We start from the raw sequence: 57,671 nt of genomic DNA on the forward strand, positions 1-57,671 counted from the left end.
GTAAAGTCAACCCGACCCAATGCGAAGCGCTGACCATGGTGTGCTGCCAAGTATTCGGCAACGATGTGACCATCGGTATGGCGGGCGCATCGGGCAATTTTGAATTGAACGTGTACATGCCCGTCATCGGCTACAACCTGCTGCAGTCTATCCGCCTACTGGGCGATGCCTGCAACAGCTTTAACGAGCATTGCGCCGTCGGCATCGAACCGGTACCGGAAAAAATCGACTATTTCCTGCACCATTCATTGATGCTGGTCACCGCTCTAAACCGCAAAATCGGCTATGAGAACGCCGCCAAAGTTGCCAAAACCGCTTACAAAAACGACCGTTCCCTGCGCGAGACCGCCATCGATCTGGGCTTATTGAGCGGCGAAGAATTTGATGAATTGGTCGTGCCTGCCAATATGGTGCATCCGCGTTGAAAAAATTTTTAAATTAGATTTTAAACATAGTAAAAGGCCGTCTGAAAATTAATTTTCAGACGGCCTTTCTTAGTAATACTAACGCAATTCGACGCATAATCCGTCTTTTTCAGACGGCCTCTTGCGTTTTCTTCTTGGCCGCGCCTTTTTGGAACTTCAGTACCACCTCGCCTTTATCACGGCTCCAGTCGATTTTGACATAGCCGCCTTCTGCCAACTTACCGAAGAGCAATTCATCGGCCAAGGCTTTGCGGATTTTTTCCTGAATCAGGCGGTGCATTGGGCGGGCTCCCATTTGCGGGTCAAATCCTTTTTCTGCCAAGTATTTACGCAATACCGGCGTGAATTCGGCTTCGACTTTTTTGTCGAGCAGCTGATGTTCCAATTGCAGCAGGAATTTGTCCGCCACTTTGATAATAATCGGCTCGGACAAGGGCGCAAACGGAATAATGGCATCCAAACGGTTGCGGAATTCAGGCGTAAACATTTTGTTGACGGCCTGTATTTCGTCGCCGCGCTCGTGCTTGCCGGTAAAGCCGAAGGTCGGGCGGCTCAGGCTTTCGGCACCGGCATTGGTGGTCATAATCAGAATGACGTTGCGGAAATCCGCACTTTTGCCGTTATTGTCGGTTAATCGGCCTGCGTCCATCACTTGCAGCAACACGTTGAAAATATCGGGATGCGCTTTTTCGATTTCATCCAACAACAGTACGCAATGCGGTTGCTTATTAACTGCTTCCGTCAGCAAACCGCCTTGATCAAATCCGACATAGCCCGGCGGCGCACCGATTAAGCGTGACACGGCATGGCGTTCCATGTATTCCGACATATCAAAGCGTTGCAGCGGCACGCCCAACGAGAAGGCCAATTGGCGGGCAACTTCGGTTTTGCCCACACCGGTCGGGCCGGAAAACAGGAAGCTGCCGATCGGTTTATCAGGCAAACCCAAACCGGAACGCGACATTTTCACGGCGGCAACCAAAGCTTCGATGGCATCGTCTTGGCCGTAAACCATGTTTTTCAAATCGCGAGCCAAGAATTGCAGCACTTTCTTATCGTCGTGCGACACGGTTTTTTCCGGAATACGGGCAACTTTGGCAACCACCGATTCGATTTGCTCCTTGCCGATGACTTTTTTCTGCTTGGATTTGGGCAGAATGCGTTGCGCCGCACCGGCTTCGTCCATTACATCAATGGCTTTGTCAGGCAAGAAACGCTCGTTGATATAGCGGGCGGAAAGCTCGGCGGCGGCTTCCAATGCGCCTTGGGTGTAGCGCACTTGGTGAAAACTTTCAAACATCGGTTTCAAGCCGCGCAGGATTTGCACGGTTTCGTCTACGGTCGGCTCGACCATGTCGATTTTTTGGAATCGGCGGCTCAAAGCGTGGTCTTTGTCGAAAATGGTGCGGTATTCGTCGTAAGTGGTTGCGCCGATACAGCGTAACAAGCCTTTGGCCAATGCCGGTTTAAGCAGGTTGGACGCATCCATCGTGCCGCCGCTGGTGCTGCCCGCGCCGATGATGGTGTGGATTTCGTCGATAAACAAAATGGCGTGTTCGACTTTTTCCAATTGTTTCAACACGGCTTTTACACGCGCTTCAAAATCGCCGCGGTATTTGGTACCGGCCAGCAATGCACCCATGTCCAGCGAATACACCACGGCATTTCGCAGCGTTTCCGGCACGTTGCCGTTCACAACCTGATGCGCCAAGCCTTCTGCCAATGCGGTTTTGCCAACACCCGCCTCGCCCACCAGCAAAGGATTGTTTTTGCGGCGGCGGCACAAAATCTGCACCAAGCGTTCCATTTCGTGCTTTCGGCCGATGAGCGGATCGATGCGGCCGGCGTTGGCTTCGTCATTTAAGTTGACGCAGTATTTGGCCAACGGATTGCCTTTTTCTTCGCCCTGCCCGCCTTCTTCGGCATCTTGGCCGTCTGAAGATTCTTGTACAGCCGCATTCAAACCGCCATGTGCAATGCTGCGCAAAATTTCAAAACGGCTCACGGATTGCAGCTTCAGGAAATACACGGCATGGCTGTCGCTCTCGCTCATAAGCGCCACCAGCAAATCCAGCGGCGAAACTTCGCTTTTACCTGCTGATTGGGTGTGCACCATGGCGCGTTGGATCACGCGCTGAAAGCCTAATGTCGGCTGCGTTTCGGTGTTGTCCAATAAATGCTCGGGAATCTGCGGCGTGTTTTCGGTCACGCTGTCGGTGAGCTGGTCGGACAATAATTTCAAATCGGTGCCACACTCGGCAAGCGTGTTTCTGACGGCTTCGCTTTCATCAATCAACACCAGCAATAAATGCTCTAAGCTGATGAATTCATAGCGTTCGCCGCGCGCTTCGGTATAAAGCACCTGTAAAATACGTTCCAATTCTGATGACAGCATGGATTAAACCTCCTCAACGATACATTGCAGCGGATGGCCTTCTGCCTTGGCGCGCTGCATGACTTGCTGCTGCTTGGTTTGGGCAATATCGCGTGTATATGTGCCGCACAAGCCCTTGCCCTCATGATGAACCAGCAGCATCACCGCGACGGCTTGTTCTTCGCCCAACATGAAAATTTCGGTTAACACTGCCACCACAAAATCCATGGTCGTGTAATCGTCGTTTAACAGGAAAACGCCGTAACGTTTCGGCGGCTGGGTTTGTCGGTCATTTATTAATGTTTCCGACTCGTGGCGGGTGTGGTTATTGCTCATGTATATGTGGCTCCAAAACCGTTTTTAAACCGGGCTTAGCACAATATCACGTACTCTGCGCAAATCTATGCTTAATAAATAAAAAACGGGGCGTTTCTGTTGTATTTTGTACTATTTTAATAAAATTTCCGCTTTTTCCCAAACATTACTTGACTACAGACATTAACGAATGTAAAAAGACAGTTAAGCAGAGCCGGCACTCGAAGAAGCATAATTGTTTTTAGGGAGAAACTTGAAACTTTTAGGTTTAACGTATTGCCTTATTTGCTGTTTTTGTTAAATTTTTTAAGTATAGGAAGTTCTCAATGGCAACCGGTATCGTAAAATGGTTCAACGACGCTAAAGGTTTTGGTTTCATCACTCCGGATGAAGGTGGCGAAGACTTGTTCGCCCACTTCTCCGCGATCAACATGGATGGTTTCAAAACCCTGAAAGAAGGCCAACGCGTGTCTTTCGAAGTGACCACCGGCCCTAAAGGCAAACAAGCTGCTAACATTCAGGCTGCTTAAATGAATGCGCGGCGTAAGCCGTAATGTGATGGCGGGATATCCCGCCATTTTTTATTGGTACGACATGGGCGATTATCAACATGCATTAATGCAACTTGATGAGTTAATTGCATATTTTTGCAACCAAGGCGAAGTTTTCCGTGCCGTTGCCGAAGCGCAAGACTGCCTTTTAATCGAACCGGCCGATTCAAAACCACCTCACTAAAGACATCACTAACCCCAACCTTTTTTACCAACGCCATATCCGATCATGAAACATCCCATTCCTGCCGGCATTTACCGCCACTACAAGGGCAATCTTTACGAAGTCAACGGCCTTGCCCGCCACAGCGAAACCGAAGAAGAATTGGTCGTTTACCGCGCTTTATACGGCGAATTCGGTTTGTGGGTACGCCCTGCCGCTATGTTTGCTGAAACCGTTGAATTCAACGGCGAAACGGTAGCACGTTTTGCCTTAGTGAAAGCATTTTAAACATTTGCCGGTTTTCAGACGGCCTCAAAGCTCTTGGCCTGTTATTTCCCTTTTTCAGACGGCCTGATAAAATAGGCCGTCTGAAAACCTATAAAGAATCAGCATTATGAGTATTGCCAATAATAAAAAAGCCTTTCACGATTACTTTATCGAAGACCAAATTGAAGCCGGTTTGGTGCTGGAAGGGTGGGAAGTAAAAGCTATCCGTGCCGGCCGTGTGCAGCTCAAAGAAAGCTATATCTACTGGAAAAAAGACGCGTTTTATCTGGTCGGTTGCCACGTCACTGCCCTGCCGACCGCTTCGACCCACGTCAAACCGGATCCGGTCCGCCCGCGCAAATTACTGCTCAATCAAGCCGAGATTAACAAACTTATCGGCAAAACCGAACGTGCCGGTTACACCATCGTACCGCTTAATCTGCATTACAACCGCGGCCGCATCAAAATGGAAATCGGTTTGGCGAAGGGTAAAAAACAACACGACAAACGCCAAAGCCTGAAAGAAGCCGATTGGAAACGTGAGAAACAGCGCTTGATGAAGGTAACTCGTTAATTATCCATGTTTTTCAGACGGCCTTTGAACATAATCCCAAGGCCGTCTGAAATATTTGCAGCCGATAGTTTTACACATTCCTCCTCAATCCTTGCCCAAAAACACGCAAGATTGCACTTTATCAGCTTTTCAAGATGCGCTTCTGCCACAATAATGATGCCATCTTAAAACCCAGTATCCTGCGAAGGGAAACACCATGCGACAAGCCTCACTTGCCCTGCCTTTGTTTTTAATTCTGTTTGGTGCGGTTTGGTTTTTAAAAACCACCGGCATTCTGCCTGCCACCGCAACCCTGATTGCCATCGGCTTAGCCGTGGCGGGATTGGCGGTGATGGTTATGGACGGCATCAACAAGCAATCGATTATTTCCGGCCCGATTTTGATGTATATCGGCGCAGCCATTTACCTGCGCATCGAATACTGGTTTGCCTACTCTCCACTGATTGCCTTGGGCATGATGGTGCTGGGCTGCTTATTACTGCTCTCGCGCAGCAGCATGATTCCATATAAAATACCCAAGCATACCGACCGCTTATCCCGATAAACTGAAAGGCCGAGAATCACTCGGCCTTTTTTCTTTTAATCATTCAATTATTTTTAGATAAATTATGGGTATTTTCGAACGATTTCTCAGTATCTGGGTGTTACTCGCCATTGCCGCCGGTGTCATCATCGGTACCATTTTTCCGCAGACCATTCAATACATTGCCTTGATGGAAATGGCACACATCAACTTACCTGTCGCCGTGTTGATTTGGCTGATGATTTATCCGATGATGATTCAAATCGATTGGTCAGCCATTAAAGATGCCGGTCAGAAACCGAAAGGTTTGATGATGACGGTCGTGGTAAACTGGCTGGTAAAACCCTTTACCATGGCGCTTATCGGTTGGCTGTTTTTCCGCGGGCTGTTTGCGCCTTGGATCGATCCGCAATCGGCTCAAGAATACATCGCCGGCATAATTTTGCTCGGTGCCGCACCCTGTACCGCCATGGTATTTATATGGTCACAACTGGTGAAAGGCGACCCGAATTACACGCTGGTGCAAGTCTCGGTTAATGACATTATTATGATTTTTGCCTTTGCACCCATTGCCGGATTTTTATTGGGCGTGAGCGACATCAGCATTCCTTGGCAAACCTTGGTTTACAGCATGATTTTATATGTGTTGCTGCCGCTTTTGGCCGGATTAAGCACGCGTAAAATCCTGCTGAACAAAAGCCTTCCGGTTGACTCGTTTACGGTCAAGCTCAAGCCTTTTTCTATCTTCGGCTTATTGCTGACCGTGGTGTTATTGTTCGCTTTTCAGGCGCAAACCATTTTAAGCCGGCCATTTATCATTGTGCTGATTGCCATTCCTTTGTTGGTACAAACCTACGGCATTTTCTTTCTCGGCTATTGGGCAGCCAAACGCCTGAATTTACCGCATGAAATTGCTGCTCCCGCCTGCCTGATCGGCACCAGTAATTTCTTTGAATTGGCTGTTGCAGTTGCCATTTCTTTATTCGGCCTACATTCCGGAGCCGCATTGGCTACGGTGGCCGGCGTATTGGTAGAAGTGCCGGTAATGCTGTCTTTAGTGGCTTGGATTAACCGCCGTAATCAATCGCCAGCTTCCTAACTTAAACCGAAATATTTATTGTCCGTTTACGACAAAAGGCCGTCTGAACATTTCAGACGGCCTTTTTCTATTCCATCAGACAAATTTTACCAAGAAACACGCAAACCGACTACAGTAGCGTAATTGCGTTCTTTGGTGCGTAACTCACCGTTACGATATTGCTTGGAACGCGTGGTTTGCACTTCGGCAAAAGTCTTCACATCAATCAATTCGCCTTTCGGAATCAAGTAATACTCCGTGCCGACCATAAATTGATGTTGCTTCTCTTTGCGGTCAGAAGAAGACACTTGGTCACGCTTTTCAGTTTTGTAGGCATACATGCCGTAAGCACGCCAATCTCCGGTTAACTTGTGGTAAACAGCAGTACGGATTTCATCGTTGGTGCGTTTATGGCCTGCCTCCTCCTCGTCCTTACGGATACGGCGTTCGATGTCGAGGCCAACGGTGGTGTCGCCAAATGTATACGCCGTGCCGAACGCATAAGCGGTGCGGATATAGTCCGCCGGCTCTTCTTGGCGGTAACGCTCGCGGGTTGCACCCACGGCAACATTCCATTCGTCACCATCATTGACTTTAAATGTTTTTATCAAACCGGCACCTATAATATCTTTACGGGTTTCGCTCAAACCATCATTACCACGCGGACTGCGGCCACCGTAAAACACACCGGTTTTGATACCTTGATCTTTGTTTTCATATTTATATTGAACCGAACGGCGTGCACCTGATGCCAACAGGCCATCGCTCAGGCTCAAAGTGTTGGCCAAATCGGTTTGCTTCACATCATCCGTAATCAACGTTTGGTTGCCGTATGTCAGTTCGCCATAACGTTTATGACCGATTCCTCCGTATAATTGGCGGGTGTAGATATGGTCAAAATCATGGTTAGACGGACGGTCAACGCCGTTACTGTCTTTACCGCGGAAGCGCCACTCCACACGGCCTAAAGCATAAAGATCGCCATTACCCAAAGACTGTTTGGCTTTAAAGCCGAAACGCGAGCCGTTGTTGGTAATCGGATGATTTTTACTTTCTTTAGTGGTTTCGCCCTTGCGAACATCGGTTGCTTTATCGGCTGAGGTTTCCCATTTGATACGGGCAGAGCCGGCAAAATCGATTTTGGTGCCGGTTTCATCGCTTTCAAATACCGTCGCCGCACCGGCCGGCAGGGCGATGGCGGCAGATAATAAAAACGTCAGTGCCGTTTTATTCATGGTTGAGATTCCTTAAAAAAAAATAGGTTAGCTATTTAGTGAATTGGCGCAAGTCTATCTGTGTTTTATTGACAAAGCAACATCCAAACTTAAACAAATAAACAATAACTACAGTTAATTTAACTATTTCGTTTAATAATTTTCTATATTATTTTAATTTTGTTAAAAAAAGAAAAATTAAATTTACGCCTTACCCTCTTTTGATAATGCCAACAGCAATAAAATTTATACAAAAAATATGCACAGCTTTGGTTTAACTAATCGCAGCCATGTTTTGATTATTGCCCGGCGCAAATATCGATTTGTTTACTCCGGTATAAATGTTAAGAAAACAAACCTATCCGTAAATTATCGAAATGGCTGATATTTGGCGTTAATGCTACATTAGCGCCCTTTTCGAGCATTTCACCATACTGTCGGCGCAATCGTCGGCAAGTTTACCCAACAACCGAAGCAATGATTCACATGGAAAGAGACTGTAAAACCTCCCCCCGCATAGCCTTTTATTCACACGACACAATGGGCTTAGGACACATCCGCCGCAATATCCTGCTGGCGCAATCTGCCTTGGAAGCGTATCCCGATGCCGAAGTTTTATTGATTTCCGGCGTACGCGAATCCGGCGCATTCAAACTGCCCAAAGGCGCCGACAGCGTCACCCTGCCGACTTATTTCAAAACGGTGCAGGGCGAATATATTCCCCGTTCGCTGGGCAAAAGTGTCAAGCGTCTGACCCATATCCGCAAAAACATCATTCACGCTGCTTTAGAAGCTTTCAAACCCGACATCATGGTGGTCGACAACGTGCCGCGCGGTGCGATGAACGAGCTGGACAACATCCTGCCAGAGCTGGCCAGCCGCGGCACGCACATCGTATTAGGCGTGCGCGACATCATCGATGAACCGGAGACCGTACGCAGCCAATGGAAAAAACTGCAAAACATCGAAATCATCCGTCTGTATTTTTCAAGTATTTGGGTGTATGGCGACCCGAATCTCTACAACTTTGCCGACGAATACCAAATTGCGCCCGATATTGTTGAAAAACTGCACTATGTCGGCTATCTCGACCAAAGCCGCCGCATGGAAGTTCGCGGCCTGCGCGTCGGCGCTTCCGAAATCGAAAGCCCTTTTGCTTTGTGCGCTTTGGGCGGCGGGCAAGACGGTTTTGAAGTGGCACAAGCCTTTATCCAATCCACCCTGCCTGAAAATTGGCGCGGGCTGTTGATTACCGGCGCATTGATGCCGGAAGAGCAACGCGCCCGACTGCATGCCATGGCCAAAGAGCGGCCGCTGCAAGACATCAAAGTGGTCGATTTTGTGCCCGAGCCTTTGAAAATCATGCGCGAAGCGGAATGCATTATTTCAATGGGCGGCTACAACACCACCACCGAAATCCTGTCGTTCAACAAACGCGCACTGATTGTGCCGCGCATTAAGCCGCGCACCGAGCAATGGATACGCGCTTCTCGATTAGCGCAAAACGGCATCATTGAATGCCTGCATCCTGATGAGTTGAGTTCGGATGCTCTGAGTGCCTTTATGCAATCGGCGAAACCTCAAGCCGATGCCCGTACCAGCCTGCGCTTTGACGGCCTTGATCGCGTGGCGGCTGAAATCGGCACCATTCTTAAAAACCATTAGTTTTGATATCCCTATTGATAAGCGAAGATCTCATGAATCCGCATACTGAACACTCCGCCACCCCACTTTACGTCGGCTACGTTTTGAAACGCTACCCACGCTTTTCCGAAACCTTTGTCGTGAATGAAATTTTGGCACACGAACGTGAAAACTTGAAAATCGACATTTTTGCCTTGGGGCCGGTTGAAGAAACCCATTTCCAAGACGGCATTTCCAAAGTGCGCGCACCGGTCACGCGTTACGACAACAAACAATACAAACCCGAAGCAGTATGGCAACTGTTTCAGACGGCCTTTAAAGAGTTGCCCGACTTTGGCAAACATTTAGCCGAAGCCAGCTGTAATGTGCATGAATTGGCACAAAGCATCATGTTGGCTTTGCAGATCAAGATACGCGGTATTCAGCACCTGCATGCCCACTTCGGTACCCAAGCCACCACCGTTGCCAGACAAGCTGCTATTTTTGCGGGCATCAGCTACACCTTTACCGCCCACGCCAAAGACATTTATTTCCAATATGCCGAATCTGTCGAGCTGGATAAGAAAATGCGCGATGCCGCCGCTACCGTGACCGTATCCGATTACAACTTGGCTTACTTGCGCGAGCAATACGGCGAAGATGCCTCTAACGCCCTGCGCATTTACAACGGCATGGATTTAGGCAAATTCCCTTACGCCGAATTCGGTTCACGCGAACGCCACATTGTCGCCGTCGGCCGCTTAGTGCCGAAAAAAGGTTTTGACGTTTTGCTGGATGCTTTGGCTTTGCTGAAAAAACAAAATGTCGCGTTCCGCTGCACCCTGATTGGCGGCGGTCCATTGCAAGCGCCTTTGGCCGAGCAAATCGAAACCTTGGGTTTGGCCGGTTTAGTCACCATGGTCGGCCCTATGCCGCAACCGGACATCATCGACTTGATGAAAAGTGCCAATATGGTGGTCGCACCTTGTGTCATCAGCGAAGACGGTGACCGCGACGGTTTACCGACCGTATTGCTCGAATCCATGGCTTTGGGTACGCCGGTGATTTCAACGCAAGTGGCCGGTATTCCGGAATTGGTTTCAGACGGCCTTACCGGTTTATGTGTGCCGGAACGCGATCCCCAAGCCTTAGCCGATGCCGTGCAGCGCTTGCTGGAAGACCATGATTTGTGCCGCACCTTGGCACAAAACGGCCGTCGGCTTATCGAGCAGGAATATGATGAAGACCTCAATACCGTCAAATTGCGTGCATTGTTTACCGATGCCGTTGCCCGACAATCTATCGCAAACCAAGGGAGCAAAACATGAGAGTAGCCTACATCTGCGCCGACCCCGGCATTCCCGTTTTCGGCACCAAAGGCGCTTCCGTACATGTACAGGAAGTGATTAAAGGCATGTTGCAAAAAGGGCTGGACGTGACCCTGTTTGCGCAACGCTTAGACGGCGATGTACCTGAAGAATTAAAAAACATCACCATCCGCCGCTTGGATAAATTACCGAAAGATTCCGCCGAAATCCGCGCCCGCGCCGCATTGGATGCCAATAACAAATTGGCCGCCATGCTGGAAGCGGAAGCTCCGTTCGACATAGTCTACGAGCGTTATTCACTGTGGAGCAATGCCGGTATGCAGTTTGCCAAACAACACGGCTGTGCAGGCATTTTGGAAGTGAACGCCCCTTTAATCGAAGAGCAGAAGAAGCACCGCGAATTGCCTTTGGAAGACGAAGCGCAAGCCATCGCCGAATCAGTGTTTGCCAATGCCGATGCCATGATTGCGGTGTCGCCGGGCGTAAAACAATATTTGGAAACCTTTCCTAAAGCACAAGGCCGCGTGCATGTGGTGGCCAACGGCGTGTCTTTGGAACGTTTCGCCCCTGCCGCTGCGGCAAATGCATCGCGTTTAGACCGCCTGCACAGCAATGCGCCCGCTACCATCGGCTTTTTGGGCACGCTCAAACCGTGGCACGGCTTGGCGACTTTGGTGGAAGCATGGGCTTTGTTGCGCGCGAAAAAACCGCAAGCCGACCTGCTGATTGTCGGCGACGGGCCTGAGTATGAATCGGTAAAAAACCGCATCGACAGCCTCGGCCTTTCAGACGGCGTGACCTTCAGTGGTGCGGTGCAGCCTGATGAAGTACCGCAATGGTTGGGAAAAATGGACATTGCCGTCGCACCTTATCCGCACATGGAACACTTCTATTTCTCTCCATTGAAAATTTACGAATACATGGCCGCCGGTATTGCGCTGGTAGCCACACGTGTCGGCCATTTGGAAAGCGTGGTTTCAGACGGCCTCAACGGCGTATTAGTCGAAGCGGAAAATCCTGAAGCCATGGCGCAATGTTTGCATGATTTGCTTGATCAGCCGGAACGCCTACGACAGCTCGGCCACAACGCCCGACTGACTGCCGAACGGTCGCACAGTTGGCTGGCTGTGGTAAACAAAATTTTAGAGATTGCCGCTGCTACAGGCCGTCTGAAAAACGCCTAACCCACAAGATTGATACCAATGCAAAACAACAATAATCAACACGACAAACCGCGCCTTTTCAGCCGGTGGCGTAAAACAATACCGAACGATGCGGCCGGCAGCTTGACCAACAGCTCGTGGTGGAAAGTCGCTTACCGCTTCCGATCCTACATCCGTCCCGAGCGCTGGCTGATTGCCGGTTCGCTGCTCTCCCTGCTCACGGCAACCTTTGTACGCCTGCTCAAACCCTTGCCGTTGGCGTTTGCGGTCGACCATATTTTGGTGTCGGTCGTCGAACATGTCGACAAAATCGACGACGGCATCGCCAATGAAACGGCCGTCAAAAATATCCAATTCGAGAACATGATGTTCGGCATGACGTTGGAATCCATCGATACGCAATATCTGCTGTTGGGCTGCAGCTTAGCGGTTATCCTGATTGCGCTGTTGATGGCAGCCGGCAACTATTTCAGCACCATCGGCTTATCGCTGGCAGGCAGCCGTATTTTGGCCAAAGTGCGCAGCGATTTGTTCGCTCATTTGCTCGGTTTGTCGATGCGTTTTCACTCGAAAGCGAAAAACGGCGATTTGACCATGCGCTTGGTCAGTGACGTGGCCATGCTGCGCGAAGCAGTGGTAACGGCACTGATGCCGATGTTGGCGAATATTTTTGTGTTGAGCGGCATGCTCGGCGTAATGCTGTATTTGAATTGGAAGCTGGCTCTGTTTGCGATTGCCTCGCTGCCGCTGTTGTGGCTGACAACCAACCGTTCCGGCAAACGCATCCACCAAGTCAGCCGTGAACAGCGTAAAAAAGAAGGCAACCTGGCTTCCAAAGCCTCGGAATATTTTGCATCTATCCGCACCATTCAATCGCTGTCGCTGGAAGGCGAAACCATCCGAAGCTTTGAAGGCAACAACAGCCAAAGCCGCAAACAGGAAGTCAAATCTAAAAAGCTGGCGGCAGGTTTGGAGCGACGCGTCGATATTTTGGTGGCGTTCGTGACTGCTTTCGTGTTGTTTTACGGTGCCAATTCGGTATTGAAAAAACTGATGTCACCGGGCGAACTGATTGTGTTTATGTCGTATCTCAATAATTCGTTCCGTCCGGTGCGCGAATACGCCAAATACACCGCACGTTTGTCGAAAGCCTTGGCAGCGGGCGAGCGCATTGTCGATGCGCTCGATCAGCAGTCGGATATCACCGACAAGCCGGGTGCAGAAGATTTAACCCATACCCGCGGCCAAATTCATTTTGACCACGTGCGCTTTACCTACCAAGATCCCGGCCAAAGTGAAACGGCTGTGCTGGAAGATGTAAATTTCCACATTCTTTCCGGTGAAAGCGTGGCGATTGTCGGCCCTTCCGGCTCCGGCAAAACCACGCTGACCAGCCTGCTGCTGCGTCTGTACGAACCCCAAAGCGGTGCCGTGCGCATCGACGGGCAAGACATCCGCAATTACACCATCGCCAGCATGCGCAAACACATTGCCGTGGTGCCGCAAGACAATCTGCTGTTTGGCTTGAGCGTGCGCGATAACATTGCCTTGGGGGCGCTGCACAACAGCGGCGACGTTAAAGACGAAGAAATCATTGCCGCAGCCAAAATGGCCAATGCGCACGATTTCATCATGGCCATGCCCGAAGGTTACGACACGGTATTGAGTGAGCGCGGCGGTTCGCTTTCCGGCGGCCAACGCCAACGCATCGCCATCGCACGCGCAGCTATCAACCGCAGCACCATCTTGGTGTTGGACGAACCTACCGTCGGCCTTGACCGTGAAAGTGAAAGCCATGTGATCAATGCATTGCATAAATTGATGAAATCGCGCACCACCATTGTGATTACCCACGACTTGGCTTTTGCCGCCACCACCGACCGCATTATTTTCATTGAAAAAGGCGTGGTCATAGAACAAGGCAGCCATGAACAACTGCTTGCCCGCGGCGGCCATTACGCCGGCTGGTGGAAAATGCAGATTAGTTAAACCAGAAGGACCATCATGTTGATTGAAGCTGATAAACGGATTGTATCGCGCGACACCTGCCTGCCCGGGCTGGCTGCTTTGCTGGATACGGAATTGCTGTTGGAAAAGCTCAAAACCCTTGAGCCTTTCCAACATGCCGTCAAAGTAGAAATTCAATATCTGCGTTACAAACCCGGCAATAGCTGCGCAAGCACTTTGTATATCGAATTGGGCGACGGCCTTGGCTTGCGTTATTACGCCAAAGCCCTAACCCCCAAGCGTTTCCAAGAATCATGGAACAAACCTTCCCGCCAAAAGCTGGTGAAAAAAGGTGGGGATCATGCGCCTTTGGCCTTGCCTGAATTGTGCATCATGCTACTGCACCCGATACATGACCGCTCCATCGGCAAGATGGATTGGTTGGTTTCCGGCAATGCTCTGCGCCGCATGCTCAAAGCCTGCTCTCTGCCTGCTTTTGAAACAGGCAGACCCAAAGTCGATATTCTGCGCTACAAACCCGAGCGCCGTTTAGTGGCGAAAGTCAGCTACGGCGATGTACCTGTGGCTATCTTGCGCAGCAGCACGCCTGACGAATTCAGCAAAATGTTGATCGGCAGTGCTTTTGGGGTATCTCACGGCGGCGTGGTGTTGGCCGGTGCCGACGGCACCAGTTGTACCTTAGCCACGCGCTGGCAAAAAGGCGACAGCTTGTGTCCGGAAGAAGGCCGTGCGCCCGATGACCGGCTTGTCGCCGAATTGGGTAAGAAACTGGCCCGCATCCACAGCGCCGGTTATCAACACCCTACCCGCTATACGCTGGCCGACGAAATCCGTTCGGTTGGCGGCGTGGCGAATACCTTCCGCCATATTCTGCCCGAATACATCGATTGGTTTGAAACACTGCAAAACCGCATTACCTGCGACCTGACCCATTTGCCGGAGCAAGCGACGTTAATCCACGGTGATTTTTCGCTTGACCAAGTGATTCGGCGCATCAGCAAAAACGGTGAAATCAAGCTGCATATTCTCGACTGGGATCGCTCCGCACAAGGTCATCCGCTATTGGATTTGGCCAGCTTTATCGCCCGATTGGAATTGCAGTTGATTGAAGGCTTGATAACGCGCCATGAAGCCGACCGACTTTCAGACGGCCTGTTGCAGAGTTATCGCCGGAAACGAGAGGCCGATGAAGCCGGTTTGCGCCTGTTTACCGCCTCGGCATTATTGCGCTTGGCTGCCGAGCCGTTTCGCAAACGCAGTCCGTATTGGGATCAATACACCCTGCAAATCCTGCAACGCACGCACGCCCTGCTGGATGCAGAAGATATTGTTTCTGCGCCTGCCCCTGCTCTCAACACGGATTCGGTGCAAGAACCAATCATCGCCGATTTGCTCGATACCGCCAACATGCAGCCGCTGCTGCAACAAGCGGGCATTATCGGCGCAACAGAACATCTTGCTTCCGCATGCTTGCGCCATCACAAACCCGGCCGCCGCGCCTTGGTGGAATATGCCTTGCCTAAGCAAAACGGCAATCGGCGCTTTATCGGCAAATACCGTGCCAAAGGTTTAGACAAACATTCCCCGCGCATTCAACAAGCCTTGTGGCAAAAAGGCTTTGACAGGCCGTCTGAAACCGGCGTGCCGGAAGTGCTGGGCGTATTGCCTGAATTAAACACTTGGTTTCAAAGCCGCATCGACGGCCAAACTATCGGCTCGCTGCTGTATCCGGAAAACCGCCGCTTAGCCTTCTTAGGCAAAGCCGCTGCCAATGCCTTGATTGCCTTGCATCAAAGCGGTGTGGGCGATGATTTGGATTTACCTTGCTGGCAACCGGCAGACGAATGGACGGTGCTCGATAAAGCCTTAACCGAAGCGCAAACCAAGCTGCCCCATTTGGCCGAACGCATTGCCAAAGTCGCAGCGCAATGCAAAACATTGATTGGTTCACTGCCTGAAAGGCCGTCTGAAATCCTGCACCGCGATTTCTACCAAGACCAAATCCTCGAACCCTACGGCACACCCGGCCGCATGGTGCTGCTGGATTTAGACTTGGCTTGCCGTGGCGATGGCGCATTGGATGCCGGCAATTATCTTGCCCACATTAAAGAGTTCGCCTTACGCCGCTATGGCAAAACAGATGCACTGTGCGCCCACGAAAGAGCGTTCGGACAACAATTCCTAACCCACAATCCACAAGCTGCAAATACTGTGGAAGCATATACAACATTAGCATTAGCGCGCCATATCCGCATCAGCACCTTATTTGACGAACGCAGCCACACCACTGAGCCGCTGCTGCTGCTGTGCGAAAGCCGCCTGAATAACCTCAAACAACCATAACGAGAAATACTATGAAAATTACCGTTGTCGGCGCAGGCTATGTCGGCCTGTCCAACGCCGTTTTATTTGCCCAACAACATGCCGTCACGCTTTTGGATGTCAATCAAGAGCGAGTGGATTTAATCAACCGGAAAATCTCGCCGATTCAAGATGATGAAATCAGCAAATATTTGGCCGAACACACGCTCACGCTGCACGCCACTACTGATGCGTCCGGCGTATATGCCGATGCCGATTACGTTGTGGTGGCCACCCCGACCGACTATAATCCCGAAACCGATTATTTCAATACCGACTCGGTCGAATCTGTGTTGACCACCGCTTTGGCGGCCAACAGTCACGGCCACATCATCATCAAATCCACCATTCCGGTCGGCTTTGTCGACAAAATGCGCGAACGGTTCCAAACCGACCGCATCATTTTCTCACCGGAATTTTTGCGTGAAAGCAAAGCCTTATACGACAACCTTTACCCGTCTCGCATTGTCATGGGCGACACCGGCGAAGCAGCGCAAAAATTTGCCGAAGCGTTGCGTGATTGCAGCCTGAAACCGGATACGCCGATTATCCTGACCCACCCGACCGAAGCCGAATCGATTAAACTGTTTTCCAATACTTACTTGGCTTTGCGCGTGGCTTTTTTTAACGAACTTGATTCGTTTGCCGCCACTTTCGACCTCAACACCGCCGACATTATCGGCGGCGTGTCTGCCGACCCGCGCATCGGCACGCATTACAACAATCCGTCGTTCGGCTACGGCGGCTACTGTCTGCCCAAAGACACCAAGCAATTGCTGGCCAATTACCAAAACATTCCGCAAAACCTGATTACGGCGATTGTCGAGTCTAACCGCACGCGCAAAGACTTTATCGCCGAAGACGTATTGCGCCACCGTCCGTCCACCGTCGGCATCTACCGCCTGACCATGAAATCCGGTTCCGACAATTTCCGCAGCTCCAGCATTCAAGGCGTGATGAAGCGTATCAAAAAACACGGCGTGCCGGTGATTGTGTACGAACCCGAATACCACGGCAGTGACTTCTTCGGTTCGGAAGTAGTTCAGAATTTGGACGAATTCAAAAAACGCGCCGACATCATCTTGGCCAACCGTCTGCATGAAAACTTGGAAGACGTCGCCGATAAAGTGTACACGCGCGATTTGAAAGGAAGCGATTTATAAAGCAAGCTTTTGAACCTATACACCTTTCAGACGGCCTGTTTAATCTAATCAAAGCCGTCTGAAAAGTTTTAAAACAGTATACAAACTCATCTATCCGCCACCGATTTGCTTATGCAAAGGCCGTCTAAAACTGGTACAATGTCGCCATTTTTCAGACGGCCTTTTATTGCGCCGCATTCTCTTTCATTCCACAAAGCCCAACATCATGACCCAAGACAAAATCCTGATTCTCGACTTCGGCTCGCAAGTCACCCAGCTCATCGCCCGCCGCGTGCGCGAAGCACATGTTTACTGCGAGCTGCATTCGTTCGACATGCCGCTTGAAGACATCAAAGCCTTTAACCCGAAAGGCATTATTCTCTCCGGCGGCCCGAATTCTGTGTACGCCTCCGATTACCAAGCCGACACCGGCATTTTCGATTTGGGCATTCCCGTATTGGGCATCTGTTACGGTATGCAGTTTATGGCGCACCACTTAGGCGGCGAAGTCAGCCCCGGCAACCAGCGTGAATTCGGTTATGCCCAAGTGAAAACCATCGACAGCGAACTGACCCGAGGCATTCAGGATGAAGCACCGAACACACTCGACGTATGGATGAGCCACGGCGACAAAGTGTCCAAACTGCCCGAAGGTTTTGCCGTAATCGGCGACACTCCGTCCTGCCCGATTGCCATGATGGAAAACGCCGACAAACAGTTTTACGGTATCCAGTTCCACCCCGAAGTAACCCACACCAAGCAAGGCAGGGCTTTGTTGAACCGCTTTGTTTTAGACATCTGCGGCGCACAACCAAGCTGGACCATGCCCAATTATATTGAAGAAGCCGTCGCCAAAATCCGCGAACAAGTCGGCAGCGACGAAGTGATTTTAGGCTTGTCCGGCGGCGTTGATTCCAGCGTTGCCGCCGCCCTGATTCACCGTGCCATCGGCGACCAACTTACCTGTGTATTTGTCGATCACGGTCTCTTGCGCCTCAACGAAGGCAAAATGGTGATGGATATGTTCGCCCGCAACTTGGGCGTAAAAGTGATTCACGTCGATGCCGAAACCCAGTTTATGGACAAACTCGCCGGCGTAACCGACCCCGAGAAAAAACGCAAAATCATCGGCGCAGAATTTATCGAAGTATTTGATACTGAAGAGAAAAAACTCACCAACGCCAAATGGCTGGCGCAAGGCACGATTTATCCTGACGTAATCGAATCCGCCGGCGCCAAAACCAAAAAAGCCCATGCCATCAAGTCCCACCACAACGTCGGCGGTCTGCCGGAAAACATGAAGCTCAAATTGCTGGAGCCATTGCGCGATTTGTTTAAAGACGAAGTGCGCGAACTGGGCGTAGCGCTCGGTCTACCGCGCGAAATGGTGTATCGTCACCCGTTCCCGGGTCCCGGCTTGGGCGTGCGTATTTTAGGCGAAGTGAAAAAAGAATACGCCGACTTACTGCGCCAAGCCGACGATATTTTCATCCAAGAATTGCGCAACACCGCCGATGAAAACGGCACATCATGGTACGATCTTACCAGCCAGGCCTTTGCCGTATTCCTGCCGGTAAAATCCGTCGGCGTGATGGGCGATGGCCGCACCTACGATTATGTCGTCGCCTTACGCGCCGTAATCACCAGCGACTTCATGACTGCTCATTGGGCGGAATTGCCGTATTCGCTGCTTGGTCGTGTATCCAACCGCATCATCAACGAAGTCAAAGGCATCAACCGCGTAGTGTACGATGTCAGCGGCAAACCGCCTGCCACAATCGAATGGGAATAAGCACTTGATGTTTATTAATCAAGTCTTAAAAAGGCCGTCTGAAAACATTCGCAATGAATGCTTTCAGACGGCCTGATGTAGAAAATCCCAGCGTTGTTTACACTTTTTCTTTTAGTGGCTGCCCTGAATAACCAGGACAAATTCTACTTTACTATAGTAAATCCACTTTAAAATAGGACAAGGCGGCGAGCCGAAGACGGTATAGATAATACGGCTAGGCAAGCCAACGCCGTACTATTTTAAAATGAATTCACTATACTATGAAATCCGTAAATAAAAATTAATATCAACCGTGTACTATACACGCTTAAAATTTGTCGTCTCATGCAGTTTTTCAGACGGCATATTATTTTTAGATGCCGTCTGAAACTCTGTTTCTCACGCAGCGAGTATGGTGCGTTAATGCTATAATGCGGCGATATTTTTTAAAGTGAACACCATGGAATCCACAAACGAACCCATGCGTCTGTCGAAACGGATGGCGCAACTCGGTCTCTGTTCCCGCCGCGAAGCCGACAGCTATATCGAACAAGGCTGGGTCAAAGTCAATGGGCAAACCGCTGCACTCGGCCAAAAAGTTACTGAAAACGACCGCATTGATTTAAACAAACAGGCGCATGAACAGCAGGCCAACCGCGTGACAATTTTACTGAATAAGCCGATGGGCTATGTCAGCGCGCAAGCGGAAAAAGGTTATAAAGCAGCGGCTGAATTGATTACCGCCGAAAACCAATGGGAAGGCGACGACAGTCGCATTACGTTTAGCGGGAAACACAAATTCGGCCTCGCTCCCGCCGGGCGTTTGGATATTGATTCGGTAGGTTTGCTGGTGTTGACGCAAGATGGCCGCATCGCGAAGCAGTTAATCGGCGAAAGCAGTAACAGCGAAAAAGAATATTTGGTGCGTGTGCGCGGCAAATTAGACGGCAACGGTTTGGCATTACTGAACCACGGCTTGAGCTTGGACGGTGAAAAACTGCGTCCGGCCAAAGTCGAATGGCAAAACGAAGACCAACTGCGCTTTATTTTGAAACAAGGTAAGAAACGCCAAATCCGCCGCATGTGCGAACTGGTAGGCCTACGCGTGGTCGGTTTGAAACGTATCCGAATGGGTAAAGTGAAATTGGGCAAACTGCCGCCGGGCAAATGGCGTTATTTAAAAACCAATGAATCATTTTGATTGAGTTACATGGATTAGGCCGTCTGAAGCATTTCAGACGGCATGATTTCATTAATTTCAATTATTTAATTGCCATTAAAAAAAGCCGTCCGAACATTATTCGGACGGCTTTTTAATCTTTATAAACGGATCAGATTAACGATCGTGACCGCAAGCGCATTTCATATCAATCACCATGCGGCCGGTAATTTTGCCTTCGCGCATTTCTTGGAAAATTGCAGGTGCTTCATCCAAATTGCGCAATTGTACTTTCGGCACTACCAAACCTTCGGCACCGAATTGGAAGGCTTCGGCCAAGTCTTGGCGTGTACCCACTAAAGAGCCTACCACTTCAATACCGTCTAATACCAAGCGTGGAATCGACAAGTCCATAGACTCAGGCGGTAAGCCGATTGCAACCACGCGGCCACCGGCACGCACGGCATTCACGGCCGAATTAAACGCAGCAGAAGATACGGCAGTCACAATCGCGGCATGTGCGCCACCGACTTTTTCTTGAATCACTTTGGCTGCGTCTTCTTTTTGCGGGTTAATCACCAAATCAGCGCCGGTTTCTTTGGCAAATTCCAGTTTGTCGTCATTAATATCGATGGCAATCACATGCGCACCAAATACTTTTTTCGCGTATTGCACACCCAAGTTACCCAAACCACCGGCACCATACACCGCAATCCATTGACCGGGACGTACATTCGATACTTTCACGCCTTTATAAGTGGTCACACCGGCGCAAGTAATCGAGCTGGCTTGTGCAGGATCCAGACCATCCGGCACTTTCACCGCGTAATCGGCAGTTACGATACAGTGTGTCGCCATACCGCCATCCGCAGTATAACCGGCGTTCACCACGCTACGGCACAAGGTTTCACGGCCGGTATTACAATATTCGCAAGAGCCGCAGCTTTCAAACAGCCATGCGATACTCACGCGGTCGCCGACTTTCAGGCTTTTCACGTCATCAGCCACTTTGCTGACCTTACCAATGCCTTCGTGACCCAAAACCCGCCCCGGTTTTTCACCGTAATCACCGGCAGCAACGTGCAAGTCGGTATGACACACGCCGCAATATTCAACTTCTACCAAAGCTTCACCCGCTTCCAATTCACGGATGTCGCGCTCTACAACTTCTACATCACCTTCAACAGCTTGATTCACTACCACTGCACGCATTTTCATGGTAACACTCCTTGTTTGGCTTATTGACAGAACGGTATTTCATTGTAATAACGGGATGCACGCATTCAATCATACATAAATCATGCGCCCGATGATTTTGTTCGTTGCATCACGATTTAAGTATGTACTTTAGAATCTCTCTCGTCAAGTCATAGACTGCTGAATTTATTATGATTTATTATATCATAACATTATTAGTCTATTTTCCGGTTGAAAAAACCAACCGATTTTATTTAAATGAAATACAATGATTTTTTCAGACGGCCTAAATAATCTGCCCACTTGATTTTATTGAACCAATCAACTTTCTAACGTGCGCTTCCAGTTTGTTAATTCATGTTTCTTTGCATTTTTAGCGCTTGAACTCCATAACAAAAAATACTATGCTAACCCTTAAGCGTTTCGCTTACAGTCAACTACAACTGCACTAAAAACACAGGAGACAGCATCATGGCAAAAGATTTAAACGTTTTTGACAAAGAATACGGCTTATTAATCAACGGCGAATGGACCAAAGGCAGCGAAGGCAGATTATTGACTTCCACCAATCCGGCCAATGGCGAAGAATTGGCGAAATTCGTTGATGCCAGCAATGCTGACGTGGATGCCGCCGTTGCCGCCGCGCAAGAAGCATTCAAAACCTGGAAAAAAACCACCGTTGCCGAACGCGCTGCAATTCTGAACAAAATCGCCGACATTATTGATGAAAACGCCGAATTGTTCGCCCTGCAAGAAACCCTCGACAATGGCAAACCGATTCGCGAAACCCGTGCTGCCGACATTCCGTTGGCTTCCGACCACTTCCGCTATTTTGCGGGCGTAATTCGCGGCGAAGAAGGCACTGCGACCCAATTGGACGAAGAAGATTTATCGCTGATTCTGCGCGAACCAATCGGCGTGGTCGGTCAAATCATTCCGTGGAACTTCCCATTCTTGATGGCAGCCTGGAAAATCGCCCCTGCTTTGGCCGCCGGTTGCACCATCGTATTGCACCCTTCTTCCAGCACCTCGCTGAGCCTGCTGTCTTTTGCGCAAAAAGTGAACGATGTGTTGCCAAAAGGCGTGTTCAACGTCATCACCGGTAAAGGTTCGAAATCCGGCGAATACATGCTGCATCACAAAGGTTTCAACAAACTGGCCTTTACCGGTTCGACTGAAGTCGGCCGCCGCATCGGTATCGCCGCCGCAGAAATGTTGATTCCGGCCACTTTGGAATTGGGCGGCAAATCAGCCAACATTTTCTTCGACGACATGCCGTTTGACAAAGCACTTGAAGGTGCTCAAAAAGGTATTTTGTTCAACCAAGGCCAAGTGTGCTGCGCCGGTTCGCGTATTTTCGTGCAAGAAGGCATTTACGACAAATTCGTTGAAGCCTTGGCGGAAGAATTCAAAAAAGTTAAAGTCGGTCTGCCTTGGGAAGACGATACCCAAATGGGCGCGCAAGTCAACGCCGGCCAATTGGAAACCATTTTGAAATACGTGAAAATCGGTGAGCAAGAAGGCTGCCGAATCATTACCGGCGGTAAAAAAGCCGAAGGCTATTTGGCCGATGGCGCATTCTTGGAGCCGACTCTGATCGAAGCCAGAGACAACGCTGCCCGCGTCGCACAAGAAGAAATCTTCGGCCCGGTGGCGACCGTTATCAAGTTCAAAACCGAAGAAGAAGTCATCAAAATGGCCAACGATTCGGAATACGGCTTGGGCGGCGGCGTTTGGAGTAAAGACATCAACCGCTGCTTGCGCGTATCACGCGCCTTGGAAACCGGCCGCGTTTGGGTAAACTGCTACAACCGTCTGCCTGCACACGCACCGTTTGGCGGTTATAAAACTTCCGGTATCGGTCGTGAAACCCACAAAATGATGTTGGCTGCTTACACCCAAGTGAAAAACATCTACATTTCGACCCGCGAAGAGCGCGAAGGTATGTATTGATTTTTCATGATTGATTAATATCGGGCCGTCTGAACAGGTATTGTTCAGACGGCCGAAACCTTTGCAAAACTTGTAAATTTCCAAAAATCTTTAAGCCGTCATTCCCGTGCAGGCGGGAATTTGGAACTTCAAATTACTGTCATAACGAAATATTCCTGAACCGATAGGTCAAGATTTCCGCCTGTGCGGCAATGACGGCAGGCATAGTTTCCTTGGTGCAAGCTGAATTGTGCGAAAGTCTTTTTCAGTAAATCAATCAAAAACCGCTGTTTCTACCTAAGCGAAACAGCGGTTTTCTGATTTATTGGGAATGAACGGCTTTTACTTGGTTAGCGGAAAAAATCACCCATTCCTGCCGGTAACCCTTGGGTAAACGCGCCCATGGTTTTGTTGCTGGTTTCTTCGGCTTTGGCAGACGCATCGTTTACCGCGGCCAAAATCAAATCCTCCAACATTTCTTTGTCATCAGCCGCTTCTTTAATCAAGTCTTCGCTGATGTCGAGTTTGCGTACCACATGCGCGCAAGTCATGGTCACTTTGACCAAACCGTTGCCCGCTTCTCCGCTCACTTCGGTTTCCGCCAATTTGGCTTGGGCTTTTTTCATGTTTTCCTGCATTTGTTGGGCTTGCTTCATCAGCCCGCCTAATCCGGCTTTTCCGAACATCGTATGCTCCTAATTTGCGTGTATAAGAAAATTATTCAGGACGAATCCTATCAGGTTTTGCTCCTACTTGCACGGGCTAATGAATGAAATATGATTTAAGGCCGTCTGAACGTATGTTTTTGCGGCAAACCGTTTCAGACGGCCTCATGCAATCTATTGATTTGCCGGTTTATGACTCATCCGTTTGCTTCAATTCCAGCGTATCCGGCAGCCATTGCGCTTCAAAGGTTTGCAAAATCTGCTGTGCGGTCGGGTCTGCGTCCAATAAATCTTGTGCCTGCTGCCGTCCTTCTTGCTGTAAACGCTGGCGGCGCATGGTCGGTGTCTCCCAACCTTGGCCGTCTTGCCACGGTTGAGTTTGCAGCTTGAGTGGCAAATTATAGGCTGCAGCCAACACGTTTTGGATTTTGTCCAAACGCTCTTTATTGGTGGTGACTTTGGCTTCACTGGTGAGCGACAAAGTCATCAAATGCGTGTCGGAATTGTAATCCACCCAAGCAGCATGCTGCGCCAACATTTGCGCGGCACCGAGCTTTTTTGCAAAACGCTGCACCAACAACGCCCAATTTTCCGGCTTGAAATCGGGCAAGGCAATAAATTGCGGCTCATCTTCTTCCTCATCATCGGCTTCAGGACTTTCATCCGCAATCGGTGGCACAGACGGCGTATCAGGCTCTGTGACAAAAGCATACGAATCTTCACCGGAATAAGGTGGCGGCATGTCTTCATCTTCGGGGTCGGACGGCTGATAAGATTCGTCGGATGTTGTCTGAATTTCTGCTGAGAAATGCAAAGAAATACTTTCAGCTTCAACGGCTTGCAGATTATTTTCCGACACAACCGCGGACGGCTCGTCAGAATCCGAGGCCATCTGAAGCGGCTCGGTTTTTACCGTTTCATTTATCGGCCGCTCTTCCCAAGGAGGAATGTCTTTTGCTTGAGGTTGGCTTTCAGACGGCATGGCCGCATCGGCAAAGGCCGTCTGAATATTGTTTTGGTTTTCAGACGATGTCGGAATCGTCAGCGGCTTTTTTGCAGCGGTTTCCTTATGCTCCACTTCCTGCAATTGCGTGTGTTCAACCACATCATTCATGCCGTGCACTTGAGCGGCAAAGGGCGCAAATGCCAGCATACGCAGCAAAGTCATCACAAATCCGGCGTATTCGTCGGGCGCCAGACTCAAATCCTGCTTGCCGTGAATTGCGCATTGGTAATACAACTGAATCTGCTCGCCGCTCATGGCTTGGCTCAATTGCAGCAGGGCTTCGCGTTCGGGGTCATCGTTGGTTACGGCTGAAGGCACTGCCTGAACCAGTGCCAAACGTTGCAACAGCATCGCCAACTCGTTCAATGCGCTGTCGAAACCGATTGCGCGGGCAGCCATTTCTTGCGCTTGGTTCAGCAGGGCCCGGCCATCTTGATTAACCACGCTTTGCAGCAATTCATACAAATAGCGTTTATCGACCGCACCAATCATCTGGCGCACATCGTGTTCGGCCACTTTGCCCGAACCCATCGCAATCGCCTGATCAAGCAAACTCAAAGCATCGCGCATCGAGCCTGCCGCCGCCCTACCCAACAATTGCAAGGCAGTGGTTTCGTAAGGAATGTTTTCACTGTCTAACACATGCGCCAAATGGCCGGCCACTTGCTGCGTGGTCATGTTGCGCAACACAAACTGCAAACAGCGGCTCAATACGGTAATAGGTACTTTATGCGGGTCGGTGGTCGCCAAAATGAATTTCACATGCTCCGGCGGCTCTTCCAGCGTTTTCAGCATGGCGTTGAATGCACTTTTCGACAGCATGTGCACTTCGTCAATGATATAGACTTTGTATTTACCGGCGGTCGGTGCGTATTGCGCGTTTTCCAATACTTCCCGGATGTTGTCGATACCGGTATTTGAGGCGGCATCGATTTCCAGCAAATCAACGTAGCGACCGGCATCAATTTGGGTGCAGCTTTGGCACACGCCACACGGTTCGCCATGGTCGCCATGCTCGCAGTTGAGGCTTTTAGCCAAAATACGCGCAATAGTGGTTTTACCGACGCCGCGCGTACCGGTCAAGAGATAGGCATGGTGCAGACGGCCTTCGCCCAAAGCGTTGCGCAGTGCTTTGACAACGTGTTCCTGACCGACTAAATCGGCAAATGTTTTCGGACGCCATTTACGGGCAAGCACTTGATAAGCCATGTTTTTTCTCTACTTCATGATAATCGGGCCGTCTGAATACCATATTCTTTCAGACGGCCCATTGAAAGATGGTGCATTTTAACATTTTTGGCGCATAAACGTACAAATGCATTGTTTATTGCCATAAACAAAACCACTTTGTCCAGACAACAAAGTGGTTTTGGCATGAATCGGATTACAAACCGGCAGGGCCGACGGCATTGGCGATGTCGCGCACGGCAGTCACATACATGCGGCTGTTGTTGTATTTCCAAACGCTGTAGAAATTATTCAAGCCCAAATAATATTCATACACGCCCGGGCCGGTTTCCAAACGGTACAACACTGCTTTTTCATGATCGGCAACCGGAATTTGCGGCATCACGCCTAAAGCTTTGAAATCAGCCACGGTTCGGGTAAGCGCAGTTTTCTCATCGATAATCGCCTGCAAGTGCGGCGTGATGTTCAGGTGTACAGGCACCACCATTTTACCGCCGGTCTGCCAGCCGTGTTGTTTCATATAATTCGCGACCGAGGCGGCCACATCGCCGATATTGTTCCAAATATCACGGCGGCCGTCGCCATCATAATCCACCGCCCATTTGCGGAAGCTCGACGGCATGAATTGCGGCATACCCATCGCACCGGCGTAGCTGCCTTTAAAACCGAAGACGTCACTGTTTTCTTCCTTCGCCATCAACAGCAATTCGCTCAATTCATTTTGGAAAAACTCGGCACGCCGTGGATAATCAAATGCCAAAGTGCTCAAAGCATCGGCCGTGCGGAAGCTGCCGGTATTGCGGCCGTAATTGGTTTCAATACCGATAATCGCGACAATCAGCTCAGCCGGTACGCCGTATTTGCGCGCCACATCATCAATCACCGCGCGGTTGGCGGCATAGAATTGACGGCCATTATTGGATTTGGCTGCACCTGAATTACCGGTTCGGAATTCATACCATGGACGTGACGTACCCGGGCGGTACACAATATTAATGATGTTGCCTTTGTACACCACACCATCAAAGAAATTTTGCAATTCAGCGGCGCTCAAGCGGCCTTTGGCGGCTTCATAACGGATAAAATTCTGCACATTGGGATTGGCATTGAAACCGCTGCTTGCCACTGATTCAGCCGCTGCATCAAAAGTCGGACGTTTTTCGGCCTGTTTGATAGGTTTCAATGGTTGCGCATCGCGGGTGATGCCCGGTTTGTCAGGCGTGCTGCATGCAGCCAATGCCGCGATAACGGCAGCAGAAAGGAATACAAAAGACTTTTTCATGAGATATCCGTAAATGTGATGAAGGGCTTGAGTGTAACAAAATTAAACGCTTAGATAAACCCTTTGAGATTAAGCGGGAAATATTTGAATTGATATCAGGCCGTCTGAAAAACAATGCCTGAGAACTTTACCGGCACCATAAACAAAAAAAGGCCGTCTGAATTTCAGACGGCCTTTTTAATCAATCACGATTCATCAATGATTATTCGGCAGCAGAAACCACCACAACATTGATTTTCGCTACGGCATCAGTGTGCAGTGCCACTTCCACTTCGTATTCGCCAACAGCTTTCAACGGACCGTTTGGCAGACGTACGTTGGCTTTGGCTGCTTGAATGCCTGAAGCAACGATGGCTTCGGCGATGTCGGCATTGGTAACAGAACCGAACAGACGACCGTCCACACCGGCTTTTTGTGCGATGGTAACGGTTTGGCCGTCCAATTTGGCTTGGCGTGCTTGTGCATCAGCCAAAATTTCGGCTTGTTTGGCTTCCAATTCGGCACGGCGTGCTTCGAATTCTTTCATGTTGGCTTCGGTAGCACGTTTTGCTTTGCCTGACGGAATCAGGAAGTTGCGGGCGTAGCCGTTTTTCACGGTTACGATGTCGCCCAGATTACCCAAACCGCCGATTTTTTCTAACAGAATAATTTGCATGATTTAAGCTCCAATTATTTGTGTTGGTCGGTGTAAGGCAACAGAGCCAGGAAACGGGCACGTTTTACGGCAACTGCCAACTGACGTTGGTAGTGTGCTTTGGTACCGGTAATGCGGGCAGGGATGATTTTGCCGTTTTCAGAGATGAAGTCTTTCAACAAATCAACTTGTTTGTAATCAACTTCTTGGATTTTTTCAGCCGTAAAACGGCAGAATTTTCTGCGTTTGAATGATTGACGAGCCATTGTCGTTTAACCTTTATATTCTTTAATGTTCTGTATCCGCAATATCGGGCGGGGGAAGCGTTGGCTGCGTTGTGCTAAAAAGCCTTCTACTTCGACCATTATCTGCTGCCGATATTGCCATTGTTCAGCCTGCCTACCCAACAGCCTTGCCGGAATTTCAAATTTAACCAGACATTTTTGTCCGTTTTCTTCCTGCCAGGATTCGTGTTCCAACATCAAATCCAGCACCGGAATACCTGCCGGCGTGTATCGCAAACTGCCTGCTTTGGCAATTTGTGCGGTAAGCGATAAGAGATTATTCAATCTTATTCGGCTGCTGCAACTTCTTCAGCCGCACCGTTGAGCAGGTTTTTTGCTTTTTCGCCACCCAGCATTGGAGAGGCTTCGGTTACAGCGTGTTTGGTTTTGATGGTCAGATGACGCAATACGGCATCATTGAAGCGGAATGCGGTTTCCAGCTCTTCAACCACTTCAGGAGTGGTTTCGATGTTCATCAAAACATAGTGTGCTTTGTGGATTTTGTTGATTGGGTAAGCCAGTTGGCGGCGACCCCAGTCTTCCAAGCGGTGGATTTTACCGTTGGCTTCGGTAATCATGGTTTTGTAACGTTCAACCATTGCAGGCACTTGCTCGCTTTGATCAGGATGAACGATAAACACGATCTCGTAATGACGCATGTTATCTCCTTATGGATTAAATAAACAGCCTTCTGCCATGCGAAAAGCAAAAGGCAAGGTTGCAAAACGCTCGATTATAACGTTTATAGCTTGAGTACACAAGCTATTGATGATTTTAAATGTTGCGTTTTGGCAGATTTGTATAGTATATTAAAATAAGAATTCCCAAATCAACACTGAATATTTAGAGTCCAAAATGTCATACTCAATAGAACTACGAGAAAAAGCATACCAATACTATCAGGCATGCAAAAATGCTAGCGAAGTTTGCAAAGCATACCAAATTGACCCAAAAACATTTCGAAGTTGGAGAAAACGCTATGAGCAAACTGGTTCATTTGAACATCAAGTCAAAGGTGGCAATGCAACCAAAGTCAATAAAAACCTGCTCATAGAATATGTTAAAGAACACCCTGATGCATACCAGCATGAAATTGCAGCTCATTTTGGGTGTACACCGGCTAATATTTGTTATTTGTTCAAAGTATTGGGTATGACGCGTAAAAAAAGACCACGAGCTACAAAGAACAAAAACCGGAACAGGTAGCCGCTTATCAACAAGCATTAAATCAATATGCTGATTATCAAGTTGTTTTCCTTGATGAAACAGGATTTGATACTTTTTACTACCGTCCTTATGCCTATTCACCAAAAGGGCTTCCGGTTAAAGCGCAAATCAGTGGTAAACGATACCGGCGCACATCACCGGTTGCAGCTCAAATCAAAGACCAAAGTAATCTAATTGCACCCATGATTTATTCAGGCACGATGGATAGTCGTTTATTTGAAGCATGGTTTGAAGGCGTATTGCTGCCTGAATTAACTGAACAATCTGTTATCGTGATGGATAATGCCCGCTTTCATCGGATGTCTGTTTTAGCAGAGATTTCAGAAAAAGAGGGGCATAAAATCTTAGCTCTTGCACCTTATTCGCCAGAGCTTAATCCGATTGAAAAAGCATGGGCGAACATTAAAAAGCATCTACGAAAAGTGCTGCCTGAAATGGGCAATTTTATGGCCGCACTAATGAGTAGTTTTTATTTTAATTAACTATATCATTTCAAAATGATGTAACAGTTTGTAACATTTCCTTGAATTTGTCACGAAACTTCACCTCTTACCTCTTGAGCCGAGTTTCTACCGGTTGGAAAGGCCAAGTCGGTGTTACACCATCGGTGACAAAGCAGCTCAAAAACTGGATTTATGTGCCTTTGCCTGGTATGTCAAGAATAAGCCAATGATGAAAACGGCCAGGCGGTTTTCACTGAATAATGTATGAATCAGGCCGTCTGAAAGCAAAAATATTTCAAAATCCGATGCCGTTTGCGATGTCGATTTACGATAACACCGCCTTCGGTGTGAAACTGTATGAAAAAACCCAGTCGCAGCGAATTGGACGACCGTGTAGAATGGGCATTAAACAAATCGGCTTTATGGGGCGAAGTAAAAGGCAAACTCAAGTAAAGCGGCAATTCGTTATCCGGCGGCCAGCAGCATCGTTTGCGCATTGCCCGCGCGATTACCACCAAACCCGAAGTTTTCTGCCGGATGAGCCGACTCCCGTACTTGACCCGATTTTGACTGCCTGTATTGAAGAATTGGTGACCGAATTGAAACACGATTACACCATCGCCATTGTCAGCCACAATATACAGCAGGCCGCGCGCGCGTCCGGCATCACGGCGTATGCGTATTTGGGCGGGCAGGCCGAAGTGGACGATACCAAAACCATCTTCACCAAGCGGGGCAAAAAAGAAACCGAAGACTACATCATCGGTAAATTTGGTCAAGCCTAACCGCTTAAACCTTTAATAACATGCCGTCTGAAAGCCAAACGCAACCAACAAAGAGAGAAAAACATGTCCGCCTATATCCTGATTGTAGAAGATGAGCCGGCCATTGCCACCTTGATTCGTTTCAATCTCGAAGCCGCCGGTTACCGCACGGCCGCCGCCGAACGCGTGAGCGATGCCGGGGAACTTTTGAAAAACGAATTGCCCGATCTTATCTTGATGGACTATATGCTGCCCGATGTCTCCGGCGTCGAATACATCCAACAATTGCGCAGCCAAACCCGCACGCAAAACCTGCCCATTATCATGCTTACCGCCCGCAGCGAAGAGAGTGACAAAGAGCGGGGCTTGAACATCGGTGCCGACGACTACGTCACCAAACCTTTCTCACCGCGCGAACTCATTGCCCGCATCAACGCCTTGTTACGCCGCACAGCTCCTCAAAAAAGCAAACAGGTTTTGGAAATTTTCGGCATCCGCTTGGATGCGGAAAACCGCAAAGCCAGCACCAGCGAAGGCATTGAATTGCAACTTAACCCAAGCGAATTCAAAATCTTACACTTTTTTATGGCGCACCCCAACCGCCTCTACAGCCGCAACCAGCTGCTTGACATGATTTGGGGCGACCACGTCTTTATCGAAGAGCGTACCGTCGACGTGCACATCCGCCGTTTGCGCCAAGGTTTGGAAAAAGCCCGACTCGCCCATTTAGTGCAAACCGTCCGCGGCAGCGGCTACCGTTTCGGCAACAACAATGAATAATCTCGTTTACCTGATTCCTTCCATCCTCTGCATTTTGTTTGCCGCAGCCGCCGGACTGGCCTTTTGGGGCGTATCCGGCGCGTTTATTGCCGCCTTTGCCGCACTCAGCTTCATCAGCTTGCTGCACATCCGTCAGATGTACAAACTGCTCGACTGGCTGAAGAACCCCGAGCCGGAATCCATTCCCTTTGCCAGCGGCATTTGGGACGAAGTGTTTTCCACCCTGCTCAAGCAAAGCCGTAACCGCCGCAAACAAAAACGCAAACTCAAAAATGCGTTAATGCGTTTCAACCGCGCCGCCGAAGCCTTGCCCACCGGTGTGATGATTTTGGATAAAGAAATGCGCATCGAATGGCAAAACCGCCTTTCCGCCACCCATTTCAACCTCAACCGCGAGCACGACCGCAACGGCATTTTGCCCAACCTCGTCCGCCTGCCTGAGTTTCATGCTTTTATGGAACAAAGCGGGCAGGTACAAATCCGCTTGGCAGTGCCGCAAAACCATCCGATTCCACGCACGCTGCTGATTACCCGCTGCCCGTTTGAAAAAAACACTCAAATGCTCATCAGCCAAGACGTCAGCACCATTGAGCAAGTGCAGGCCAGCCACACCAGCTTTATCGCCAATGTCTCGCACGAATTGCGCACGCCGTTAACCGTCATCAACGGCTTTTTGGAAACCATGCGCGACATGCCCGATATTCCTGATGAACAACGCCGGCAATTCATCTCCCTGATGCAAAAAGAAGGCAGCCGCATGCTTGATTTGCTCAACGATTTGCTGACCTTGTCAAAACTTGAAAGCCGGCATCACCAAGAGCAAAACAAAGAGCTGCTCAACCTAAGTCTGCTGAGCCGGCAATTGTTTGAAAGCACCAAAACCTTTTCAGACGGCCGCCACTACATTACCGAAGAAGTCGAGCCGGAATTAAGCGTCCGCGGCATTCAGCATGTGCTGTACAGCGCCTTAAGCAATCTTACGTTCAACGCCGTGCGCTATACGCCGGAAGGCGGCAAAATACACATCAGCCTTAAACCGGAAGGCGACCGCCACGTCCGCTTCAGCGTCAGCGACACCGGCCCCGGCATCGCCCCAGAACACATCCCGCGCCTGACCGAACGCTTCTACCGCGTCGACACCGGCCGCTCGCGCCAAAGCGGCGGCACCGGCTTAGGCCTTGCCATCGCCAAACACGCTTTGGCCGCGCACGGCACTAAAATCGAAGTGGAAAGCACATTGGGCGAAGGCAGCACCTTTTCCGCATTGTTTGAATTGGCCGCGCAGCAGCCTACTGAAATTGTAGGTTTGCATAAAGCAAAGGCCGTCTGAAAATATTTCAGACGGCCTTTGCTTTGAATAAACGGTTAAATCAACTTCAAATCAAATATTTTCTTTTCAATTACAAATCAAACGATCGAATCAAGTTCACATGCAAACGCGTGTCTACATTCCTGCGCACTGCATTGGAATACGGACACACTTCATGCGCCTTTTCAATCAGTTTGCGTGCTTCAGCTTCGCTCAAGCCTTTTACAGTGATGGTGATGTCCAAATCCAAGCTGAATGCACCACCGGCTTTTTGACCGATACCCACTGCAACGGTGGTGGAAGACTGCTCCGGCTTCAAGCCCAAAGTCGGGGCAACGTGGTTCATCGCGCTGTCGAAACAAGCCGCATAGCCCATGGCAAAAAGCTGCTCGGGGTTGGTGCCGGTTTTGCCGCCTTCGTTTTGAAAGCCGACCAAATCAAAACCGATTGAACCATCGTCAACTTGAGTGTGGCCATCGCGGCCTCCGGTAGCTGTGGCCGAAGTGTGGTAGAAAATTTTCATATTACGTTCCTTTCAATTTAATAAGTTGGGAAATCAAAAATAAACTTAAAACTCAAATTACATTCTTTTCGAAAGATAAAGCGGCTCGCCCAGTTTTTCCAGTAAATTCAACTCTTGCTCCAGCCAAGACAAATGCTCTTCTTCGTCTGCTAAAATCTCTTCAATCAAGATGCGCGTGGTTGCATCGTGTTCGCTGCTTGCTGTTTCTGCCCATTGATTTAAACCGATACGCGCATTTTTTTGCAGCTCATAATCATTTTCCAGAGCTTCGCGCAGATTTGTACCGATGTTGGGCTGCTTGACGGTAAAACGAATTTGTCCACCCAAATCAAGCAGCCGATTTTGCAGCTTAATAATCGTTTCCGGTTCATCGGCAATTTTCTTTTCCATTTCAGTCGCCAGCAAACTTGCGCCTTCCGCATCAATCACCGCCACATGGCTGCGGTGTTGAATACTTGCCGACCAATAAACCGCCAACATCTCATTTAATAAATCGTAAATTTTATTCATTTGCTTACTCCAAATTTAGACAGTAAAAACATTATATCCATAAATTAAATTTTTTACAATATAATTTTATAAAATTTTTAATTCGGCAGATAAATACTCATTAAATATTCCACACTACCATTAAACCCTGAGCTGCCCGGCTCAAGTTTACTCGGGCATATCGCTGCTCATCAGAAAAATCAGGCAGCCTGATCACCTATGCAACAACAAGACAATTTTTAAGCAGTTCGCCGTTGTTGGGTTTAAATAAAGCCAATAAGTTGCTTTGATTTTCTGTTATTTCAGGCCGTCTGAAAATTTGAATCAGAATTGGTTTAAGCACAATTCGCAACCGGTTTTCTCCGCCACGCGCTGATAAGCCGGACGCGATTCAATTTGCTGCACATAGCGCACAATATTCGGATAATCGGCCGGATTCACCTGACCCAAACCCCATTGCAAGGGAAAACTCAAGGCAAAGTCGGCACCGGTCAGCTGCTCGCCGGTAATCCACATTTTGCCGTTAAGCGTTTGTTCGACATGATTAAAATACAAAGCAACCTGCCCTGAAGCGTAATCGTTGTAGGCACCGAAATCGAATTTTTTCGCCATCATACCCAATAAATTGGCGGAAAACATTGAAGCCGATATGCTCAGCCAATAAGCGAATTGCGAATAGGCATCGCTTTTTGCAGCAGGCGTAAAGCAGCGTTCGCCATCATAGCGGTCGAGCAAATGCAAAATCATCGCATTGCCTTCTGCCAAGGTAAGTGCACCATCCTGCAACACCGGCGCTTTACCCAAAGGATGCAGCGCTTTTAATTCATCTGGCGCAAGATTGGTCTCCGGCAGACGGTGATACACCGCCACATCATAATCCACACCCAATTCTTCCAACAACCACGCGATTCGGTGCGAACAAGAGTTGTTTAAGTAATGCAATTTAATCATGGTATTTACTCCAAATTGTCGTCAGATAGATTTTCGGGAACACAATCTTTCTTTTCTTAAAAACCAAACCGGCTGTTTTTATATGATGGAGGCCATCATACGCTTAAATTATATTTAACACAATATAATTTTATAAAATTTTTCAAAAATGCTAAATAAACCCAAAAAGCTGTCTACACTTTTCAGACGGCCCCTCCTACGCCTTTTCTTATAATAACTTTAAAGCCGTCTGCTTTATTTCACCTGAGAAATGCTAAAATCACTTATCTGCCTGCCGTCTGTTAATTTATCAACCGGCAGGCCTATTCCGACCCATTCACGAGAATGCTTATGCTTTTTTCATTTACCAATGCGGCTAACACCATCAACGTCACTGCCGATAACCTTTTGCAATCGACCGGCAACGGTTTGAAAGAATTTTTCTTTAATCTGTTTGCGCGCAACCAATTTACTTCCCACCTGCTGGAACGCAGCTTCAGTGAACCGATCGGCTGGTTGGAAATCGGCATCACGATTGTGCTGTTGACAGCCACTTATTATTTGTCGGAATTTATTATCCGCAAATATCCGATTTTGCCCGGCAAAAAATGGGCAAGCGTCCGCCATATCGGCAACCGCTTGCTGTGGCCTTTCCTGCTGCTGATTTTTTCAATTATCGCGCTTTATACATGGAATCTGTTCGAATTGCGTTCGGTATGGCTGCGCCTGCTCATTATGGCGGCGCGCTGGATGATTCTAATCCGCTTGGTGTTGTCTTTGGTACATGCCGCATTGCCGAGCCATAAAGTGACCGACTGGCTGGAACGCTTCTTATCCGGTGCATTGTGGGTATGTTTCGTGATTTGGCTGTCTGGTATCGATGACTTGCTCATTGATATTTTGAAAGATACCAAGCTCAGCATGGGCTCGATTAATTTAAGCATCTATACCATTCTCACCGGCTTGATATGGGTAGCGGTGGTGTTAGCGTTTGCCTTGTGGCTGGGCCGCCTGATTGAAGGCTGGCTGATGAAAAACAATCACATGGACATAAACTTGCGCATCGTGATGTCAAAAATCATCAAAGCATTTTTGACCGTGTTGGCGATTTTGATTGCGCTGCCGCTGGTGGGCATTGATTTGACCGTGTTGTCGGTATTCGGCGGCGCACTCGGTGTCGGCATCGGTTTCGGTCTGCAAAAAGTCGCCAGCAACTATATTTCGGGTTTTATTATTTTGGGCGACCGCTCCATCCGCCCCGGCGACCGGCTGACGGTCAATAATTTTACCGGTTATGTAACCAAAATTACCGCCCGATTTGTGGTGTTGCGCAGCAGCAAAGGCGGCGAGGCATTAATTCCGAACGAAACCTTCATCACGTCCACGGTGATTAACGAATCCTATACCGCCAAATCGCTGTGGCAAAGTCTGGATATTCAAGTTGCCTACCACACCGATTTGACGCTTGCCATGCAGATTATGGTCGAAGCGGCGCAGGCTCAGGAGCGGGTGCAGAACGATCCCGCACCCAAAGCCTATCTCACCAATTTCGGCGAAAACGGTGTCGATTTGCGGCTGGGTTTTTGGGTAACCGATCCCGAAAATGGCTTTGCTGGACTGTTTTCCAATATTCTGCTGGATATTTGGAAACGCTTTAACGAAAACCACATCGAATTTCCGTATCCGCAGCGGGAAGTGCGGATTTTGCAGGAAGAGCGTGCGCCCGACGACACCGCCATCAGCCGTGCAGCCGCCGAAGTCAAACGGGATACCCGCTCCGACCGCCGCTTTGACGACCCCGAACAGGAAAACTGATGGGCAAACCGCTGAAATATCCCGTTTCCGCCTTAGTTGTCCTGCACGACGGCAACGGCAATATCCTGTTAATCGAACGCACCAAGCCCGCCGGTTTTTGGCAATCGGTAACCGGAAGCCTCGAACCCGGCGAAACCGTTGCCCAAACCGCCCGCCGCGAAGTTTGGGAAGAAACCGGCATTGCGCTGGGCGAAAACCAGTTGCACGACTGGCACGACAGCAGCGTATACGAAATCTACCACCACTGGCGGCACCGCTATCCGCCGGGCGTATTTGAAAACCGGGAACACGTTTTCTCCGCCCGCATCGACCGCCAAACGCCGGTTATCCTCAACCCGCAGGAACACACCGCCTACGGCTGGTTTGCCGCAGCAGAAGCTGCCGCAAAAGTGTTCTCACCGTCCAACAAAACAGCCATTCTCAACCTGCTGCGCCGTCAGGCCGCAGGCGAGGCCGTCTGAAAATTCGCTCCCTTCATTTTCAGACGGCCTTATCGCTGCTATACTTAGCGTTTTATGTTTCATGCAATTTAAGCGCTGCACCCAAGCAGCCCAATCAAGGATAACCATCATGGCAGACTTTAATCAGATTCTGACTCCGGGCAACGTCGAAGAAGGCATTATCAACGTTGTGAACGAAATCCCTTGCGGCAGCAACCACAAAATCGAATGGAACCGCAAACTGGCCGCCTTCCAACTCGACCGTGTCGAACCGGCCATTTTCGCCAAGCCGACCAACTACGGCTTTATCCCGCAAACCTTGGACGAAGACGGCGACGAATTGGACGTATTGCTGGTAACCGAACAGCCGCTGGCAACCGGCGTATTCTTAGAAGCCCGGGTTATCGGCGTGATGAAATTCGTTGATGACGGCGAAGTGGACGACAAAATCGTCTGCGTGCCCGCCGACGACCGCAACAACGGCAACGCCTACAAAACCCTCGCCGATTTGCCGCAACAACTGATCAAACAAATCGAATTCCACTTCAACCACTACAAAGACCTGAAAAAAGCCGGCACCACCAAAGTCGAATCTTGGGGCGATGTAGAAGAAGCCAAAAAAGTGATTCACGAATCCATCGAACGCTGGAACAAACAGGCTTAATCGGGTTTGGAAATAAACAAGGCCGTCTGAAAACCAGATTTTCAGACGGCCTCATGTCCGAGTACCGGACTGAGAACCCTTACCTTGTTTTTCATTAAACAGATTGAGGATATGGAAGTATCCCCCCTATTGTTAGCCGAAAAAAACAGTATGAAAATTTTAAAAAGTATTTTACCCGCCTTAATGGTTTCATCAAGCCTGATATTCCTCAGCCCGTCCGCATCCGCCGCACCCAAACAGAAACCTGCCACCGCAGAGCAAGCCGACAGGATGTATATTGCCGACAAAATCGGACAAAATGATTTATACGGATTTTGGGGTTATGCGGCAGAAAATGAAGAAGGTTCGCTGATTAACACAACGGCCATGCATCCCGACGGCACAGGTGTGGACATAATGATTTTGACGGTGAAGGACGAAGGCAAACCCGTTATCATCAAACAGAAATTCACTTGGACATTTGATGAAAATCGGCAGGCGTTGCAGCAGACTGTTACCGATTATCGGGTTTTGAAAGATGGCAGAGAACAGCGGGACAAGAAAGAAATCGGGAAGAAAAGTACAGCTAAAGTCAGGATGCTTGTTGTGGATAACAAGCTGAGTATGTTGGAACTGACCGATGAGACAAACGGCAGTCAGATGTCTTATTTCAAGCAAGATATGGATTATTAAGAGATACTATAGTGAATCCACTTTAAAAGTATTACAACGTAAACGGCCAGTTCCCAATTTTCAGACGGCATCAATGAGAGTTAAAGAACCCGTGCGTGCTTTGGCACGCACCCTACCGTTGGCGGGAAGGGATTAGCTGTCGTAGGGTGGGCAACTTGTTGCCCACCAAAACCATATTTCAACTATCATTGATTTACTGGTTTGTACAGAAAATTTGGTTGATTCACTATATATCAGCCTCCAACTTCCCCTACCAATCCGCCTTTGCCGCCATTTCGTCCGCCGCCTGCACCAAAGCTGCTGCCAGCGGCGGGTCGAATGCGGAATGTCCGGCCTGAATAATCCGTAACTCCGCTTCGGGAAAGGCTTGGCTCAATTCCCATGCGCTTTGTGTCGGCGTACAGATATCGTAGCGGCCTTGGCAGATAATGGTCGGAATATGGCGGATTTTGTCGATATTGGCCAAAATCGCCCGCCCGCCTTGCAGCCAGCCTTTATTGACAAAATAATGGTTTTCCAAACGGGCGATGGCCAGCGAAGCATGCGGGTCTTCGTCCACCGGCTGCGGTTCGAAGCGCACCAGATAACTTTCCCAATCCGCCCACGCTTTGGCTGCTTTCAAACAGATGTTTTCATCTTCGGCAAACAGCATTTCGTGATACGCCGCAATCAGCGTGCTGCGTTGTTCAGGCGCAACCGGCACAATAAAATTCTGCCATTGCGCCGGATAAATCCGGCTTGCGCCACCTTCTTCGTTAAGCCACGCCATTTCAGACGGCCTGCACAGGAAAATCCCCCGCAACACCAATCCTGCCACCCGTTCGGGGTGGCTTTGTGCATAAGCCAACGACAATGTGCTGCCCCACGAACCGCCGAACACCAGCCATTTTTCAATACCCAGCATGGTGCGGACTTGTTCGATGTCCGCCACCAAATCCCAAGTGGTATTGTCTTCGGCGCAGGCATACGGCAACGAGCGGCCGCAACCCCGCTGGTCGATAATGATGATTCGGTAAACATCGGGATTGAAAAAGCCCCGACAGGCCGGCGAAGCCCCTGCGCCCGGCCCGCCGTGTAAAAAAATCACCGGCAAGCCCTGCGGATTGCCTGATTCCTCCCAATAAATCTGATGAACAGCAGACACTTGCAGCCGGCCGCTGCGCAAAGGTTCCCGAATCGGATACATTGGAAAATCCTAATCAAATATGGAACAAAATTTTAGCATTGAAAACAGGCCGTCTGAAACCTTTATTCCGACTTTCAGACGGCCTGTTTTCATCGTAAAATGCAGTTTGATTCGGATGACAACAAAGGAAGAAACATGACTGAAAATCAAACCGCACACGCCAAGCCCGAAGGCGAATTGATGCTGCGCACGGTCGCGCGGCCGAAAGACACCAACACCAATTTAGATGTTTTCGGCGGCTGGATTATGTCACAGATGGATTTGGGCGGAGGCATTTTGGCGGCGGAAATCGCGCAGGGGCGGATTGTCACGGTTTCGGTGCAGGAAATGAGTTTTCTGCGGCCGGTAAAAGTCGGCCATGTGGTCGGCGTGTATGCGCGTTGTTTAGGCGTGGGCAATACATCGCTGAAGATCGAAGTAGAAGTGTGGGTGAAACCGTTTGTCGCCGATGAGCCGAATATTCCGCTCGAGCTGGTGACGGAAGCGGTGTTCACCTTCGTCGCCATCGACCACGAAGGCCGTCCGCGCCCGATTCCACGCGACAATAATCCGCGCTTGGATGCGTTTCTCGCACCGAAACAGGCCGTCTGAACATGGATAAGGCAACTTTATTGAACGGCATTGCAGAACGCTTCGATGCCGAGCCTCAATATTTGTGGGCAAAATTTCCCGAATACGCCGTGTTCCGCCATACCGGGGACAAACAGAAATGGTTCGGCGCCTATATGCCGGTGGCCGCTGAAAAAATCGGCTACAAAAGCGGTGGCAATGTGGCCTTGTTGAACGTGAAATGCCCGCCGGAAATGGTCGGCGGATTGCGACGGATGCAAGGAGTTTTGCCGGCTTACCATATGAACAAAACGCATTGGGTGAGCTTGGTGTTGGCGGAAGCGGATGCAGATTTGGTGTGGGAATTGCTGGCGCAGAGTTTTGTGCTGACAAAAAGCCGATGAAACGTAAATCTCTTTCTTTAGAAAAATAATCATGCCGTCTGAACAATTTTCAGACGGCATGATGCAGTGCTGCCGGCCTTTAAATCGCTAAACCGCATAACGCAAGCCGCTGTTGCCTTCGGTGAGGTATGGCGTGTCAATTCTCGCCGAATTGCCCAGACACAACACTTTCGTGCTTTTGCCTGCGCGGGTAATCAGGGTTTTCATTTGACTGGCGGTCAGGTTTTGCGCTTCATCGATAATGACGAATTTGTTTTGAAAGTGCGCCAGCACACAAAATCGAGTGGGCGCACTTTAATGCGGGCGCGGATTAAATCGGACGTGGCTTTTGCCACCGGTTTGTCGGCTCAAAACTCAGGCAAGCCGGCTTGCGCCATTTCGGTTTGCAGAAACAATTCAATCTTGACGTAGGCATGCCCCATTACATTCAGCGCAATGACTGATGCAGCCCGTTCTTCCCTGCATTGAGAGGGATCGTACAACATCACATTGGTGTTGAGAATAAACAACCGGCTGCCACCACCGGTGAAGCTTTGGAGACATTATGCGTTCCTTTTTGTGGTTGCGTTGAGATCGCATTCAGTTCGGCAAAGCCGTGTTACAGCAGCATAAAAAAATCAAACACCTTGGTTTTATTGGATTTACAGATTGATTGTGACAAATATGAAAGGCCGTCTGAAAAAATAGTTTTCAGACGGCCTTTGATGATTTAAGCCCGATTAGCTTTCAACCGGAATAATGCCGATTTTTGCCTGCCATTGTTTCGGCGCTTGGGCGTGAATCGACTCGCCGTTGCTGTCCACAGCCACGGTTACCGGCATGTCTTTGACTTCAAACTCATAAATCGCTTCCATGCCCAATTCGGGGAATGCCAAAACTTTGGACGATTTAATGGCTTTGGCAACCAGATAGGCTGCGCCGCCGACTGCCATCAGATACACGGCTTTGTTATCGGCAATGGCTTCGCAGGTGGCTGCGCCCCGTTCGGATTTGCCGATCATGCCCAACAGGCCGGTTTGTTCCAGCATTTGGCGGGTGAATTTGTCCATACGGGTGGCGGTGGTCGGACCGGCCGGGCCGACCACTTCATCGCCCACCGGATCAACCGGGCCGACATAGTAAATCAGGCGGTTGGTAAAATCGACGGGCAATGTTTCGCCTTTGTTCAACATATCTACCAAGCGTTTGTGAGCGGCATCACGGCCGGTGAGGATTTTACCGTTGAGCAGCAAAACATCGCCGGTTTTCCAGCTTGCAACTTCTTCTTTGGTCAGATTATCGACATCGACACGTTTGCCGTTGTCCGGGCTGTAGGTCAAATCCGGCCAGTCTTCCACGCTCGGCGGGGTCAGCTCGACAGGGCCCGAACCGTCCAATTCAAATTCGACGTGGCGGGTGGCGGCGCAGTTCGGAATCATGGCCACCGGTTTGGAAGCCGCATGGGTCGGATAATCGAGGATTTTTACGTCCAACACGGTAGTTAAACCGCCCAGACCCTGCGCACCGATGCCCAAGGCGTTCACTTTTTCAAACAGTTCCAAACGCAGGGCTTCAACTGTGCTTAATTCAGCACCGGAAGCGGCTTTTTCCTGCAATTCGTGAATATCGATATGGCTCATCAGCGATTCTTTTGCCAGCAGCGCCGCTTTTTCAGGCGTACCGCCGATACCGATACCCAAAATACCCGGCGGACACCAGCCCGCACCCATGGTCGGCACGGCTTTCAATACCCAATCGACAATGTTATCAGACGGATTGAGCATGGCGAGTTTGGATTTATTCTCTGAACCGCCGCCTTTGGCAGCGCAGGTTACTTCGACTTTATCGCCCGGCACAATGCTCATGTGGATTACCGCAGGCGTGTTGTCTTTGGTGTTTTGGCGTTTGCCCGCAGGGTCGGCCAACACGGAAGCACGCAGGGTATTGCCTTCCCAAGTGTAGGCACGGCGCACGCCCTCGTTTACCATTTCTTCCACGCTCATATCGCTGTCCCACCGCACATTCATGCCGACTTTCAAAAAGACGGTGGCAATGCCGGTATCTTGGCAAATCGGGCGGTGGCCTTCGGCACACATGCGGCTGTTGACCAAAATCTGCGTCATCGCATCTTTGGCCGCCGGATTTTCCTCTTTCTGCCACGCTTTATAGAGTGCGTCGATATAGTCTTTGGGGTGGTAATAGCTGATAAACTGGAAAGCATCGCAAATGCTGCGGATGAAATCTTCTTGTTTGATGATGGTCATGGCAGTTCCTTTTTAGATAAAAAAGTTTGGTTTGTGTTGTTTTGGGCAGAACCTGTTTTCAGACGGCCTATTTGTAGGCTGTATAGTGCTTGTTTTTAAGGCAGAAAAACAGTCTGTATTTGCTAATCTTTTGATTTAACTTCAATTTAATAATTGATAAATTCACTCGGAATTTGAGAACATAAATCTTTTATCTGCATATCAATTTGGAATAATCTTACATTTCATCAAGGCAAGGGTTAAACTTTGCCTATGCCACCCAATAAATCGAATACCGGGCCGTTTTCAAGCCTAATTCGCTATCATTCTGTTTTCAGATGGCATTTTGCTATAATTTAAACTACATAATCGCAAAATATTTGTCATCTTTTTAATAACAGTATTTGACCAACATCAAATTACATGCGATTAATGAAATTAAATAACATAGTCATACGCCAGCCCTAAATTTCATTTTTTATAATAATATTCAATTAATTATGAAAATTTCCGATTTATAAATAATGATATTTATTCTTAAAAATAACCCTGTTTTTCCTGATTTCCCAGTTATCATGAAATTATTTTTCTTTGATAATCAGTTTTTTAGTGTCCAGACGGCTGAAATCACGCTTTTTTTTGTTCACAACCCTTCAAACGGCCTCTCCGCCTCTCCCCGCCATCCAATCACCTTCGATTTCTGCTACACTTATCCCATTGAATAAGCCTTGATTTATAACGCAAAATTCCTGACAAATTTACTCAGGCTTTTAAAATCAAAGTCGTGTAATAAAAATACAAAATAACACACCCCCATTACTTTTTTTCAACAGGACACAACCCATGAGTGATTTGATTACCCTCACCATCGACGGCCACGAAGTACACGCTTCGCCCGACTCGTCCATTATTCAGGCCTATGCCCGTGCCGGCTGTGCCATTACCGCCAACGTCGGCTGTATGGGTCAAGGCGTATGCGGCTCGTGCCGCTGCATGGTACGCAAAGAAGGCGAACGCGATGTCACCACCGCCCTTGCCTGCGAAACCAAAGTCGAAGCCGGTATGCAGGTAAGCTTTATTGATTACTTTATCCCCGAGCATATTCAATATTACGACATCAAAGAAATCGGTGACGGCTGGAACTGGCTCGACGACACTGCCAAATCTTTCCCCGAAGCACAAAACTGCCGCCACTGCGGCGGTTGCAACCGCGCCTGCCCGAAAGGCCTGCAAGTCGAAAACGGCGTGGCGCAAGTGGTATTGGGCGATTTCGGAGCAGCAGCCGACACCTTCGACCAATGTGTGATGTGCAATTTATGCACGCTTGCCTGCCCGGAACACATCCGTCCCAATCATCTGGGCTTGTTTGCGCGCCGCATGAAAGCCGCGCGCACGCTGCGCCCGGTAGATTTAATGCGTCGCCTGCGCGAAATCGACAGCGGCAAAATGCGCGTGGAATTTGAAGAGGAGGCCGTCTGAAATGGAAAAGCAAGTAACAGGTATTGATTACGAAACCGCATTGGCCAATCTGCGTGAATCATCATTGGAAATGCGCACCGATTTGCCGCCGAAAGACGAATTATTAAGCCGCTTCCACCCCGATTACCAACCGAGCGCACGCGTGAAGCTGCCGATCGGTCCGAATGCCGGCGACTATTGCCATCCTGATTTGGCCAAACTCTTAATCAGCCGGCCTTTGATTGACGATTACGATTTATCGCGCGCCGGACACGTCAACACCGATGTACTGGTGATTGGCGGCGGCGGTGCAGGTGCGGCGGCGGCTTTGTCGGCCAGTGAAACCGGCGCCCGCGTGATGATGGCGAACAAACTGCGTATCGGCGACAGCAATACCGTGATGGCCGAAGGCGGCATTCAAGCAGCAGTCGGCGCGGAAGACAGTCTGCAACAACACTTTGACGATACCATCAAAGGCGGCCACAACGCAGCGAAAAAAGCCTTGGTTGCACAAATGGTGACTGATGCACCATCGGCCATCCGTTGGCTGATTGGCTTGGGCATGACCTTCGATTTGGCGCAAGGCGCCGACAGCAACGGCCATTTGAGCCGCAAACGCGCCGGCGGCACCACCGTACCGCGCATTCTGCACTACCGCGACTTTACCGGCCTGGAAATGATGCGCGTGTTGCGTGAAGCGGTGGAGCTTGATGAAAACATCACCCAGCTCAACCGCCATCCGGCCATTGAATTGTTGTCTGACGAACACGGCCGCTGCGTGGGTGCGATTTTGTACGATTTGGAAAAACGCAGCCTGATGTTGGTACACGCCAAAGCCGTGGTGCTGGCAACCGGCGGTTCAGGCCGCCTGCACTTGCAGGGGTTTGCCACGTCCAACCACTATGGTGCAACCGCTGATGGTTTGGTGATGGCCTACCGCATCGGCGTGAAATTGCGCGATGTCGATTCCTTCCAATACCACCCGACCGGAGTGGCGCATCCGCCGTATTTGGCCGGTGCTTTGATTTCGGAAGCCGTGCGTTCGGCCGGTACTAAATTGGTCAACGGTTTGGGCGAGCGTTTTGTCGATGAACTGCAACCCCGCGACATCGTCGCCGCCGCGATTTTGCGCGAAGTGGCCGAAGGCCGCGGCGTGGTGCGCGACGGTCAAGTGGGCGTGTTCTTGGATACCCCGCGCCTGATTGAAAACGATCCCGAGGTGTTGAACCGTTTGGTCACTTTAGGCCACGTCGCCCACAAATGCGGCGTGAATCCGAAAGTGGAACCGATGATGGTTCACCCGACGCTGCACTACCAAAACGGTGGCATAGAAATCAACAGCGACGGCTCGACCACCGTACCGGGTTTATATGCGGCAGGCGAAATCACCGGCGGCATTCACGGCCGCAACCGATTGATGGGTAATGCCCTGCTCGACATCATCAGCTTCGGCCGGCGTGCCGGCGCGGCAGCGGCCAACTGCGGCTTACCTTTAAAAAAAGTGCGCGGCGGTGTCGATCATGTGCATGATTTGCAACGTGAAATGACACGCGCCGGTTTGACCGGCGATATCAAAGCTCCGGTATTGTATCCGGATTACGGTACATTCGATTTACGCGAACACGCAGGCTTGCAGGAGATGCAATCATGAACCAGGCCAACCAAAATTTATTACACCCTGCCCGCCGGGTGGGCGCGGATTTAGCCGCTTGGCGCAATGTCGGCGGCGGCGAAGGCTTACTGGCGGCGTTGGCCGACCCGCAAAATATTGTGTCCAAGCTGCAAGAAGCCAACTTGTGCGGCATGGGCGGCGCCGGTTTCCCGACTTGGCGAAAATGGGAAGCGGCAGTCGCAGCGCAAAGCAAAAACGGCGACAAATACGTCGTGTGCAACGCCAATGAAGACGAACCGGGCACTTTTAAAGACCGTGTCTTACTGGCGCAAACCCCGCACCAAGTAATTGAAGGCGTATTGATTGCGGCGGTAGCCTGCCGCGCCAACAAAGCGGTGTTGTATGTGAACCCGCATCAAACCGAATCGATTGCTTCGTTGGCTCCGGCGATTGAGCAATGGAAACAAAGTGATTTGTTTATCCGCATTGAAAATTATCTCGGCAAGCCGTTGGATTTGCAGCTGGTGGAAACATCCGGCCGCTACATCGGCGGTGAAGAAACCGCGGTGATTTCGTGGTTGGAAGGCGGTTTCCCGTTCCCGCGCCGCAAGCCGCCATTCCCTGCCGAAAGCGGTGTCAACGGCGAACCGACACTGATTAACAACACCGAAACCTTCGCCAATATTCCGCAGATTTTGGCCAAAGGCGCAGAATGGTACCGCAACTTAGGTTTGGGCGATGCGGTCGGCACCAAACTGTATTCGTTATCGGGCGACGTGTTGAACCCGGGCTTATACGAATTGCCGATGGGCACCACACTTTATACGCTGATTTTCGAGTACGGAGGCGGTATGCTCGAAGGCCGCACCTTCAAGGCCGTGTTTACCGGCGGCCCGTCAAATACCTTGCTGACGGCTAAAGATTTGGATGTACCGCTGGATTTTGTGTCCGTGCGCGAACGCAAATCCAGCCTCGGTACCGGTGCGATGATTGTGATTTCGGAAGGCACCAGTGTGGTGCGCAAGGTGTCGGAATACGTGGAATTTTTCGCAGCCAATTCTTGCGGCCAATGCCCACCATGCAAAGGCGGTACGTTCCAACTGTCGCGCCTGCTCAACCGTGTGGACACCGGCATCGGTACCGCTGACGACTTGCGCGCTTTACAAAGCCTGTGCCAACTGCTGCCGAAAAGCGGCCGCTGCGGCTTGATTGACGGCGCGGTCACCGTATTGCAAAGCTCATTGCGCACCTTCCCTGAAGAATACGGTTTGGCACCGAACGAGCACGAGTAAACCTACCTTTCAGACGGCCTTTAAACCATGCATTGTCAAAAAGACCGTCTGAAAATTGATGTATGTCATTAATCCTTTTGCGTTTGCTCACGATTTCAGACGGCCTCGAAGTTTTGCGCTGCGATGCCGCCCGAATCGCTACCAAACATAAAAACCACACCAAAACAGACTGCCCGGTTTCTTTTAAGGCCGTCTGAAAACATAAGAAAAACATCAAACTGCACATTCCTTTAATCTTTCGGACGGCCTGGTGATTTAAAACAAGGCCGTCTGAAAACAGTTTTGACGATACTTCTGATTGGAGATGAAACATGGGTTTTAAACCTATCCCTGCGGCAGTCGCGCTGGCGCTGGCGCTGCTGATTTGGTTCGGCATTCCGGTGCCGGAAGGCGTGTCACCGCAAGCGTGGCATTTGTTGGCTTTGTTTGTCGGCATCATTGCGGGCATTATCGGTAAAGCCATGCCGATTGGCGCGATGGCGATGCTGGCGATTACCTTGGTGGCACTCACCGGCATAACCGTACCTGAATTGGTTGACGGCGAACCGGTGAAAAATCCGGCCGGCCAAGCCATGAAAGATGCTTTGAGCAGCTTGAATAACTCGCTGATTTGGATGATTGGCGTCGCCATCATGATTTCACGCGGCCTGTTGAAAACCGGCTTGGGCGCGCGCATCGGTTATCTGTTGATTTCATGGTTCGGCAAACGCACCTTGGGCGTGGGCTACAGCTTGGCGATTGCCGATCTGTTTATCGCACCGGTCACCCCGAGCAACACCGCACGCGGCGGCGCGATTGTGCACCCGATTATGAAATCCATTGCCTTGAGCTTTGATTCCAATCCGGAAAACGGCACCGAAGGCAAAATCGGCAAATATCTGGCCTTGGTCAACTACCATGCCAACATCATCACCTGCTGTATCTTCATCACCGCCACCGCGCCTAACCCTTTGGTGGTCGAGCTGGTTGCCAAAGCCACCAATTCCGACATCCACCTGACTTGGGGCACTTGGTTTACGGCGATGGTCGTGCCGGGTTTGACCGCCTTGCTGATTATGCCTTTGGTGCTGTATTTCCTGTATCCGCCTGAAATCAAGCAAACACCGAACGCCACTTCTTTGGCTAAAGAAGAATTGCACAAAATGGGCCCGATGCAGCGCAACGAAAAAATCATGTTGGCGATTTTCTTGCTGCTGCTGGCATTGTGGGCGGGCGTGCCGGAAATGCTGTTCGGCGTGAAAATCAACGCAACTGCCACCACTTTCTTAGGCTTTTCATTGTGTCTGCTCACCGGCGTATTGACTTGGGAAGATGCGTTGAAAGAAAAAGGCGCGTGGGATACTATTGTTTGGTTTGCCGCCTTGGTGATGATGGCCAACTTCTTAAACAAACTGGGTTTAATCGGCTGGCTGTCTGATTACCTGCAAGCCGGTATTTCCGGCATGGGCTTGGATTGGGTCGGCGGCTGTGCCTTATTGGTGGCGGCTTATGTGTATTCACACTATATGTTCGCCAGCGGCACCGCCCACGTTACCGCCATGTTCGGCGCATTCTACGCCGCAGGTTTAGCCTTGGGCGCGCCGCCTATGCTGTTTGCCTTGGTGATGGCCGCTTCGACCGGCATCATGATGTCGCTCACCCACTACGCTTCCGGTTCGTCACCGGTGATTTACGGCTCCAATTTCGTCACCATGCAAGAATGGTGGAAAGCGGGCTTTATCATGAGTGTGTTGGAATTGCTGATTTTCGGCACCATCGGCATTATGTGGTGGAAGGTGTTGGGTTACTGGTAATCAACACAGTAAACCGACCTCAAACCGGCAAAGGCCGTCTGAAAATTCGTTTTTGCTTCGCAGAAACTTCGTTTTCAGACGGCCTTTGCTATACAATATCCGCATTCTTTTTATTGACTCAAAATCCATACCGTGAAAATCCTCATTCTCGGCAGCGGCCAAGTCGGTTCAACCGTTGCCCAAAACCTTGCTTCCCTACCCGGCAACGACGTTACCATCGTCGATGTCGATGAAAAAGCCCTACACCAGCTCAGCAGTAAGCTCGATGTGCAAACCATCATCGGCAACGGCGCATCACCTTCCGTATTGGAGCGTGCCGACGCTGCCGATTCCGATTTACTGCTCGCGCTGACCCGCAGCGACGAAACCAACATCGTTGCCTGTAAAATCGCTGCCGATATTTTCAACGTGCCCAACCGCATCGCGCGCGTGCGTTCGAGCGAATATTTGGAATATAACTTTCCCGATAAAGAAGGCGAAGACAGCAACAGCCTGAATATTTTCGACATCACCGAAACCATCAGCCCCGAGCAATTGGTCACCGAGCAATTGGTCGGCCTGCTCAGCTACAGCAGCGCGTTGCAGGTTTTGAATTTTGCCGGCAATAAAGTGCAGATGGTCATCGTGCAGGCGCGTCAAGGCGGTTTGCTGGTCGGCAAAGAAATCGCCGACATCAATGCCCACCTGCCCGAAGGCATCGACTGCCAAATCTGCGCCATCTACCGCAACAACCACCTGATTGTGCCGTCATCGAAAACCGTCATTATCGAAGGCGACGAAGTATTTTTTGTCGCCAACATCGACAACATTGATGCCATCATCCGCGAATTGCGCCCGAAAGAGCAACGCAGCCGCCGCATCATGATTGCCGGTGGCGGCAACATCGGTTATCGCCTGGCCAAAAAACTGGAAAACAAATACGACATTAAAATCATTGAATACAACGCCACCCGCGCCGAATGGCTGGCGGAAAATCTCGACAATACTTTAGTGTTGCATGGTTCGGCCAACGATGAATCGCTGCTCAACGAAGAATACATCGACGAAATCGATATCTATTGCGCGCTGACCAACGATGATGAAAACAACATTATGTCGAGCCTGCTGGCGAAAAATCTCGGCGCCAAACGAGTGATTGCCATCGTCAATCGCTCCAGCTACGTTGATTTACTGGAAGGCAACAAAATCGATATCGTGATTTCCCCCCACCTGACCACCATCGGCTCGATTTTGGCGCACATCCGCCGCGGCGATGTCGTCGCCGTCCACCCGTTGCGCCGCGGTACGGCCGAAGCCATCGAAGTCATCGTCCACGGCGACCAACACACCTCCGCCATCGTCGGACGGAAAATCAGCGGCATCGCATGGCCGGCCGGCTGCCATTTCGCCGCCCTCGTCCGCGGCGAACAAGTCATCATGGGACACCACGCCGAAGAGGTTCTGCAGGAAGGCGACCACGTGATTTTCTTCGTCTCGCGCCGCCGCGTATTACGCGAACTGGAAAAGCTGATTCAAGTCAAAATGGGCTTCTTCGGCTGAACAGGCCGTCTGAAAATTTTCAGACGGCCTTACATCATTTTTCGTCGGAATATGCTAGATTATCGTTATATGACTTCCCAAAGGAGCAACCCATGTTACGCCCGACCTTAACCGCTTTATTGCTGGCCGCCGCCTTTCCCGTGACTGCCGAACCCCTAAATTACAACGTTGTAGAATTTTCCGAAAGCGCGGGAACGGAAGTACCTCGCGACACCATGACCGCCCGTTTCCAAATACGCGCCGAAGGAAAAGACCGCCAATCGGTCAACACCGCGTTCACCCAAAAATTCAACAGCTTCAACCGCAAAGCCAAAAACAGCGCATTTAAAACCGAGTTGCTCAACCGCAACGTCTCCCCCCGCTACCAATACAACAACGGCAAGCGTACCCTGACAGGCTGGGAAGAATATGCCGAATTCAAAGTGGAAAGCAAAGATTTTGCCGCGCTCAACCGCCTGATTGCCGAAACCCAAAACGAATCCCATGTCGAATACACCGCATTCGGCGTGTCCAAAGAAAAACGCGAAGCGGTGATTGACGAAGTGAGCAAATCGGCCATCAACCGCTTCAAACAGCGCGCGCAAATCCTGGCCGAAACCTTAGGCCACCACAGCTATAAAATCGTCAAACTGAATTTGGGACACATTGGCAACGGTACCGTCAGCCAAAACGAATCCGTTCAGACCAAAATGTACCGCAGCGCAGTACCTATGGCCGCAAGCATGAATACCGATGCAGTCGAAACCGCCTCCCCGGGTTCGGAAGAAATCAGCATTACCGTGAACGGCACGGTTCAAATGTAAGCAGACAAAACAGAGAGGCCGTCTGAAAATATTTTCAGACGGCCTCTCTGTTTGTTCGGGCCACTCTTTACACGCCTGCCATATCCATCATCTGCCACTACTTTCCGGCCATCTGCACTACCGGCAAAGGAAAATCGCTTTCAAAATAATAGCGCAGTAAAATCAGCACCGGCGAGGCGTAAAGCTCTGCCTGATAATCCCACGCTTCGGGCGGTACGCTTGATGAGTAACACCTTGTTTAATCAGGGCAAACATATCGGCATACAGATAATGGCGTTTGCTTTCGATTTTCCACAACGCCCGCAACAATTTGCGTTGCTAAAACAATTCGGGAGCAAGCTGCAGTATGGCCAAATCTGCATTGCCGCTAAACCGCTGCGCTGCCAATCTGCTGTAGCGGCGTTTGAAATCGGCAATCATCGCCCCTGCCGGCGCGCTTTTGCCCGAATAATATTTGTAAAGCATGTTGCGGCTGATGAGCGCGCACCCAAGGATTTCTTGCACAGTGATGCCCTCACTTGCACAGTGATGCTTTATAGGATTTCCCGTGCAAAGGCGGCACGAATATCGCGATGGCTTTTGAAGACACGGCGACTGGCAGCGGTTTCAGACGGCATTGCTATCGTTTTTCCGTTCTCAACGTTTGTTCCGTTCATAAACCGGCATCACTTCAGGCAGCATTTTTCTGATGGCATTGATGCGTGCATTATTGGCCGGATGAGTAGATAAAATCGAAATCGACGTGTCGCTTTGCACACGGTTCATTTTTTCCCATACGCTGATGGCAGCCTGCGGATTGTAACCCGCCTGCGCCATCAGCCGCACACCGCCGGCATCGGCCTCATTTTCCTGCCGGCGGGAAAACGGCTTGGCTGCGGCCAAGTCGGCACCCAGGCCGATCAAATTGCCGTCGATACCGGTAGCACCGGCCAAAATCGAACTGCCGATACCGGTTAATACTTGGCTGCCGATGGCTTTTTTGCTGTGTTCTAATAAAGCATGGGTCATTTCATGACCGACCACGGCCGCAATTTCATCATCAGTAAGTTTCAAACGCTCCACCATACCAGTGTACATCACCATTTTCCCGCCCGGCATCGCCCATGCGTTCATTTCGTTGCTGCGGATAACGTTCATCTGCCAATCAAACCTTACGCCGGTCCGGTTCGCCCGTTCGGCATAAGGCTTCAAGCGGTTGAACACCGTATGGACGCGGTGGGCGGTTGGCGAGCCGGTATCCACCAGCCGCTGGCTTTGCGCCTTCTGCACCACTTGGCTGTAATTCTTTGCCGCACTTTTATTCAAGGTGGCAGAATCATAACCGACCATATCCGCAACCGAAGTACAACCGGCTACCGCACATACGGCAGCGGTAAACATTGCGTAGTGTTTTTTCTGAATCGTCATAAACGCTCTCAATAAATTTAAAGACAATCAAGATTCGACGTTTTTGCGCAAGTGGCTTTTCCGGATATAAATAAAGAGAGGCCGTCTGAAACATATTCCGACCTTTCGACAATATATTCAGACGGCCTTCCCAATGATTAAAAAAAGGAATTACGAACGGGTTTGTAGCATCCACGACTCAATGCGCCGTGCATCGTTCACGCGCGTGGTCGAACTTGGCGCATTCAGTAAAACAATGGTAATCGGCTGATTTTTCACATTGGCCTTCACTACCATCGAACGGCCGGCCTCACGGATATAGCCGGTTTTCTGCAACTCGATATTCCAACTGCCCTCGCGCACCAAAGCATTGGAGTTTTTATAATTCTGGCGGCCGCGAACCGTATAAACCGAACCGTAATTAGATGTCGAATTCGAACGGATTTGCGGATATTTGCTGGCGGCCGCCACCAAACGGCTCAAATCGTGCGCAGTCGATACGTTACGGTAATCCAGGCCGGTCGGCTCATAGAAACGGCTGTTGGCCATTCCCAAACTTTGTGCCTTGGCATTCATGGCCGCTACAAATGCACCCATGCCGCCCGGATAAGTGCGCCCCAATGCGTGGGTCGCACGGTTTTCGCTGCTCATCAGACTCAAATGCAGCAATTCGCTGCGGGTTAAGGTAGTGCCGATACCCAAGCGGCTGCCGGTACCTTTCAAACGGTCGATTTCATCCGGCGTAATTTCAACCATCTGGTTCATGTCCAATTTGGCATCCAAAATCACCATTGCACTCATCAATTTGGAAATCGACGCAATCGGCATCACGCGGTTGGCGTTTTTCTGATACAACACCTCGCCCGTACGGTTATTCAGAATCAGCGCAGATTGCGACGACAACAACGGCCCCGCCATCATGGCTTGGGCTTCTACCTTGCCGGCCTGCGTTTCGGCAAATGCGCCCAACGGGTCTTGCTGGGTCGGGAAATTCTGTTCTAAAAACTGACCCAATACATCCATATCATCGGCGGCAGCCGGAAAAACAGTTGCCGCAAGCGCCACGCCCAAGCAGGCCGCACTTAATTTGTTACACCATTTTTTTACTGACATAGCGGTATCTTTCACGGATTTGTTCCAACATTTCAATCAATATATATCCCGACATTTTGTGCAATTTTCAAAAAAATGTAAAGCAAGTCATTGAATCTTTGCGTTTGTTTGCAAGCTTTCCCCCAAACTTTAATGCGATGTGGAATTTTTCGCAACAATCCGCCGGCAAATTTGATAAACCCAGCGATACTTATTATACTGAACAGCTTTACCAAGAAATCATTCTAAAAAGATTTCTTCGCAGCTCTCACATTAATATCTTAAAGAATAAATTATGTCTGAAGAAAAACGCTCATGCTCGTTCTGCGGCAAGTCAGAACACGAAGTCAAAAATTTGATTGAAGGCGAGCACGCTTTTATTTGTAATGAATGCGTGGAGACCTGCAGTGTCATGCTGCAAGATTCCGATGGCAGTACACCTGCCGAATCAAGCGACAACAAAGCCACTGAAAGCGGCGCCCTGCCTACCCCTGCCGAAATTGTTGCCAATCTCGATGACCACGTTATCGGTCAAGAACACGCGAAAAAAGCCTTGGCGGTTGCCGTTTACAACCATTACAAACGCTTGCGCCACCCCAACGCCAACGGCAATGTTGAATTATCCAAATCCAATATCCTGCTGATTGGCCCGACCGGTTCGGGTAAAACCTTGCTGGCGCAATCCTTGGCGCGTAAATTGGACGTACCTTTCGTAATGGCCGATGCCACCACCTTAACCGAAGCCGGTTATGTGGGTGAAGACGTAGAGCAAATCATCACCAAGCTGTTGGGCAAATGCGATTTCGATGTCGAAAAAGCCCAGCGCGGTATTGTTTACATTGACGAAATCGACAAAATTTCCCGCAAGAGCGACAATCCTTCCATCACCCGCGACGTATCGGGCGAAGGCGTGCAACAAGCCTTGCTGAAACTGATTGAAGGCACCGTTGCCAGCGTTCCGCCGCAAGGTGGCCGCAAGCACCCGAATCAGGAATTTATCAACGTCGATACCACCAATATCCTGTTTATCTGCGGCGGTGCATTTGCGGGTTTGGAAAAAGTCATCCGCCAACGCACGGAAAAAGGCGGCATCGGCTTTGGCGCAGCGGTACACAGCAAAGATGAAAATACCAATATTTCCGAATTGTTCGAAACCGTCGAGCCGGAAGACTTAATCAAATTCGGCCTGATTCCTGAATTAATCGGCCGTTTACCGGTGATCGCCACCTTGGCCGAATTAGACGAAGATGCCCTGATTAATATTCTGACCGAGCCGAAAAACGCTTTGGTTAAACAATACCAAATCTTGTTCGGTATGGAAGGTGTTGAATTGGAAATCGAAGAAGATGCCCTGCGCAGCATTGCCAAACAAGCCATGGAACGCAAAACCGGTGCACGCGGCTTACGCTCGATTGTCGAACGCCGCCTGCTCGACACCATGTATCAACTGCCTGATTTAAAAGATGTAAAAAAGGTTGTCATCAATCAAAACGCCATCGACAAAGGCGAAGCACCAAAATTACTGCTGGCTGACGGCAGCGAATACAAAGAGCCGGAAGCAGCCGCGAAAAAAACACGTAAAGACAACAAATAATCCGCAATATCAAATCATTGCATAAACAGGCCGTCTGAAAAAATCTGTTGCCTAAAGTTTCACTTACGCACAGATTTTTTTCAGACGGCCTAATTCTTTAATATGAGAAAAATCTTTATTACATCTTACAACAAGAGTATTTTCAATTCTTTAAAATTAGTCTATGATAATAAAGAAGGATTGTTCACAATCTTTAACGCAAACTTTTGCAATCCCTCAGAAGAAAAACACCATAAAGGAACGAAGAGATGTTAGAAGCCTATCGCAAAGCCGCTGCCGAGCGTGCCGCCCTTGGTATTCCTGCCCTCCCGCTTGATGCACAGCAAACTGCCGACTTGATCGAGCTGTTGAAAAACCCGCCTGAAGGCGAAGGTGAATTCTTGGTTGACCTGTTGGTTAACCGTGTTCCGCCTGGCGTGGATGATGCTGCGAAAGTGAAAGCCTCTTTCTTGGCCGCGGTGGCCGAAGGAAGTGCTTCCAGCCCGTTGATTTCTGCCGAATACGCCACCGAATTGCTCGGCACCATGCTCGGCGGTTACAACATTCATCCGTTAATCGAATTGCTAGACAATGACCGGTTGGCGCCTATCGCTGCCAAAGGTCTGAAACATACCTTGTTAATGTTCGATTCATTCCATGATGTTCAGGAAAAAGCCGACAAAGGCAATACACACGCTAAAGAAGTATTGCAATCATGGGCTGATGCCGAATGGTTTACTTCTCGCGAAGCTGTTCCTGAAAAAATTACCGTAACCGTGTTTAAGGTTGACGGCGAAACCAACACCGATGACTTGTCTCCTGCACCTGATGCATGGAGCCGCCCGGACATTCCTCTGCATGCCTTGGCTATGCTGAAAAACCCACGCGACGGTATCAACCCTGACAAACCGGGCGAAGTGGGTCCAATCAAATTATTGGAAGAATTGAAAGCCAAAGGCCATCCGGTTGCCTACGTCGGCGACGTGGTCGGCACCGGCTCTTCACGCAAATCTGCCACTAACTCGGTGATTTGGCATACCGGCGAAGACATTCCTTTCGTACCGAACAAACGCTTCGGCGGCGTATGCTTGGGCGGTAAAATTGCTCCGATTTTCTTCAATACCCAAGAAGACTCCGGTGCATTGCCAATCGAAGTAGACGTATCTGCCCTGAAAATGGGTGACGTTGTCGACATCTTGCCATACGAAGGCAAAATCGTGAAAAACGGCGAAACCGTTGCCGAATTTGCGCTGAAATCTCAAGTATTGCTGGACGAAGTGCAAGCCGGCGGCCGCATTAACCTGATTATCGGCCGTGGCTTGACTGCCAAAGCCCGTGAAGCATTGGGTCTGCCCGCTTCCGACAAATTCCGTCTGCCTCAAGCGCCTGCCGAAAGCAAGGCAGGCTTCTCGCTGGCACAAAAAATGGTCGGTCGTGCCTGCGGCCTGCCGGAAGGTCAAGGCGTACGCCCCGGCACTTACTGCGAACCCCGCATGACAACCGTCGGCTCTCAAGACACCACCGGCCCGATGACCCGTGATGAATTGAAAGACTTGGCATGTTTGGGCTTCTCCGCCGACATGGTAATGCAGTCATTCTGCCACACCGCCGCCTATCCGAAACCGGTGGACGTGAAAACCCATAAAGAACTGCCTGAATTTATTTCCACCCGCGGCGGCGTATCGCTGCGTCCGGGCGACGGCGTAATCCACTCATGGCTCAACCGCCTGCTGCTGCCTGATACCGTCGGCACCGGCGGCGACAGCCACACCCGTTTCCCGATCGGTATTTCCTTCCCTGCCGGTTCTGGTTTGGTAGCCTTTGCCGCCGCCACCGGCGTAATGCCTTTGGATATGCCGGAATCCGTGTTGGTACGCTTCAGCGGCAAACTGCAACCGGGCGTAACCCTGCGCGACTTGGTAAACGCCATTCCGCTTTACGCCATTAAACAAGGCTTGCTGACCGTTGCCAAAGCCGGTAAGAAAAACATCTTCTCCGGCCGTATTCTGGAAATCGAAGGCCTGCCTGATTTGAAAGTCGAACAGGCATTCGAGCTGACCGATGCTTCTGCCGAACGCTCTGCCGCCGGCTGTACCGTGAAGCTCAACAAAGAGCCGATTATCGAATACATGACTTCCAACATCGTGCTGATGAAAAACATGATTGCCGACGGTTATAAAGATGCCCGAACTTTGGAGCGCCGCATTAAAGCCATGGAGGCTTGGCTGGCTGATCCGCAATTGTTGGAAGGCGATGCCGATGCCGAATACGCAGCGGTTATCGAAATCAACATGGACGACATCAAAGAGCCAATCATCGCCTGCCCGAACGATCCGGACGACGTATGCTTCATGTCTGAAAAATCCGGCACCGTGATTGACGAAGTGTTTATCGGTTCATGTATGACCAACATCGGCCACTTCCGTGCCGCTTCCAAACTGCTGGAAGGCAAAACCGATACACCGGTTCGTCTGTGGATTGCACCACCAACCAAAATGGACGCGAAACAATTGTCTGAC

General features: G+C 50.0%; 54 protein-coding genes and 1 pseudogene (2 of these 55 running past the window's edge). 35 read left to right on the forward strand and 20 right to left on the reverse strand.

The window, feature by feature from the left end:
* On the forward strand, positions 1-425 hold the 3' end of the coding sequence (gene fumC / locus H4O27_RS08195; protein WP_165009196.1) for a class II fumarate hydratase. The gene continues 964 nt to the left of window position 1, outside the view; only the last 425 of its 1,389 coding nucleotides appear in the window; its start codon lies beyond the left edge, outside the window; its stop codon occupies positions 423-425.
* 109 nt (positions 426-534) lie between these two features.
* On the opposite strand, the gene clpA is transcribed toward fumC, so the two are convergent.
* Entirely contained in the window at positions 535-2,820 is a 2,286-nt protein-coding gene (gene clpA / locus H4O27_RS08200; RefSeq protein WP_165009194.1) for an ATP-dependent Clp protease ATP-binding subunit ClpA, read from the reverse strand.
* A 3-nt stretch (positions 2,821-2,823) separates the two neighbouring features.
* Positions 2,824-3,135: an ATP-dependent Clp protease adapter ClpS gene (gene clpS / locus H4O27_RS08205; protein ID WP_165009192.1), complete on the reverse strand. Its 312-nt coding sequence runs from the start codon at positions 3,133-3,135 to the stop codon at positions 2,824-2,826.
* Between the two features lie 305 nt (positions 3,136-3,440).
* Between clpS and H4O27_RS08210 the strand changes: the two genes are divergently transcribed.
* The 6 genes from H4O27_RS08210 (at position 3,441) to arsB (ending at position 6,291) form a co-directional block, all read left to right on the forward strand.
* Entirely contained in the window at positions 3,441-3,644 is a 204-nt protein-coding gene (locus tag H4O27_RS08210; protein WP_016687461.1) for a cold-shock protein, read from the forward strand.
* A 4-nt stretch (positions 3,645-3,648) separates the two neighbouring features.
* Positions 3,649-3,849 (forward strand): hypothetical protein, encoded by a 201-nt coding sequence (locus H4O27_RS08215; protein WP_226883385.1) that lies wholly within the window; start codon positions 3,649-3,651, stop codon positions 3,847-3,849.
* 45 nt (positions 3,850-3,894) lie between these two features.
* Positions 3,895-4,116 (forward strand): DUF1653 domain-containing protein, encoded by a 222-nt coding sequence (locus tag H4O27_RS08220; protein ID WP_165009190.1) that lies wholly within the window; start codon positions 3,895-3,897, stop codon positions 4,114-4,116.
* A gap of 106 nt (positions 4,117-4,222) precedes the next feature.
* A complete protein-coding gene (gene smpB, locus H4O27_RS08225; RefSeq protein ID WP_100564311.1) occupies positions 4,223-4,669 on the forward strand; it encodes an SsrA-binding protein SmpB in 447 nt (148 codons plus the stop codon).
* A gap of 196 nt (positions 4,670-4,865) precedes the next feature.
* The gene (locus H4O27_RS08230; RefSeq protein WP_165009188.1) at positions 4,866-5,213 is read left to right on the forward strand and encodes a hypothetical protein; all 348 of its coding nucleotides are present in this window, start codon (positions 4,866-4,868) and stop codon (positions 5,211-5,213) included.
* 64 nt (positions 5,214-5,277) lie between these two features.
* Positions 5,278-6,291, forward strand: coding sequence for an ACR3 family arsenite efflux transporter (arsB, locus tag H4O27_RS08235; protein WP_165009186.1), 1,014 nt, complete (start codon positions 5,278-5,280; stop codon positions 6,289-6,291).
* An 86-nt stretch (positions 6,292-6,377) separates the two neighbouring features.
* On the opposite strand, the gene H4O27_RS08240 is transcribed toward arsB, so the two are convergent.
* On the reverse strand, positions 6,378-7,505 hold the full coding sequence (locus H4O27_RS08240) for a porin (protein WP_165009185.1): 1,128 nt from the start codon (positions 7,503-7,505) through the stop codon (positions 6,378-6,380).
* A gap of 465 nt (positions 7,506-7,970) precedes the next feature.
* On the opposite strand from H4O27_RS08240, the gene H4O27_RS08245 reads away from it, so the two are divergent.
* The 8 genes from H4O27_RS08245 (at position 7,971) to H4O27_RS08280 (ending at position 20,041) form a co-directional block, all read left to right on the forward strand.
* Complete coding sequence (locus tag H4O27_RS08245; RefSeq protein ID WP_226883386.1) at positions 7,971-9,149, forward strand: glycosyltransferase family protein; 1,179 nt, start codon at positions 7,971-7,973, stop codon at positions 9,147-9,149.
* 32 nt (positions 9,150-9,181) lie between these two features.
* A complete protein-coding gene (locus tag H4O27_RS08250) occupies positions 9,182-10,435 on the forward strand; it encodes a glycosyltransferase (RefSeq protein ID WP_165009184.1) in 1,254 nt (417 codons plus the stop codon).
* The gene (locus H4O27_RS08255) at positions 10,432-11,619 is read left to right on the forward strand and encodes a glycosyltransferase family 4 protein (protein WP_165009183.1); all 1,188 of its coding nucleotides are present in this window, start codon (positions 10,432-10,434) and stop codon (positions 11,617-11,619) included. The genes H4O27_RS08250 and H4O27_RS08255 overlap by 4 nt, the downstream gene beginning before the upstream one ends.
* Positions 11,620-11,637: 18 nt before the next feature.
* A complete protein-coding gene (locus H4O27_RS08260) occupies positions 11,638-13,587 on the forward strand; it encodes an ABC transporter ATP-binding protein (RefSeq protein ID WP_165009182.1) in 1,950 nt (649 codons plus the stop codon).
* A 15-nt stretch (positions 13,588-13,602) separates the two neighbouring features.
* A complete protein-coding gene (locus H4O27_RS08265) occupies positions 13,603-15,909 on the forward strand; it encodes a phosphotransferase (protein ID WP_165009181.1) in 2,307 nt (768 codons plus the stop codon).
* A gap of 11 nt (positions 15,910-15,920) precedes the next feature.
* Complete coding sequence (locus H4O27_RS08270; RefSeq protein ID WP_165009180.1) at positions 15,921-17,090, forward strand: nucleotide sugar dehydrogenase; 1,170 nt, start codon at positions 15,921-15,923, stop codon at positions 17,088-17,090.
* Positions 17,091-17,295: 205 nt separating this feature from the next.
* Positions 17,296-18,861, forward strand: coding sequence for a glutamine-hydrolyzing GMP synthase (gene guaA, locus H4O27_RS08275; RefSeq protein WP_165009179.1), 1,566 nt, complete (start codon positions 17,296-17,298; stop codon positions 18,859-18,861).
* A 439-nt stretch (positions 18,862-19,300) separates the two neighbouring features.
* Positions 19,301-20,041, forward strand: a complete 741-nt coding sequence (locus tag H4O27_RS08280) for a pseudouridine synthase (protein WP_165009177.1) — start codon at positions 19,301-19,303, stop codon at positions 20,039-20,041.
* Positions 20,042-20,176: 135 nt separating this feature from the next.
* On the opposite strand, the gene adhP is transcribed toward H4O27_RS08280, so the two are convergent.
* On the reverse strand, positions 20,177-21,217 hold the full coding sequence (gene adhP, locus H4O27_RS08285; protein ID WP_165009175.1) for an alcohol dehydrogenase AdhP: 1,041 nt from the start codon (positions 21,215-21,217) through the stop codon (positions 20,177-20,179).
* Between the two features lie 450 nt (positions 21,218-21,667).
* Between adhP and H4O27_RS08290 the strand changes: the two genes are divergently transcribed.
* Positions 21,668-23,149, forward strand: coding sequence for an aldehyde dehydrogenase family protein (locus H4O27_RS08290; protein WP_165009173.1), 1,482 nt, complete (start codon positions 21,668-21,670; stop codon positions 23,147-23,149).
* A 329-nt stretch (positions 23,150-23,478) separates the two neighbouring features.
* On the opposite strand, the gene H4O27_RS08295 is transcribed toward H4O27_RS08290, so the two are convergent.
* The 7 genes from H4O27_RS08295 to rpsF form a co-directional block, all read right to left on the reverse strand.
* Positions 23,479-23,814: a YbaB/EbfC family nucleoid-associated protein gene (locus tag H4O27_RS08295; protein WP_095502622.1), complete on the reverse strand. Its 336-nt coding sequence runs from the start codon at positions 23,812-23,814 to the stop codon at positions 23,479-23,481.
* A gap of 169 nt (positions 23,815-23,983) precedes the next feature.
* Complete coding sequence (gene dnaX / locus H4O27_RS08300; protein WP_165009171.1) at positions 23,984-26,008, reverse strand: DNA polymerase III subunit gamma/tau; 2,025 nt, start codon at positions 26,006-26,008, stop codon at positions 23,984-23,986.
* Between the two features lie 175 nt (positions 26,009-26,183).
* Entirely contained in the window at positions 26,184-27,269 is a 1,086-nt protein-coding gene (gene mltB / locus H4O27_RS08305) for a lytic murein transglycosylase B (protein WP_165009169.1), read from the reverse strand.
* 202 nt (positions 27,270-27,471) lie between these two features.
* Positions 27,472-27,924 (reverse strand): 50S ribosomal protein L9, encoded by a 453-nt coding sequence (rplI, locus tag H4O27_RS08310; RefSeq protein ID WP_165009167.1) that lies wholly within the window; start codon positions 27,922-27,924, stop codon positions 27,472-27,474.
* 14 nt (positions 27,925-27,938) lie between these two features.
* Entirely contained in the window at positions 27,939-28,169 is a 231-nt protein-coding gene (rpsR, locus tag H4O27_RS08315; protein ID WP_054599043.1) for a 30S ribosomal protein S18, read from the reverse strand.
* A gap of 6 nt (positions 28,170-28,175) precedes the next feature.
* Entirely contained in the window at positions 28,176-28,478 is a 303-nt protein-coding gene (priB, locus tag H4O27_RS08320; protein WP_193004416.1) for a primosomal replication protein N, read from the reverse strand.
* The gene (gene rpsF / locus H4O27_RS08325; protein ID WP_004519252.1) at positions 28,475-28,846 is read right to left on the reverse strand and encodes a 30S ribosomal protein S6; all 372 of its coding nucleotides are present in this window, start codon (positions 28,844-28,846) and stop codon (positions 28,475-28,477) included. The genes priB and rpsF overlap by 4 nt, the downstream gene beginning before the upstream one ends.
* 196 nt (positions 28,847-29,042) lie before the next feature.
* Here rpsF and H4O27_RS13175 point away from each other — a divergent pair.
* The 4 genes and pseudogenes from H4O27_RS13175 (at position 29,043) to phoR (ending at position 32,731) form a co-directional block, all read left to right on the forward strand.
* Positions 29,043-29,896: pseudogene (locus H4O27_RS13175) on the forward strand (IS630 family transposase).
* A gap of 383 nt (positions 29,897-30,279) precedes the next feature.
* Positions 30,280-30,642 carry an ATP-binding cassette domain-containing protein gene (locus H4O27_RS08340; RefSeq protein WP_371865573.1) on the forward strand — a complete coding sequence of 121 codons (363 nt, stop codon included), beginning with the start codon at positions 30,280-30,282 and terminating at the stop codon, positions 30,640-30,642.
* Between the two features lie 63 nt (positions 30,643-30,705).
* The gene (gene phoB / locus H4O27_RS08345) at positions 30,706-31,401 is read left to right on the forward strand and encodes a phosphate regulon transcriptional regulator PhoB (protein WP_165007289.1); all 696 of its coding nucleotides are present in this window, start codon (positions 30,706-30,708) and stop codon (positions 31,399-31,401) included.
* Positions 31,394-32,731 (forward strand): phosphate regulon sensor histidine kinase PhoR, encoded by a 1,338-nt coding sequence (gene phoR, locus H4O27_RS08350; protein WP_165007294.1) that lies wholly within the window; start codon positions 31,394-31,396, stop codon positions 32,729-32,731. The genes phoB and phoR overlap by 8 nt, the downstream gene beginning before the upstream one ends.
* Positions 32,732-32,801: 70 nt before the next feature.
* On the opposite strand, the gene H4O27_RS08355 is transcribed toward phoR, so the two are convergent.
* From H4O27_RS08355 to H4O27_RS08365, 3 genes are all read right to left on the reverse strand, one after another.
* Positions 32,802-33,233, reverse strand: coding sequence for an organic hydroperoxide resistance protein (locus H4O27_RS08355; protein ID WP_165007297.1), 432 nt, complete (start codon positions 33,231-33,233; stop codon positions 32,802-32,804).
* A gap of 57 nt (positions 33,234-33,290) precedes the next feature.
* On the reverse strand, positions 33,291-33,743 hold the full coding sequence (locus H4O27_RS08360; RefSeq protein WP_165007300.1) for a ferritin-like domain-containing protein: 453 nt from the start codon (positions 33,741-33,743) through the stop codon (positions 33,291-33,293).
* A 303-nt stretch (positions 33,744-34,046) separates the two neighbouring features.
* On the reverse strand, positions 34,047-34,673 hold the full coding sequence (locus H4O27_RS08365; protein ID WP_165007303.1) for a glutathione S-transferase family protein: 627 nt from the start codon (positions 34,671-34,673) through the stop codon (positions 34,047-34,049).
* Positions 34,674-35,081: 408 nt separating this feature from the next.
* On the opposite strand from H4O27_RS08365, the gene H4O27_RS08370 reads away from it, so the two are divergent.
* The 4 genes from H4O27_RS08370 (at position 35,082) to H4O27_RS08385 (ending at position 38,243) form a co-directional block, all read left to right on the forward strand.
* On the forward strand, positions 35,082-36,467 hold the full coding sequence (locus H4O27_RS08370) for a mechanosensitive ion channel family protein (protein WP_371865576.1): 1,386 nt from the start codon (positions 35,082-35,084) through the stop codon (positions 36,465-36,467).
* Complete coding sequence (gene nudB, locus H4O27_RS08375) at positions 36,467-36,928, forward strand: dihydroneopterin triphosphate diphosphatase (RefSeq protein WP_165007309.1); 462 nt, start codon at positions 36,467-36,469, stop codon at positions 36,926-36,928. The genes H4O27_RS08370 and nudB overlap by 1 nt, the downstream gene beginning before the upstream one ends.
* 109 nt (positions 36,929-37,037) lie before the next feature.
* Positions 37,038-37,571: an inorganic diphosphatase gene (locus H4O27_RS08380; RefSeq protein WP_165007312.1), complete on the forward strand. Its 534-nt coding sequence runs from the start codon at positions 37,038-37,040 to the stop codon at positions 37,569-37,571.
* 84 nt (positions 37,572-37,655) lie between these two features.
* The gene (locus tag H4O27_RS08385; RefSeq protein ID WP_226883387.1) at positions 37,656-38,243 is read left to right on the forward strand and encodes a hypothetical protein; all 588 of its coding nucleotides are present in this window, start codon (positions 37,656-37,658) and stop codon (positions 38,241-38,243) included.
* A gap of 250 nt (positions 38,244-38,493) precedes the next feature.
* On the opposite strand, the gene pip is transcribed toward H4O27_RS08385, so the two are convergent.
* Complete coding sequence (gene pip / locus H4O27_RS08390) at positions 38,494-39,429, reverse strand: prolyl aminopeptidase (protein ID WP_165007315.1); 936 nt, start codon at positions 39,427-39,429, stop codon at positions 38,494-38,496.
* A 135-nt stretch (positions 39,430-39,564) separates the two neighbouring features.
* Here pip and yciA point away from each other — a divergent pair, with 135 nt between their 5' ends.
* Both yciA and H4O27_RS08400 read left to right on the forward strand, forming a co-directional pair.
* Entirely contained in the window at positions 39,565-40,020 is a 456-nt protein-coding gene (gene yciA, locus H4O27_RS08395) for an acyl-CoA thioester hydrolase YciA (RefSeq protein ID WP_165007318.1), read from the forward strand.
* 2 nt (positions 40,021-40,022) lie between these two features.
* On the forward strand, positions 40,023-40,382 hold the full coding sequence (locus H4O27_RS08400) for an MmcQ/YjbR family DNA-binding protein (protein ID WP_165007321.1): 360 nt from the start codon (positions 40,023-40,025) through the stop codon (positions 40,380-40,382).
* 87 nt (positions 40,383-40,469) lie between these two features.
* On the opposite strand, the gene H4O27_RS08405 is transcribed toward H4O27_RS08400, so the two are convergent.
* Positions 40,470-40,655 carry a PhoH family protein gene (locus H4O27_RS08405; RefSeq protein WP_226883388.1) on the reverse strand — a complete coding sequence of 62 codons (186 nt, stop codon included), beginning with the start codon at positions 40,653-40,655 and terminating at the stop codon, positions 40,470-40,472.
* 446 nt (positions 40,656-41,101) lie between these two features.
* Positions 41,102-42,625, reverse strand: coding sequence for a fumarate hydratase (locus H4O27_RS08410; protein WP_165007327.1), 1,524 nt, complete (start codon positions 42,623-42,625; stop codon positions 41,102-41,104).
* 822 nt (positions 42,626-43,447) lie between these two features.
* Between H4O27_RS08410 and H4O27_RS08415 the strand changes: the two genes are divergently transcribed.
* The 7 genes from H4O27_RS08415 (at position 43,448) to H4O27_RS08440 (ending at position 51,101) form a co-directional block, all read left to right on the forward strand.
* Positions 43,448-44,083, forward strand: a complete 636-nt coding sequence (locus tag H4O27_RS08415) for a 4Fe-4S dicluster domain-containing protein (RefSeq protein ID WP_165007330.1) — start codon at positions 43,448-43,450, stop codon at positions 44,081-44,083.
* A gap of 1 nt (position 44,084) precedes the next feature.
* A complete protein-coding gene (locus tag H4O27_RS08420; RefSeq protein ID WP_165007332.1) occupies positions 44,085-45,713 on the forward strand; it encodes an FAD-binding protein in 1,629 nt (542 codons plus the stop codon).
* Positions 45,710-46,966: a complex I 51 kDa subunit family protein gene (locus tag H4O27_RS08425; protein WP_165007335.1), complete on the forward strand. Its 1,257-nt coding sequence runs from the start codon at positions 45,710-45,712 to the stop codon at positions 46,964-46,966. Before H4O27_RS08420 ends, H4O27_RS08425 begins: the two co-directional genes overlap by 4 nt.
* Positions 46,967-47,028: 62 nt before the next feature.
* Positions 47,029-47,163 (forward strand): hypothetical protein, encoded by a 135-nt coding sequence (locus H4O27_RS13385; protein ID WP_255464496.1) that lies wholly within the window; start codon positions 47,029-47,031, stop codon positions 47,161-47,163.
* Positions 47,164-47,277: 114 nt separating this feature from the next.
* A complete protein-coding gene (locus tag H4O27_RS08430; protein WP_165007338.1) occupies positions 47,278-48,759 on the forward strand; it encodes a DASS family sodium-coupled anion symporter in 1,482 nt (493 codons plus the stop codon).
* A 132-nt stretch (positions 48,760-48,891) separates the two neighbouring features.
* Positions 48,892-50,298 (forward strand): Trk system potassium transporter TrkA, encoded by a 1,407-nt coding sequence (trkA, locus tag H4O27_RS08435; protein ID WP_165007341.1) that lies wholly within the window; start codon positions 48,892-48,894, stop codon positions 50,296-50,298.
* A gap of 92 nt (positions 50,299-50,390) precedes the next feature.
* The gene (locus H4O27_RS08440; protein ID WP_165007344.1) at positions 50,391-51,101 is read left to right on the forward strand and encodes an SIMPL domain-containing protein; all 711 of its coding nucleotides are present in this window, start codon (positions 50,391-50,393) and stop codon (positions 51,099-51,101) included.
* Positions 51,102-51,419: 318 nt separating this feature from the next.
* Here the strand turns inward: H4O27_RS08440 and H4O27_RS08445 are convergent, their stop codons facing one another.
* From H4O27_RS08445 to H4O27_RS08455, 3 genes are all read right to left on the reverse strand, one after another.
* Positions 51,420-51,605 (reverse strand): hypothetical protein, encoded by a 186-nt coding sequence (locus H4O27_RS08445; RefSeq protein ID WP_165007346.1) that lies wholly within the window; start codon positions 51,603-51,605, stop codon positions 51,420-51,422.
* A 132-nt stretch (positions 51,606-51,737) separates the two neighbouring features.
* Complete coding sequence (locus tag H4O27_RS08450) at positions 51,738-52,508, reverse strand: M48 family metallopeptidase (protein ID WP_165007349.1); 771 nt, start codon at positions 52,506-52,508, stop codon at positions 51,738-51,740.
* A 150-nt stretch (positions 52,509-52,658) separates the two neighbouring features.
* Positions 52,659-53,600, reverse strand: a complete 942-nt coding sequence (locus tag H4O27_RS08455; RefSeq protein WP_165007352.1) for a serine hydrolase — start codon at positions 53,598-53,600, stop codon at positions 52,659-52,661.
* Positions 53,601-53,874: 274 nt separating this feature from the next.
* On the opposite strand from H4O27_RS08455, the gene clpX reads away from it, so the two are divergent.
* Positions 53,875-55,173: an ATP-dependent Clp protease ATP-binding subunit ClpX gene (gene clpX / locus H4O27_RS08460; protein WP_165007355.1), complete on the forward strand. Its 1,299-nt coding sequence runs from the start codon at positions 53,875-53,877 to the stop codon at positions 55,171-55,173.
* A gap of 248 nt (positions 55,174-55,421) precedes the next feature.
* Positions 55,422-57,671: the 5' portion of a bifunctional aconitate hydratase 2/2-methylisocitrate dehydratase gene (acnB, locus tag H4O27_RS08465; protein WP_165007358.1), read on the forward strand. It continues 336 nt past the right edge of the window; 2,250 of the gene's 2,586 nt are visible here — the first part of the coding sequence; it begins with the start codon at positions 55,422-55,424; its stop codon lies beyond the right edge, outside the window.

It is taken from the genome of Neisseria yangbaofengii, assembly GCF_014898075.1.
Taxonomy (GTDB): Bacteria; Pseudomonadota; Gammaproteobacteria; order Burkholderiales; family Neisseriaceae; genus Neisseria; species Neisseria yangbaofengii.

What these genes read in the sequence shown, in the direction of transcription:
- H4O27_RS08265 (WP_165009181.1), top strand. Translation starts at nt 13,603, where the DNA reads ATGTTGATTGAAGCTGATAAACGGATTGTATCGCGCGACACCTGCCTG.
- H4O27_RS08295 (WP_095502622.1), bottom strand. Translation starts at nt 23,814, where the DNA reads ATGTTCGGAAAAGCCGGATTAGGCGGGCTGATGAAGCAAGCCCAACAA.
- H4O27_RS13385 (WP_255464496.1), top strand. Translation starts at nt 47,029, where the DNA reads ATGTCATTAATCCTTTTGCGTTTGCTCACGATTTCAGACGGCCTCGAA.
- H4O27_RS08255 (WP_165009183.1), top strand. Translation starts at nt 10,432, where the DNA reads ATGAGAGTAGCCTACATCTGCGCCGACCCCGGCATTCCCGTTTTCGGC.
- H4O27_RS08420 (WP_165007332.1), top strand. Translation starts at nt 44,085, where the DNA reads ATGGAAAAGCAAGTAACAGGTATTGATTACGAAACCGCATTGGCCAAT.
- adhP (WP_165009175.1), bottom strand. Translation starts at nt 21,217, where the DNA reads ATGAAAATGCGTGCAGTGGTAGTGAATCAAGCTGTTGAAGGTGATGTA.
- H4O27_RS08220 (WP_165009190.1), top strand. Translation starts at nt 3,895, where the DNA reads ATGAAACATCCCATTCCTGCCGGCATTTACCGCCACTACAAGGGCAAT.
- H4O27_RS08440 (WP_165007344.1), top strand. Translation starts at nt 50,391, where the DNA reads ATGTTACGCCCGACCTTAACCGCTTTATTGCTGGCCGCCGCCTTTCCC.
- rplI (WP_165009167.1), bottom strand. Translation starts at nt 27,924, where the DNA reads ATGCAAATTATTCTGTTAGAAAAAATCGGCGGTTTGGGTAATCTGGGC.
- clpA (WP_165009194.1), bottom strand. Translation starts at nt 2,820, where the DNA reads ATGCTGTCATCAGAATTGGAACGTATTTTACAGGTGCTTTATACCGAA.
- pip (WP_165007315.1), bottom strand. Translation starts at nt 39,429, where the DNA reads ATGTATCCGATTCGGGAACCTTTGCGCAGCGGCCGGCTGCAAGTGTCT.
- clpX (WP_165007355.1), top strand. Translation starts at nt 53,875, where the DNA reads ATGTCTGAAGAAAAACGCTCATGCTCGTTCTGCGGCAAGTCAGAACAC.
- H4O27_RS08260 (WP_165009182.1), top strand. Translation starts at nt 11,638, where the DNA reads ATGCAAAACAACAATAATCAACACGACAAACCGCGCCTTTTCAGCCGG.
- H4O27_RS08450 (WP_165007349.1), bottom strand. Translation starts at nt 52,508, where the DNA reads ATGACGATTCAGAAAAAACACTACGCAATGTTTACCGCTGCCGTATGT.
- H4O27_RS08215 (WP_226883385.1), top strand. Translation starts at nt 3,649, where the DNA reads ATGCGCGGCGTAAGCCGTAATGTGATGGCGGGATATCCCGCCATTTTT.
- H4O27_RS08210 (WP_016687461.1), top strand. Translation starts at nt 3,441, where the DNA reads ATGGCAACCGGTATCGTAAAATGGTTCAACGACGCTAAAGGTTTTGGT.
- H4O27_RS08360 (WP_165007300.1), bottom strand. Translation starts at nt 33,743, where the DNA reads ATGAATAAAATTTACGATTTATTAAATGAGATGTTGGCGGTTTATTGG.
- guaA (WP_165009179.1), top strand. Translation starts at nt 17,296, where the DNA reads ATGACCCAAGACAAAATCCTGATTCTCGACTTCGGCTCGCAAGTCACC.
- smpB (WP_100564311.1), top strand. Translation starts at nt 4,223, where the DNA reads ATGAGTATTGCCAATAATAAAAAAGCCTTTCACGATTACTTTATCGAA.
- H4O27_RS08245 (WP_226883386.1), top strand. Translation starts at nt 7,971, where the DNA reads ATGGAAAGAGACTGTAAAACCTCCCCCCGCATAGCCTTTTATTCACAC.
- clpS (WP_165009192.1), bottom strand. Translation starts at nt 3,135, where the DNA reads ATGAGCAATAACCACACCCGCCACGAGTCGGAAACATTAATAAATGAC.
- H4O27_RS08230 (WP_165009188.1), top strand. Translation starts at nt 4,866, where the DNA reads ATGCGACAAGCCTCACTTGCCCTGCCTTTGTTTTTAATTCTGTTTGGT.
- phoR (WP_165007294.1), top strand. Translation starts at nt 31,394, where the DNA reads ATGAATAATCTCGTTTACCTGATTCCTTCCATCCTCTGCATTTTGTTT.
- H4O27_RS08400 (WP_165007321.1), top strand. Translation starts at nt 40,023, where the DNA reads ATGGATAAGGCAACTTTATTGAACGGCATTGCAGAACGCTTCGATGCC.
- H4O27_RS08365 (WP_165007303.1), bottom strand. Translation starts at nt 34,673, where the DNA reads ATGATTAAATTGCATTACTTAAACAACTCTTGTTCGCACCGAATCGCG.
- dnaX (WP_165009171.1), bottom strand. Translation starts at nt 26,008, where the DNA reads ATGGCTTATCAAGTGCTTGCCCGTAAATGGCGTCCGAAAACATTTGCC.
- H4O27_RS08250 (WP_165009184.1), top strand. Translation starts at nt 9,182, where the DNA reads ATGAATCCGCATACTGAACACTCCGCCACCCCACTTTACGTCGGCTAC.
- arsB (WP_165009186.1), top strand. Translation starts at nt 5,278, where the DNA reads ATGGGTATTTTCGAACGATTTCTCAGTATCTGGGTGTTACTCGCCATT.
- H4O27_RS08415 (WP_165007330.1), top strand. Translation starts at nt 43,448, where the DNA reads ATGAGTGATTTGATTACCCTCACCATCGACGGCCACGAAGTACACGCT.
- H4O27_RS08290 (WP_165009173.1), top strand. Translation starts at nt 21,668, where the DNA reads ATGGCAAAAGATTTAAACGTTTTTGACAAAGAATACGGCTTATTAATC.
- H4O27_RS08425 (WP_165007335.1), top strand. Translation starts at nt 45,710, where the DNA reads ATGAACCAGGCCAACCAAAATTTATTACACCCTGCCCGCCGGGTGGGC.
- mltB (WP_165009169.1), bottom strand. Translation starts at nt 27,269, where the DNA reads ATGAAAAAGTCTTTTGTATTCCTTTCTGCTGCCGTTATCGCGGCATTG.
- rpsR (WP_054599043.1), bottom strand. Translation starts at nt 28,169, where the DNA reads ATGGCTCGTCAATCATTCAAACGCAGAAAATTCTGCCGTTTTACGGCT.
- rpsF (WP_004519252.1), bottom strand. Translation starts at nt 28,846, where the DNA reads ATGCGTCATTACGAGATCGTGTTTATCGTTCATCCTGATCAAAGCGAG.
- H4O27_RS08355 (WP_165007297.1), bottom strand. Translation starts at nt 33,233, where the DNA reads ATGAAAATTTTCTACCACACTTCGGCCACAGCTACCGGAGGCCGCGAT.
- nudB (WP_165007309.1), top strand. Translation starts at nt 36,467, where the DNA reads ATGGGCAAACCGCTGAAATATCCCGTTTCCGCCTTAGTTGTCCTGCAC.
- H4O27_RS08410 (WP_165007327.1), bottom strand. Translation starts at nt 42,625, where the DNA reads ATGACCATCATCAAACAAGAAGATTTCATCCGCAGCATTTGCGATGCT.
- H4O27_RS08340 (WP_371865573.1), top strand. Translation starts at nt 30,280, where the DNA reads ATGGGGCGAAGTAAAAGGCAAACTCAAGTAAAGCGGCAATTCGTTATC.
- phoB (WP_165007289.1), top strand. Translation starts at nt 30,706, where the DNA reads ATGTCCGCCTATATCCTGATTGTAGAAGATGAGCCGGCCATTGCCACC.
- H4O27_RS08280 (WP_165009177.1), top strand. Translation starts at nt 19,301, where the DNA reads ATGGAATCCACAAACGAACCCATGCGTCTGTCGAAACGGATGGCGCAA.
- H4O27_RS08455 (WP_165007352.1), bottom strand. Translation starts at nt 53,600, where the DNA reads ATGTCAGTAAAAAAATGGTGTAACAAATTAAGTGCGGCCTGCTTGGGC.
- yciA (WP_165007318.1), top strand. Translation starts at nt 39,565, where the DNA reads ATGACTGAAAATCAAACCGCACACGCCAAGCCCGAAGGCGAATTGATG.
- H4O27_RS08270 (WP_165009180.1), top strand. Translation starts at nt 15,921, where the DNA reads ATGAAAATTACCGTTGTCGGCGCAGGCTATGTCGGCCTGTCCAACGCC.
- H4O27_RS08430 (WP_165007338.1), top strand. Translation starts at nt 47,278, where the DNA reads ATGGGTTTTAAACCTATCCCTGCGGCAGTCGCGCTGGCGCTGGCGCTG.
- H4O27_RS08380 (WP_165007312.1), top strand. Translation starts at nt 37,038, where the DNA reads ATGGCAGACTTTAATCAGATTCTGACTCCGGGCAACGTCGAAGAAGGC.
- H4O27_RS08240 (WP_165009185.1), bottom strand. Translation starts at nt 7,505, where the DNA reads ATGAATAAAACGGCACTGACGTTTTTATTATCTGCCGCCATCGCCCTG.